Consider the following 57671-nt stretch of genomic DNA (forward strand, 5'->3'; position numbering starts at 1 on the left):
CCGCCGTCGGCGCCTGGGCGAGGCGACGGATCGTAAGCGCCGTCAGACCCCGGACGCGGCGACAGATCGTAGCCGCCGTCCGAACCGGCGCGGGGGTCGTAACCACCCTCAGATCCCGAACGCGGAGACGGCTCATAACCACCGTCGGCCCCGGGACGCGGCTCGTAACCACCGTCAGAACCCGGGCGCGGAGCAGGGTCGTAGCCACCGTCCGAACCGGGACGCGACTCGTAACCACCCTCGGACCCCGAACGCGAAGCGGGGTCATAACCACCGTCGGGACCAGGACGCGACTCGTAACCACCCTCAGATCCCGAACGCGGAGACGGCTCATAACCACCGTCGGACCCGGGACGGGGGTCGTAGCCGGCGTCGGAACCGGGGCGGGGGTCGTACCCGGTGTCAGAACCGGGACGAGGGTCGTAGCCGCTGTCGGGGGCCGGGCGGGGGGACGGGTCGTAGCCGCCGGAGAGGGGGGCGGAGGCGTCGTAGCCGTGGCTTCTGACCGGCATGGCGTAGGTGGTCTCGCCGTCGCGGTAGGCGAGGTCGCCGGGTGCCTTGTCGTCGTCGTAGCCGGGGCCGCGGCCCGCGCCCGGGTAGGCGGGGAGGCCGGGCAGGGTCGGGTACCCGCCGGTGATGATCTGCGCGACGTCGATGCCGCCCGAGGGCTTCTTCTCGCCGTACCCGCCCGGCGGCGGACCGCCCTTGTCACCGTAACCGGGCGGCGGGCCCTGGTCGCCGTAACCAGGGGGCGGACCTTGGTCGCCGTAGCCAGGTGGCGGGCCCTGGTCGCCGTAGCCCGGGGGCGGGCCCTGGTCGCCGTAGCCCGGGGGCGGGCCCTGGTCGCCGTAGCCCGGGGGCGGGCCCTGGTCGCCGTAGCCAGGTGGGGGGCCGTCGGCGTACGGGCCGGGGCGGGGGTGGTCGTCGTAGGCGTTGGGCTGGCGGGGGGTGGGGCGGTCGCGGTCGGCGGAGCCGGGGGCGGTCGGGAAGCCGAGCGCGTCGACGGCGCCGTGCTCGCCTTTGGCGGGACGCCTGCCGGAGGAGTCCGCGTACCCCTCGCGGGGCTGGCCGGACTCCGGGCGGTTACTGCTCACCGGAACCTCCGGAAGAGGCCCGGCCGCGAGGCCGGGACGTGATCCGGCCCCCGTTAAGGGGGGCCCGGCGACAGCGGGGCAGCCTCGGCCGCGAAGCGTCCGTCATGAGCGAGTCCTCTCTCGATCAGATGCGGGATCCGGGCGTTCACGAAACGGCGGGCACGCCGGACGTCGAAGAGACGGGAAACCGTCCCCGGCCGTCTCCGCGGGCCTCTCGCCGCGGAGCGCTCAGGCCGCCGTTCCACTCGATCCGGGACCGGGTGGCGCCGATCTGACCGGTACCGTCATCGGCGCGGGCGGTCACGTCCGCGTTTCCGGGAACGCCGCAGGCCGGACCGGTGGCCCGACCGCTTGGCGGCCTGGGGAATCTCACCCTGACTCACCCCGTGTGCCCGATGACTGATCCTTGGTCCCCGTTTTAACCAGGGTCACCCTAGCGTGGGTCACAGGTAACCCGCAGGTATCCATCCAAGCCATGACATTCTGCACAGGGGTCGGGCGGGGGCGCCCGGCGAGCGGGCCAGGACTGTCGTACGCACGCCGTACCGTAGTGCGCGTGCTTCAGACCGACCAGGCGATCACCCTCGACTCAGCGCTGAGCGAGGAGGCGGTGCTCGCGACCTACCGGCGCATGTTCGCCGCCCTCGCGCGGGACAGCGGCGCGGTCGTCGACGATCCCGTGCTCGTCGACATCGCCGAGACGCTGTTCGCGGCGTTCGCGGAGGCGGGCGAGGAGTGGCTGACCCACGAGCAGATGCGTTATGCCTGCCGCGACCACCCGGCCGACCTGTTCGAAAACCGGTTGCGCGTGCTCAGGGGGCTCGGCGCGATCCGCGAGGTCTTCCCCAAGCCCAACCAGCTGCGTTACCGGGCGTCGTTCACCAGCGTGGTCGGCCTCATGTTCGTCCGGCGGATGATGGACGACGGCGGCCAGTCCGAGATGCACCGCCTGCTCGCGCTCGAAGATCTCAACGTCGCCGACCCGCGCACCACCATGGAGGAGGCGCGGCAGAGCGCGCACAACCTGGCGCGGGCGTTCCGGCTGTGGGCGCTGGAGCTGATCACCCTGACCATGGGCACCATCGAGGAGCTGCGCGAGCAGGCTCCGAAGCTGTGGGGCACCGAGGAGATCGCGCGGCGGGCGCAGAGCCTGCACGGCACGATCCTGACCCGCTGGCCCGAGCTCGACCGCACCTGCACCGAGCTGCGCGCGGCGATCTACTCCTACAGCGACGCCTCGCGGCGGGCGGCGGGCCGCCTGGCCGACTCGGCCGGCACCACCCGCAACCTGACCCTGCTGCCGTCCGAGACGTGGCGCACCTTCGCCCAGACGGCGTCCAAGGAGCGGCTGGCGGCGGTGCTCGACGGGCTGGTCTTCGACGCCCCCGCGCCGTGGCACGACCCGGCGGCGATCGTCCGCGCCGTGGACGAGAGCCCGCGTCCCGCGCTCGCCCAGCCCACGCCCCCGCGCTCGGCCCTGCCCGACCCCGGTCCCGAGGGCTCCTACGACGCCGGCGGCGGACCGGCGGCGGACCGCCTGACGGCCGTGGCCGAGGAGGCGCTGGCCGGGCGTGACTCGGTCGCCCTCCAGGAGCTGCTGGGCGCGGCGGGCGACTGGGTGTCCGCGCGCCGCCTCCTCGCCGACCTCGCCGCCGTGGATCTGCGGCCCGAGCTCCCCTACCGGCTGCGCTGGTCCGACGAGCTGACCGCCTCCCCCGAGGCCGAGCCCACCTGGCTCACCCACGGCCGCCTCGAAAGGACCACCCCGTGACCCCCGCCACCCCCGGACCGTCCGACGCGCCCCCGGACGCCCCCGGGTCCGCCCCCTCCACGGGCGGCTCCGGGCGCTTCTCGCATGCCGCGGACCATGACGGAGGGCCGTTGCGGGGCGCCGGGGCGGGGATCGGGGCGCGTGGGTGGGAGCCTGCGGTGGCGCACGCGGTGGCGCGGGCGACGGGGCCGCTGGCGCTCGGGGTCGACGAGCCCGCGCCCGCGGGGATGACGCGGCTGGTGCACGACGACGGCACGGGGCTCGCCCTGCCGGTGTGGCCGGACGGGGCGACTCCCGCGCTGCTGGAGGAATACCAGGTCACGGCCGTCTCGGTGGAACGTTCCGGTGAGGCCCGGCGGGTGCTGGCCGCCTGCCTCACATGCTGCTGGACCGACCTCGACGCCGACCCGTGGCCGGGCGAGCCCGCGCCGCTGGATCTCGTCCTCGCCGCCTATCGCGCCCTCATCGGCCGCAACGACGACCTGATGCGCAACTGGGCGATCGGCGCGCTGCGCCGGCTGCACGACTCGGCCTGGGTGACCCTGTCCGGGGGTGTCGTACGGCTCGGCCCGCGCTGCGCCACCTGGCCCCCGGAGTCGCACGGCCAGCTGCGCGAGCTGATGCGCCGCCTCCCACCCCCCGAGGCCCCCTCCGTCCTGCCCCTCTTCTCCCCCGCCGCGCCGCCGGCGGCCACCCCCTCCACCACCCCGGCGACCGTCGGCACGGAAGCGACCGCCGAAGGCCCGGAGACCACCGCAGAAGACGAGGAGGCGACCACCCGGAGCGCGGAGATCACTGCCGAGGGCGCGGAGGCGACCACCCGGAGCGCGGAGGCCACCGCCGAGGGCGCGGAGACGTCCGCCGCCCTCGACGGCGTGACCGCCCCTCCTCGCGACGCGGCCGAGGCGATGTCCCCGGCGACGTCCCCGGCGACGCAGGAAGGGGAGCGCGGCGGGGAGCCGGTGGGGGTGACCGTGCTGGACGGCGGCGGGTGGGACGACGAGTGCCTGGAGGCGTTCGACGAGCGGCGCCGGGCGGAGCTGGTGGCGGCGTTCCTGGCCGTGGAGCACGCGGCCGAACCGGTGCAGGAGGCGCGGTTCGCCGCGCTGCGCGACCCCGCGCTCCGCCGTACGCTCGGCGAGATGCTCGCCAGGCGGGGGCGCGCGCTGATCCAGCGCCGCGACCGCTGGACGTCGGGGTACGACGACGCGGTGGCGGCCGGTGTGGGCACGACGCTCGGCGAGGCGGAGCGGGCGGTGCTCGTGCTGGTGCTCGTGCACTCGGTGGCGATCCCGCGCTCGGAGGGGGTGCTCGGGGAGGACACCTGGCTCTCGCCGTTCCCGACCCCGGCCGAGGAGCTGCGCCGCCACTCGCAGCTGCCGATCGGCGAGCTGGAGTCCGCGCTCAGGTCGCTCCGGCACGCGGGCCTGCTCACCCAGGTCAAGGCGGGCGAGGAGGCGGGCGGCTACGTCCCGGGCCCGCAGTTCCACCGGCTGACCCAGGAGGCGCGGCGCCGGCTGCAGGAGGAGCTGATCCTGGCCGCCGGCCCGAACACGCCGCTCGCGGCGGCCGTGCGCGCGAAACGCGCACCCCAGGAGCGGCACGGCGCCCGGCCCGCGACGGCCGGCGGCGAAAACGATCAAGATGGTGCCGGCGGACTGTCCACGGCGGGTACGGCCGGCGGGCGCGGGCGGGGCGACGGAGAAAGGGGCGGGAAGTGACCCGGATGGAGAACGTCGTGGGGGATCGGGTGCTCATCGCCGTGCAGGCGGTGAACATCTCCCGGCTGTCCACCCATCCGGTGCCGACCGTGCCCGGCACGCTGATCGTCGTCGCGGGCGCCGGGCCGAAGGACTCCAACGGCGCGGGCAAGTCCTCGTTCATCGCGGCGATCACGGCGTTGCTCGGCGACGAGCAATGGCGCTTCGCCTCGGGTGCCAAGACGGTGGCCGAGCTGCTGTTCAACGCGGAGCTGGCCACCGGGGCGGGCGGCCGGCAGTGGGCGAGCGCCGATCACGGCTACATCGTCGGCGTCTTCGACCACGCCACCCCCGGCGACCCGCTGACCGTGTGGCTGCGGGTCAACCAGGAGGCGCCGCACCTGGAGATCCGCTGGACCTCGGGGGTGTACGTCTCCACCGCGCCCTCGGAGGCCGAGCGGGTGGCCCGTGCCGACGAGATGTGGCTGACGCTGCCGCGTTCGGCGGGCCGGCGCGACGTGGTGGCGCGCGACCTCACCAAGTTCCTGTACGGCGACCGCGTGCGCTGCGTGTCCTTCCTGTCCACCTCGGTGCGTACCAAGGTGGCCACCAACCTGCTCTCCCAGCCGCTCAACGAGATCTCCCCTGAGCGGGTCTTCGAGGCGGTCGCCGCGCTCACCGGGCTCGACGCCGAGCTGGACCTGGAGCGTGAGGCCAGGCGGGACGAGCACGCCAAGCGGGTGCGGGCGGCGCAGGCGGGCGAGCGGCTGCGCGAGTTCGGGGCGGAGTCCCGGTCGCTGCTGGTCACCTTCGACCGCCGTGACCAGGCGAGGATTCACCTGGCCGACGCCCTGCGCTGCTGGCGGGGGCGGCTGGCGCGCCGCCTGGCGGACGCCGGTGAGCGCGACGCCGCGCTCGCCGGCGACCTGGAGAGGCACCGGGCGGCGGCGCTGGCCGCGGCCGAGGCGATCGCCGCGGTCAAGGCCGAGATCGCCACCCTGAAGGACGACACGGTGGCCAGAGGTCTCGCCGAGGCGCGCAGGGGGCTGGCGGAGACGCAGGCCAGGGCGGCGAAACTGGAGGCCGACCGCGCCGTCGCGGAGAACTCCGCGGACGAGCTGCGCGGCCGGATCCCCGGCCTGGAGGAGGCCAGGCGCTTCGCCGACGGCAGGGAGGTGCCGGCCGCCGAGCGGGAGCTGGCCGAGGCCAGGCAGCGGCTCAACGCCGCCCTGAAGGCGCTCGGGGTGGCCGACCGCGAGGTCGAGGGCGCCGCCGCCGCGCTGGACGACGCCGAGGGCGGCCCGGCCGCGGCCCAGCTCAGGACGCTGGCCGAGGCGGGGGTGGCCGCCAGCGGCCTGCTCGACGCGGTCGACGTGGCCGAGCAGGCTCGCGACAACGCCCCGTCGCCCGCGCCGCTCGACGGGCTGCGCGGCTGGCCGCACGAGCACGCGGTGATCGTCGACGCCGCCGAGCTGACCGCCGCGTCCAGGGCGCTCGCCGAGCTGCCCGGGTCGGTGCTGGTCAGCGCGGCGGGCGTCACGGTCGTCGGGTCGTTCGACGCCGTGACCACCGGCAGGGAGGCCAGGATCAAGGCCGCCGAGCAGCGGCTGAACCGCGCCCGCGACGCGCAGGACGAGGCGGCCGGGGCGGTGCGCGCGGCCGAGGACGGTGTGGCGGAGGCGTCGCGGCGGCTGGAGGGGGCGCGGGCGGGTGTCCGGCTCGCCGACATCGAGCGCAGGCTCGCCGAGCGGCGGGAGCGGCTGACCGAGCTGACCGCCGCCCTCACCGAGGTGGTCCCCCGGCTCGCCGAGGCCGAGCGGCAGGTCGCCGCGCTCGACTTCCGCGCCCGTACCCGTGACATGGAGATCGAGCGGCTGGATTCCCGCCGGGCGCGGCTGGACGGCGACCGGGACCAGGCCCGCGCCCAGGAGGCGAAGGCCGCCGCCGACCGCGAGGCGCTCGGCCTGGCGGCGCTGACCGGCGAGTGGGGCGGGCCGGTGGAGCGCGCCCGGGAGTGGCTGGCCGCGCTCGGCGAGGAGGAGCGCCCGCTGACCGCCGAGGAGTGGTGGCGCGCGGCGGAGCGCCGCCTCGACCAGGCGCTGCGCGACTCCTTCGGCGACGACGAGGAGGTGCCGGAGGAGTTGCGGTTCCTGCTCAGGGAGCGGGCCGAGCCCGGCGCCGGCCGTACGGCGCGCGAGCAGGCGACCTTCCCCGGCGTGTGCGCGGCGCTCTCCTCCTACCTGCGCGGGCAGGAGGAGTACGAGCGCCACCAGCGGCGGCAGATCGAGGCGCAGCTCAGCACCCGGCAGCGCGACCTGGCCGCCGCCGACAAGGGCGCGGAGGAGGCGGCGCAGTCCACCGCCGTGCACCGGGCCGCCCTCACCGCGGCGATCAAGGCGCGGCTCACCCGGGTCGCGGAGGAGTTCGAGAAGCTCGACCTGGCCTACGGCGGGTACGGCGCGACGCTGGAGTTCCCGGTGCCGGCCGCGCCCGCCGACCCCGAGCAGCGCTGGGCGTGGAAGGTGGTGCCGAAGTGGCGCCGCGGCGAGGGACAGGGTTACGTGCCCTACAACCGGCGGGCCAACACCGCGCTGATGGACGAGAAGGCGGTCAAGCTGGTCTGCGCGGCGGCGATCGCGTCCTCCGGCGGCGGTCACCTGTGCCTGGTCCTCGACGAGCTCGGGCGCAACCTGGGCAAGGAGCACCGCAGGGAGGCGGTCGCGCTGTTCCGCCGGATCGGCGAGACGTACGGCATCACCGTGATCGGCGCACTCCAGGACGACATGGAGCCGTACGCGATCGACGCCTGCGGGCAGTACATCAAACTGCGCCGCTCTTCGGACGCCATGCCGTACAACGAGCCGCCGGTGATCGTCGGTCACGACCGGCACGCGGACCGGGTGCGGGAACTGGCCGAGAGCGTCAGCGGGTCCCGCCCCACACCCGCCGAGCCGCAAGCCCGGTGAGCTGGACGGTTCCCACCGGACACCGGAAGGCACGGCGACGGCCGCGTGGTGTAGGGGTGTCCGATGACACCGGCCGGGTCGACGCGTGACTGTAAGCACTCCTCGAAGGTCGTGCCGTCCGGGGCGTTCAGGGCGTTCAGGGCGTTCAGGGCGTTCAGGGCGTTCAGGGCGTTCAGCGGCCGCAGGGTCTGGGCCACGTCACGCTGCGGGTGCCGGTAGTCGGCCGCACTCGCGCAGTGCGCGATCTCGTCTGCCCCCTCCAGCGCGGCGGCCAGGCCGTCCCCGGTCTCCAGGTCCCCCGCCCTCGGGATGCGGCGAGAAGGCAGGTGTGGGAGCTCGGCCACGTGGAGATTCCGCTCAGAGCGGAGCGTGCGTGGGCGGCGGGCGGACGCGCATCGGCAGGTCACGACCGGATCCGCCGTCCGGTGCGTCTCTGATCGTCTTCTCAACCTTAGGTGGTCATGGAGTGTCAGGAGTAGGGTGGGTGAAAAGCGGCGAATCGTCCGGCGTGCGACTTGTACGTTCCTGACGACCTATTACTCACCGTGATCGGATCCTGTGATGACAGCGTTGTCGGTTCACACGACTCACCATCCCGCGCACAGCGTCCTGGCCCTGGACGGCGAGCTCGACACCGCTACGGCTCCACTCCTGGAACCCGCGGTCAAGACCGTGCTCTCCAGCGGCCGGCGCCACCTCGTGGTGGACACCGCCGACCTCGACTTCTGCGACTCTTCCGGCCTGTGGGCACTGCTCCAGGCCCAGCGCGCCGTCAAGGCGGCGGGCGGCACCATGGAAATCACCCACGTACACGGCCCGCTCCGCCGTGTCCTCGACGTCACCAAACTCTCCCGCGCCTTCACCATCAACATGGCACAGGAGAACTACACCCACTGACCGCCTATTACGCGACAGCCCATATCCAACGGGTGGCCGACCGGCCACCCGTTGACTTTTGCCACCGCCTCCCGCCGGCAAGCGTCTCCGCAGGCCGACGGGGGACAACGGCACGCGTATCCGCAGGCCGGCGCCGGTTCGGGCACCCCCCGCCGATCATTCCGGCGGGTGAGCCGCCACGTCCCGGCATCGCGGGACGGGCTGGATGAAGGTGACCAGATGGGGCAGATGGGCGATATGACGCGTACTGCGGTGGTCGTGGTGGACATGCTGAACCCGTACGACCACGACGACGCCGACCTGCTCCAGCGGAGCGTCCGGGAGGTGGTGCGGCCACTGGCCGGCCTCGTCCGGCAGGCGTGGGAACGCGAGGACGTCGAACTGATCTTCGTGAACGACAACCACGGCGACTTCTCCGCGACCAGGGAGCAGTTGCAGCATCGCGCTCTGAACGGGAGGTTCCCCCAGTTGGTGGCACCGGTGCCGCCGCCGCTGGACTGCGCCTTCATGGCCAAGGTCCGGCACAGCGCGTTCTACGGCACGCCGCTGGAGTATCTGCTCCGCAGCCACGGGGTGGACGTGGTCGTGCTGGCCGGGCAGGTCACCGAGCAGTGCGTCCTGTACAGCGCGCTGGACGCGTACGTGCGCGAGTTCAGCGTCCGGGTGGCTCGGGACTGTGTCGCGCACATACACGCCGACCTCGCCGAAGCCGCCCTCCGCCTGATGGAGCGCAACATTCGCGCCGAGCTCCTGCACGCCGCCCACTGCCTGAACCACTGACCCGGGACGGCGCCCGTCAGGTACGGCCGGCGCGTCGCCCGGTACGGCGGGCATGCAGGACCGGCGGCACCAGCAGGAACGCCACGCCGGCGGTGAGGAACGCCGCCCCCGCACCGGCGACGACGCCTGCCAGCGCGACGAGCCCCGGCACGGCGGGCTGGGCGATCCCCCACGACGACCCGTGGAAGGCGAACCAGCGCGGCCGGTCGTCCTCCGGAGCGGCGTCCGCGACCATCGCCTGCCAGCGGCCCAGCAGCACGCCGTTCACCGCCGTCCACGCCAGATAGGCGCCGACGGTGAGCGGAACGCCGGCCGCACCGGCCATCACCAGGGCGAGCACTCCCAGCGCCAGCGTCCCCCAGCCCAGCAGCAGCCGGTGCGGCGTCCCGCCCAGCACCCGCCTCGTCGCCCACAGCGCCACCGGCGCCAGCAGGGCCGCCCCGGTCAGCACCACCCCCGGCACCCACGCCTGCGCCCCCCGCTCCAGCAGCACCAGTGGCAGGAACATCATGACCGCGAGATACCCCACCGCGAAGACCGTCCCCGCCACCGTGAACCGCACCAACACCGCCGGCGGCCACCACCCACCACGCCCCCGCCCCTCCCTACGCCCTCCCCACTCCCTGCGCCGTCCCGCCCCCTTACGTCCTCCCCACCGCGTACGCCCTCCCCACCGCGCATATCCTCGCCACGGCTTGTGTCCTCGCCACCCCCTGCGTCCTTCCCACTCCTTACGTCTTCCCCATCCCTTATGTCTCCCTTCGCCGACGCCATCCGTACCGGCCACACCACCGTCCCCGACCGGCCCCTGCACGCCACCTCCGGCCAGGCCCTGCGCGCCGGCGTCCCCGGCCGGACCCCGCACGCCACCGTCCCCGGCCGGGTCCTGCGCGCCGGACCGCCTCAGGCCCCCCGGCAGGAACCGCAACGCCACCCAGGCGGCGACCGCGCAGGTGAGCGCGTCGGCGACCAGCAGCCAGCGCACCCCCAGCGGCAGCAGCACCGCCGCGATCACCCCGGCGACCGCCCCCGCGGCCACCAGCGAGCCGCCCAGCAGTCCGTACATCCGCTGCCGCTGCTCGCCCTCGGTGACCTGTGCCACCATCTCCTGACTCGCCGGCTCGTAGATCTCGAATGCCAGCCCCACCAGCGCGACGGCGACCAGCAGCTGCACGGGGCTTCGCGCGAACAGCAGAACGGTCAACGCCAGCCCCGTCGCGCCCAGCCCGCCGGCCACCACGACCCGCGGCGACAGCCAGTCCAGGAGGATCGCCCCGCCCCAGCGCGAGACCAGCGCCGCGACCCCGAAGACGGCCAGCGCGGCGGGCGCGAGCTCCGGCCCGGCGAGCACCGCCAGGAAGCCGAGCGCATAAGCCCCGAGCTGGTTCAGCACCCGCACCCACAGCAACGCCTTGGCCGCCCCCGGCAGCGAACCGAACATCCCCACCCCCACCCCGGCCACGCCATCCTGCCAGGCAGCACCGACACAAACGGATGCCAGGATCCCCGCCCCTCCCCGGCACCGGCACCGGCACCGGCACCGGCACCGGCACCGACCGGAACAGCTACCGGGCAGACCTCCACGGCCCGGCAGGCACGGCAAGTCGATGGCCCGGCAGGCACGGCAAGTCGAAAGGCCAGCTCAGCGACAGCGTCCCCCACCACCGCAACTGCCACCGGGCATACACCGATTACCAGACGTAACACCACACATCGACAAACATGACAAACGACCTCACACGTGGACGAACATGACAAGCGACGCCGCGCTACATGGGCAATCGATGCCACACATAGACGAACGTGCCGGAAGCGGCAGAACCCCGGCCTCGCCCGTCCGATCCTGCTCCCCGCCGCGGATCGAACGCGGGGAGTGATCAGCCTCTGGCGGCGACCGACAGGGTGGAGCCGGAGCGGCCTTTGGCGACGGTGAGGTGGGTGGGGATGCGGGTGCGGAGTTCGGCCACGTGGCTGACGATGCCGACCGCTCTGCCGCCGTCGCGCAGGCCGTCCAGGATGTCGAGGACGCCGTCAAGGGTGTCCTCGTCCAGGGTGCCGAAGCCCTCGTCGACGAAGAGCGTGCCGATCTCGGCGCCGCCGGACTCGGCCGTCACGACGTCGGCCAGGCCGAGGGCGAGGGCCAGGGAGGTGACGAAGCTCTCTCCGCCGGAGAGGGTGGCGGGGTCGCGCTCCACCCCGGTCCAGCCGTCGAGGATCTTCAGCCCGAGCCCGCCGCCGGAACGTTTCCGGCTTCCCGCAACCTTCGCCATGTCGTGCCGCAGCAGGTAACGCCCGCCGGACATGTGGTCGAGCCGTTCGTTGGCCATGTCAACGACCTGCCGGAGCCGCTCGCCCAGTACGTAGGAAGACAGGCGCATGTCCAGGGTGTTGTCGGAGGACGTGCCGCTCACCAGCTCGGCCAGCCGGCGGACGAGCGCGTGCCGTTCGCTGACCGGCCGCCACTCGGCCAGCCGGGTGTCCAGCTCGGCGGCCAGGCCGGCGAGCTGCTCGCGGCGGTCGCGCGCCTGGTCGCGCCGCGAGGTGCGGGCGGCGTGCGCGCGCTCGGCCTCGTCGTGCCGGTGTTCCAGGGCGGGCAGGTCGGGCGGGGGCGCGGCGGCGGCGGCGACCAGTTCGGGGTCGGCGAGCAGGGCGGAGACCGCGGCGGCCTCGGCGTCGAGCGCCCGGACCCGTTCGGCCATGGCCGCGCGGACGTCGGCGGGCCGGAAGGCGGCTGCGGTCTCCTCGACCCCGGCGAACCCGGCCTCGGCCGCGGCCGTCTCGGACTCCGCGCGCGCGGCCTTCGCCTCCTCCCCGGCGGATCGCGCGTGGCGGCCGGTCTCCGCGGCGTCGAGCAGCAGCGCCGCCTCGTCGGCGAGCCGGTCGAGCCGGGCGGTCAGCGTGGGGTCTGCGCCCCTGGCCCGGTCCAGGCGCGACGCCAGCCGCCCGGCCTCCTCGGTGAGCTGGTCTCTGCGGGTACGGCGGGCGGCCAGCGCGCGGTCGATCGTCCGGCTCTCGGCCTCCGAGGCGGCGAGCTCGGCGGCCAGCCGTACGGCCTCGGCGGCGAGCGCCGGCTCCTCGGCCGCGATCTCCCGCAGCCGGGTCAGGGCCTCTTCGGCCGCCTGGAGCGCCGTCTCCGCGTGTCCGGCCGTCTCGCCGGGCGGGATCGCCGCGCTCGCCTCCTCGTGCGCGGCGGCGATCTCGGCGACCCTGGCGGCGGCGGCAGCGGCGGCGGCGACGAGCCCGGCCTCACGGGTGAGGCGGTCGCGCCGGGCCTGGACCGTCTCGTCGGACCCTCTCGCCTCCTCCAGGCGACGGGCCAGGCGGGCGGCCTCGGCGTCCAGCTCAGCGCGGCGGGCGGTGTGCTCGGCGAGCGCGCGGTCCACCTCGGCGAGCAGGTCGCGTGCCTGCTCCAGCTCGCGTTCGGCGCGCTCCGCCTCGGCCTCGACACCCGCCTCCTGCTCGGCGAGCGCGGTGAGCCTGGCCAGGTCGTCGTCGGCGGCGGCCAGGGCGGCGGCGGCCTGCGCGGCGCCGAGGCCCTCGGCGCGGTCCTCGGCGTCCTGCAGCCTGGTGGCCAGCACGGCGGCGAGACTCTCGGCGGCCTGCCGTTCCTCCTGCGCGGCCTGATAGGCGGACTCCGCCTCCGCCTCCTCGTCGGCGATCGAGACGTGCTCGGCGGGTGAGGCGGGCGCCGGGTGGTGGGCGGAGCCGCAGACGGCACACGGCTCACCGGCGACCAGGCCGCAGGCCAGCTCCGCCGCCATGCCCTCGATGCGGGCCTGGCGGACGGCGAGCAGGCGCTCGCGAAGCTCCTGCGCCCGGTCGGTGCTCTCGCGCCGGGCCTGGTCCGCGGCCTGGAGCTCGCCGGTGAGCGCGTCACGTGCGCCGGCCGCCTCAAGCCTGCCCGCGGCGGCCTGGCGGGCCGCCTCGGCCGCCGGGACGGCCGCGGTCTCGCTCCTGAGCGCCGCCAGCCGCCCGGCGATATCACTCACCCGGCCCGGCAGCTCGGCCGCCGCCGCCCGCGCCGCCGCCTCCCGCTCCGCCAGCCCCGCGATCTCCTCCCCGGCCGCGGCCAGCAGCTCCCGTACCTCCGCCAGCCGCCCCTCCTCGGCCCGCAACGACTCCAGCCCGGCCAGTTCGTCCCGCAACCCCCGCTCAACCCCGGCGCACCACTCCCGAACCTCCCGCAACCCTTCCCGCCCCGGCCCGCCGTCTGCGGGGGGAGGGACGGGCAGGTCGTGCAGGGTGCGGGTGAACGTGGTGTGCGCGCCGGCGAGGTCGGTCGCGAGGGAGTCGCGGCGGCGGACGGCCGTGCGGGACTTCGCGGCGGACTCCCTGGCGGCCTCGGCCGCGGGTATGCTCGCGACCGCGCGGGCGGCGGCCTCCCGCCGCTCCTCGGCCTGCCGGTACCGCTCAGGCAGTACGGCCAGCCGCTCCGCCACCGCGGTCTCCCGTACGGCGAGCGCGGCCAGCCCCTGTTCCTCCTGCTCGAGTTCCTCCTCCAGGCGGGACCGGCGCTCCTCGTCGGCCCGCAACTCCGACAGCCGCGCGATCTCGTCCCGCCGCCGCCGCTCCAAATCCGCCAGCGCCTCCGGCTCGGCCGCCACCCCACCCTGCGCGAAGCCCGCCGCCCCGGCGTCACCCCGCACACGCGCCGAACCCGAAACCCCGCCGAGCGCCAGCCCCGAAGCCTCGCCATGCCCTGGAACCCCGCCGTGCGCCGGAGCCTCGTCGGGTGCCGGGCGCGGACCCCCGCCTTGCTCTGGAACCTCGCCAGGCGCCGAACGCAGGGCCTCGCCGTGCGCTGGAACCTCGCCATGCGCCGGACGCGGAGCTTCGCCGTGCGCCGGAACCTCGTCGTGCGCCGGACGCGGAGCGTCAGGGGCCGGAGGGGGGAGTTCGTCCGGTGGGAGCAGGTGGAGGGCGCGGGACAGGGCGTCGGCGGCGATGCCGCCCGCCTTGGCCGCCGCTTCGGCGCGTTGCTGTGCCAGTTGGATCAGCGGCAGCACGCGGTCGGCGCGGACGGCCTCGTCGAGGAGCGTGTCCAGGTCGGCGCGCTCCTCGGCGGTGGCGTCGAGCTCGGCACGGCGGGCGAGCGCCTCGGCGTGGCGGTGGCGCCGGTCGGCGAGGGCCCGGCCTTCCTCCAGCGCTCCCCTGGCATCTCGCAGCACGGCGCCGCTCGCCGTACAGGACTCCTCGGCGCGGGCGGACACCTCTCCGGCGAGGAGCAGCACCGCGCGCGCCCACTCGGCCGGTTCCTCACCCGGATCGGGCAACGCGGCCGGACCGCCGGGCTGCCCCGGACCTTGCGGGGAACCGGACGTAGGCGACACCTGCCCCTGCCCGGCGCGAAGGGGCAGGTGCCCACCGGGCCGCGCTCCGTCGTCCCCCGCCGCCGCTCCGCCGGAAAGCAGGTCCAGCTCGAACAGCGCGTCCTCCCGCCCGGCAGGATGCCCGTCCGCCCCCTCCGACCGGCCGAACTCCCCAGCCGACCCACCGCCCCCGAGCGACCCGCTGCCTCCGACCGACCCGCCATCCCCGACGGACCCGCCGTCTCCAAAGGACCCGCTGCCCCCGGACGCACCAGCGGCCAAAGCGGAACCGGTGACGGCAGAGGAACCGCCGACCACGGATGCATCGGCAACCGACGAGGAGGAAGCACCCTCGGAAGGACCGGCGACCCCGGAGGAGCCGATGTCCCCCGGAAGACCGTCGGAAACGTCGGCGAGCTCTGCGGTGGGGGTGGTGAGGATGGGGCCGGCGGCGCCGTGCATGCGGTCGGTGACGGAGTCGACGGACTGGCGTAGCTCCTGGTGTTCGCGCCAGGTCTGGGTGCGCAGGTCGGCCATCCAGCGCTCGACCTCGCCGAAGAGCTTGACGGAGAACAGCCGCTCCAGCAGCTCGCGGCGCTTGTCGCCGTCGGCGCGTAGGAAGCGGGCGAAATCCCCCTGGGGAAGCATGGCGACCTGCTGGAACTGGCCCGCGTTCATCCCGAGGAGGCCGCCGATGAGGTCGCCGGCCTCGTCGGCGCGGCTGGACAGGAAGGTCCACTCGCCGGACGGCGCCAGCTCCTCGACCAGGGTCTTGGACTTCTCCTCGATGAGGCCCTCGCCGCGGAGCTTGGGGCGGTGCCACACCGGGGAACGGGTGATGCGCAGGCGGCGCCCGCGCACGGTGGTCTCCAGCACGACGAGCGGGCCGCGGCCGGGCGGGGCGTGGTCGCAGCGCAGGCTCTTGGCGTTGTCGCGCTGGCCGGGGACGCTGCCGTAGAGGGCGTAGCACACCGCGTCGAGGACGGTGGTCTTGCCCGCGCCGGTGGGGCCGTGGATGAGGAACAGGCCGGCCTCGGTGAGGGTGTCGAAGTCGACGGTCTCCTCGCCGGGGAAGGACCCGAAGGCGGTCAGGGTGAGGCGGTGCAGGCGCATCTAAGCCATCGACTCCTTCACCCGGCACGCCTCGATGGCCTGGCCGAGCAGCCGCCGCTCCTCGTCGTCGGCCGCCTCGCCGCGCACCTCGCGGACGAAGTCGAGGGCCACGTCGATCTCGGGGCGCCCGGCCAGGCGCGGCCTGGAGACGGCGCGGTCGTGGCCGCCCTCGGGGTCGAAGGCGAGGCTGAGCGTGTGCGGGAAGCGGGCGCGCAGCCGCTCCATGGCCCCCTTGGGGCGGACCGGGTCGGTCAGCGTCACCCGGAGCCAGTGATCGGTGCGCGAGTCGAACCGGGGGGAGGTGAGCAACTCGTCGATCGGGCCGCGCAGCCGGGCCAGCGGGCGGGGCACCGGCGCGGGCACGAACTCGGCGCCGAGCGGGCCCTCCGGACGGTCCGGCGAGAGGTCCACCAGCCACGAGCCCTTCAGGTGATCGGCCTCGGAGAAGGAGTAGGCCAGCGGGGAGCCCGAATAGCGCACGGTGTCACTCATGCGCTGGCGGCCGTGCAGGTGGCCGAGCGCGACGTAGCCGACGCCCTCGAACGCGGTGACGGGCACGTGGGCGACGCCGCCGACGCTGATGTCGCGCTCGCTGTCGCTGGCCTCGCCGCCGGTGACGAACGCGTGCGCGAGCACCACCGCCGCGCCGCCCCGCCACGCGACGTCGGCCCTGATCAGGGACATGGCGTGGCCGATGGCGGCGCTGTGGCTGCGCTCGGCCAGCTCCCAGGGGCCGCGGACGAGCTCGGGCTCCAGGTAGGGGATGCCGTAGAACGCGACGCCCGCCACGAGCACCGGCCGGGCGACCGCGGCGGGATCGGTGCGCAGGTGCACCCCGCCCGCCTCGATCAGGTCGGCGCCGAAGCCGAGGCGGCGGGCCGAGTCGTGGTTGCCGCTGATGAGCACCACCCGCGCCCCCGCGGAGACGAGCCGGCGCAGTGCGTCGTTGCACAGGGCGACCGCGTCCACCGGCGGCAGCGCCCGGTCGTAGACGTCTCCGGCGACGGCGACGACGTCGACCTTCTCGGCGCGGACCGTCTCGACGAGGTGGTCCACGAACGCCTCCTGGGCGGCCAGGAGGCTCTCCCGGTGGAAGGACCGGCCGAGGTGCCAGTCGGAGGTGTGCAAGACCCGCATGTCGCAGGAAGCTAACAGGTCCCAGTGACAAATTCCGCCGCAATGACAACAGCGGCACCCGCGACATAAGAGAGTAGTCTGCAAATCCTAAGGGAATAGTAAAGGCAGGGCCGTCGCGAAAGCCGGACGAGGATTCGGGGAGCGGTTCGCATGCACGCTGGGCGGGGCACCCTGGGCGTGGCCGCCGGGTTGGTTCTGGCGATTCTCGCCACGATGGGTTATGCCCTGCCACCGGCGTTCGACCCGCCGCCGTTGAAAATGCAGGCCGCGCTGCACGCGTTGCCAGCCCAACCGGCGGGCGAGCTGGCGGCGCTGCCCGCGCCGACGCCGATCACCAGCGAGGAGCTGGTCGTCCCCGCGCGGGGCGCCGACCTGCCGGCCACCGTGCGGGCTCCGGCGGCGCCGGGGCGGTACCCGGCGATGGTCTTCGTGCACGGGTCGGGGTCGAGCGAGCGTGGCGAGTTCACCACCGCGGCCGACCGGCTGGCCAGGGCGGGCATCGTCACACTGACCTACGACAAGCGCTCGGTCGGTTACTCCTTCCGCAGCCGCGACTTCGGGCTCCTCGCCGAGGACGCGCTGCACATGATCGACTATCTGCGCTCCCGGCCGGATGTCGACCTGACCCGCACCGGGCTGTGGGGGGTCAGCGAGGGCACCTGGGTGGTGCCGATCGCGGCCGCGCGGAGCGCCGACGTCGGGTTCACGGTCATGGTGTCGGCGCCCAACGTCTCCCCGATGCGACAGGTCGCCTGGGCGCTCAACGAGCAGTTGCTGCGGCTCTACGCGCCGATCGGCGTGCGCGACCTGCTGAGCAGGGCGATGGGCGCGGTGGGCTTCGACTTCCTGCGGTACGACCCGGAGCCCGCGCTGCGCGGCGTCCACCAGCCGGTGCTGTCGCTCTACGGCAACACCGACCCCTCCATCCCGTTCGTCGAGAGCACCCAGACGCTCATCTCGGCCCTCGCGGCCGGCGGCAACGACTCCTACACGATCCGCTTCCTCCAGGGCGCCGACCACGCCATGCGGGTCAAGGGCGGGCCGTACGCGGCGGGCTACCTGGAGACCCTGGCCAACTGGGTCAACGGCCTGCCGGATACGGCGAGCCCGCCCGCGGCGCTGCGCATCGCGGGCGCCACGCCGGTGCAGCGCTTCCAGGCCAGCGACGTGCCGGCCGCCCCGTGGTACGCGGGGGGCACCGTGCTGGGCCTCGCGCTGTGCCTGGCCGCGGTCGGGTATGTCGCCGCGCCGGTCGCGGAGGTCTACATGCGGCTGCGCGGGCGGGCCGGGCAGGCGGAGACCAACGCCCGGCTGTGGCCGCCGATCAGGCGCCGGCTGCGCCGCATGGCGTGGACCGGGCTCGGGCTGCTGGTGTCGGTGGTGGCGTTCATCACCGTGCTGGTGCTGTTCTCGGTCAACCAGGCGGGGGCGTGGCCGGCGGTGCTGGCGGGCTGGCTGGTCGTGCGCGTCCTCGCGGTGCTGATGCTGGTGCAGGAGGTCACGGCGGTGGCCGCGGTCCTGTCCGGGCTGCGTGAGGGCTGGCGGCCGAGCCGCTGGCAGCACGTGGGCATCGCCGGCGTGCTCGGCGGCACCGGCCTGCTCCTCGCGGTGGCCGCCTACTACGGGTTGTTCGCCATGCCCTGGTAGTAAGCCATCCAGCGGTCGACCTCGGCGAAGACGCGTTTGCGCACCGGCGCGGCCGACAGCACCAGGTCGTGCATGCCGCCGGGGAAGCGTATCGCGGTCACGTGGCCGCCGATCCTGGTCGCCCAGCGGGCGATCTGCTCCGGGTCGAGCACGATGTCGGCGCTCTGCGCGTCCGGGGCGAAGTCGCGCATCCGCAGCCCCTTGTCCGCATAAAGCACCAGGACCGGGACGTCCACCGCGAGCCCGGCGTGCAGCCGCCGTTGCGCCCGGCGGATCGCGGCCAGCCAGACGACGTGCACGGCGAACCCGCCGAGCGGCTTCCAGGTCAGGTCGTACTCCCATTCGCCGCTGTGGTCGCGGTGCAGGCTGGCGCCGTAGGCGATGGAGGTGCCGCGGCGCAGGGCGACCCGGGCGGGCGCCCGGCCGAGCGGGACCCTGAGCAGGTCGGCGGCGAGGCGGGCGGAGGCCGAGGTGTTGAGGTCGAGGAAGGGGCTGTTCAGGATGAGGCCCTGGACGCGCCCGGTGCCGCGCACCCGGTCGGCCCACAGCGCGGCGATCAGCCCGCCGGTCGAGTGGCCGACGAGGGTCAGTCTCCGGTGGCCGTGCTCCTCACGGATGATCCGCACGGCCGCGTCCACCTCGGCGAAGTGGTCGGTGAGGCTGCGCACCAGCGCCGGGGTCTGGTGCGGCAGCAGGGACCTGCCGTATTTGCGCAGGTCGAGCGCGTAGAAGTCGACGCCCTGGGCGGCGAAGTGGTCGGCCAGGTGGGTCTGGAAGAAGTAGTCGGTGAAACCGTGCAGGTAGAGCACGGCCTGCCCGCCGGGTTCCGCCGCGCGCCGCCGTACCAGGGTGGCGATCACTTCGCCCTCCTCGTCGGCGGGGAGGTGCAGGACGGTGGCCTCGTAGTCCGGGCCGAGCACGTCGTTCATGCTCTGACCTGGGGTGCGGCGGGGTGGGTGAGCGGGCTGGGCAGGGCGGGACGGTGCGGCGCGCAGGCGGTCGCACCACCAGCGGCGCCGTACCCGGACTCCATGGAAGTCATGACGGAATCGTATTCCCGAAGGTTTGGCACCTGTTGTGATGATATGTGTTCCTGCGGTATTCATGTTGGCTTCGCCTCCGGGAAAGGGAAGCGCACTTACGATCCCTCCTCGACGCCGGGAACGGCGGGGCGCTTTGAGGGAGACGGGGAAGGCGTGCGAGGACGATCGGGTATGCCCGGCGTCGGCGAGGTCATCGGTTGGACCCTGCTGTCGGCGGTCGCGCCGGGAGCCGGCCACCTGCGAGCGGGCTGGCGGCGGACCGGGATCACACTCCTGGCGATCTACGGGGTGCTGCTCGTCGCCGCGGCGGTCACCGGGCTCACCGCGGACGCCGAGCTGCTCGGGCGGCTCACGTCCTCCTCCTGGCTGACCACGATCACGGTCGCCTCGGTGGTGCTCGGCCTGGCGTGGTTCGGGGTGATCGTGCACTCGTTCGTGGCGCTGCGGCCCGGCACGCTTCCCGCGGGCGGCCAGATCGCGGCGGGTGTCACGGCGGGCGTGGTGGCCGTGGCGGTGACGTTGCCGTTCGGCCTGGTCGCGCAGTATGTGACGATCTCCCAGCGGACCCTGGACCAGGTCTTCGACCAGCCGCCCGCCGAGGACCAGGCGGCGGCCCAGCCGGAGGATCCGTGGGCCGGCCGGGAGCGGGTGAACATCCTGCTCCTCGGCGGCGACGCCGACGACAACCGCCCCGGCGTGCGGACCGACAGCATCAACCTGGCCAGCATCGACGCCAAGACCGGCAACACGGTGCTGCTGAGCCTGCCCCGCAACCTGGAGAACGTACGTTTCCCGCCCGGCACCCCGATGCACACGCGGTTCCCCGACGGCTTCCGGCTGCCGCCGGACCCCGGCGGCGGCCGCGAGGACCTGCTCTTCGCCGTGTGGCAGTACGCCGACAGCCATCCCGAGCTGTTCGGCGGGAAGCACAACCAGGGCGCGAAGGTGCTCAAGGAGACCGTCGGCTACACGCTCGGCGTGAAGGTCGACTGGTACGCCCTGGTGAACATGTGGGGCTTCGCCCGGCTGATCGACGCGATCGGCGGCGTGACGGTGACCGTGGACCAGGACGTCGTCTTCGGCAAGTACAACGAGGGGCTCGTCAAGGCCGGCACCCGCAAGCTCAAGGGCGCGGACGCGATGTGGTTCGCCCGCTCGCGTACCTTCAGCGATGACTTCACCCGCATGCGCCGCCAGCGCTGCGTGCTCGGCGCGCTGCTGGACCAGGCCGACCCGGCCACCGTGCTGGCCCGCTTCAACCAGGTCGCCCTGGCGACCAAGGAGCTGCTGCGCACCGACATCCCGCGGTCCATGCTGGAGCCGCTGGTGCCGCTGGCGCTCAAGGTGAAGGAGGCCAAGGTGACGAGCGTCCAGTTCGTGCCGCCGCTGATCAACACCGGCTACCCCGACTGGACCAAGATCCGCAACGTCGCCAGGAAGGCGATCACCACCTCCAGCCGGCCGGCCGCCGCCACCGCCGCGCCGACCGGCGAGCCCGAGCCGACCGCGACCGCGACGGGCAAGCCGAAGGCGAAGGCCAAGCCGCGCGTCGCGACGCCCAGGCCGTCCGACTCCGACCCGGCCACCTCCCTCACCGCCGGCTGCGGCCCCGCCTGACCCCACCGGCCCGCCTCACCACACCGGCCCCGTCTGACCCCACCGGCCTGCCTCACCACACCGGTCCTGCCCCGAGCACACCGGCGCGGCCCTGAGCACGCCGGCGGAGGCCCCAGGGCGCGCCGCCGGCGTTCCCGGGCGGCTCAGGCTCGGAAGGACGCCTTGGCCAGGCGGGCCAGCCTGGCCTCGTCGATGCTGTGGCCGAGGCCCGGCTGGGTGAGCGGGACCGCGACGACGCCGCCGGAGGCGCCGACCGGCGGGGTGACGATCTGGGCGCTGCGCGGCGGCTGGGTCACGTCGCAGGGCAGCGTGCAGCCGGGCATGCTGGCGACCGCGACCGTGGCCGCGCGGGCGACGCCGGTGCCCTGGCCGCCCGCGCACAGGATGTCCCACCCGGCGCTGACGGCGCGGTCGTGCGTGCGCCGCACCCGGCTCAGCGAGGAAAAGTGCGACGGGCGCAGCAGCAGCGCGCGGGCCGCGTGACCGGTGACATAGTCCACAAGATCGTCCTCGGACCGCACCTCCACCGCGACCGCGGCGGAGAGCCGGTCCTGCAACTCCGCGTGGCCGGCGACGTCACCGGACGCGAAGGGCCGCTCGATCACCGCGATCCCGTAGGAGTCGAGGGCGATCAGCGCCTCCATGTCGGTGTAGCCGCCCTGCGCGTCGAGCGAGATCGCCAGCCCCGGGTAGGCGGCGCGCACCGCGCGCACCGGCTCCACGTCCCAGCCGGGCTGCACGTCCAGCGTGACGTGCGAGTATCCGCCGCACACCTGCCGGTTGACCCGCGCGACCAGGCTCTCCAGGGACCGCTCCGCGCCGATCCGCACCGTCGCCGTCAGCGAGGTACGGCTGCCGCCGAGCGCGTGGGCCAGCGGGACGCCGCGCATCCGCGCCCACAGGTCCCAGCAGGCCATGTCGACGGCGCTCCCGCCGGGAATCTCGCCCAGCTCGTCGGGGTGCTCCCAGTCCACGCCGATCAGCGCGGGGGCGAGGACCTCCTCAAGCCCCGCCCACACCTTTTCGAGGAGCGGCGGCTCCACGACCTCGCCCCATCCGGTCATCCCGCCGTAGTCGGTCAGCCGGACGAGGATGCTCTCCGGCCGCCTGCCGTACGGCAGGGCGAGCCTGTAGACCTCGATTTCCCGCACGCGCGGCACTGGACCCCCTGATGACACGATCGGCGAACGCCTTTCTGTACCCATGGTGCCCACCGGAACCGGTCTGCGCCAAACGGCGCCTCACGCCCGGGCCCGTACCCTGCCCCCCCACCAGCACCCCGGCCAGGGCCATGAGCACCGGCAGGGCCAGGCACAGCGCGAAGATCGGCATGGACGTGCCGAGGGCGGCCAGGGCGGCGCCGGTGACGGCGATGGCCACGACGGTGTAGACGGACTCGCCGACGCCGAGGGAGGCGGTGTTCTCCCCCTTCTCCGCCGGGCCGGACAGTTCCAGGACGAGGACGGAGAGCACCGGGTAGACCAGGCCGATGCCGAGCCCGGCGACGGCCCAGGCGGGGTAGGCGAGCCAGATCGGCACGGCGGGCGACGCGGTGAGCGCCATCACGACGATCCCGGCGCCGATCAGCGCGCTGCCCGAGCGCAGCACCACGACCCGGTCGCCTTCTCTGCGGCCCGCGATCCACGAGCCGAGCGACCAGGTGAGCGCGCCGCCGGTGAGCACAATGCCCGCCGCGCCCTCGGACAGGCCGCGCAAGGTGGTCAGCATGAGCGGCACCAGGACCTCGGCGCCCATGAAGGCGCCCGCGACGATACCGCGCAGGGCGATGACGGCGGGCAGCCCGCGGGCGGCGCGCAGCGTGCCCCTGGGCAGCAGCCGCGGCAGCGCCACGGCCAGCACGACAATGCCGGCGGCGAGCAGCGGCAGCCCCTCCTCGCGCAGGCCGCCGCCGTACTGCATGAGCGCCGCGCCCATGGCGGCGACGACGGCCCAGCCGAGGCGGGCGCGGATCGGCGTCCGTACCGTGTCCTCGTCCTGCTCGCCGTCCTGCCGGTTCAGGGCGGCCCGCCCGGCGGCGGCCAGCCCGCGCCACATGAGCAGCGCGGCGGGGAGGGCGAGCACCGGCACCGCGAGGAACACCCAGCGCCAGCCGAGGCTCACGGTGACCGCGCCGGTGATGGCCGGTCCCACCATGGACGGCACCACCCAGGCCGCGGAGGTCAGCGAGAAGACCCGGGGATGCATCTCGGCCGGATAGACCCGGGCGATCAGCACATAGAGCGCCACCTGGAAAAGGCCGCCGCCGAAGCCCTGGACGAACCGGCCCGCGACGAACACCTCCATCGACGACGCCGTCCCGGTGACGACGAGGCCCCCGATGAAGGCGGCCACCCCGGTCCACAGCGGGGCGACCGGGCCGCGGGTGTCGCTCCACCTGCCGCCGAGCACGCCGGCGATCAGGCCTGCCGCCGCGGCCCCGCTGAACGCCAGGCCGTACAGCGCCATCCCGTCCAGTTCCCGGCCCACCACCGGCATGGCGGTGGCGACCGCCAGGTACTCGAACGCCACCAGCGCGATAAACGCGGTCAGCCCCACGCTCAGCGCCCGCAGGCTTCTCCCGAAGATCCGCGGAGGCGCTTCAACAGCCGTCAAAGTCATGGTCGGACCTTACGGGGCGCCGCCGGGCCGGGTCATGGGCCGTTGGGCCGACCCGGCCTCGGCAGATGGTCCTAGAGCCGGCCGAGCTGGTCGGCGAGGGTGAGGGCGGAGAAGAAGCCGAAGAAGACGAAGATCAGCACCAGCCCGACCAGCCGCCACCCGCGCACGGCGACCGCGCTGGGCAGCTTCCGCCGGTTGAGGATCACGAGCAGGCCGGAGTAGAGGAACATCATGAACCCGCCGACCACCGCGGAGGTCACCAGCAGGACCAGCGGCTGGTCGAAGCCGGCGAGCAGCACAACCGTGCCGACGGCGATCAGCAGCCAGACCACGGCGACGTAGAGCGCGGACTCGGTCCACCGGGTGCTGTGCGCCAGGTAGGTGACCTTGAGCGCGTCGGAGACCAGGCGGCCCATGTAGTCGAGGATGCCGAGGGCGGCGGCGAACAGCGAGTAGGCGCCGATGATCCAGAAGAAGGTGCCGAACCAGCCGGTGCCCTCGTTCAGCGCCTGGCCCTCCGCCTGGAGGAAGCCGACGTTGTTCTCCACGTCCTGGCCGCCCAGGGTGGCGTTGGCCAGCATGGACGTCACGGTGATGGTGACCACCGTGATCAGCACGAACGACACGAGCTGTTCGATGTTGGCGACCTTCCACCAGGCCCGCCAGCGGGAGAGGTTCGCCTCGTCGGGGGTGAAGACGTAGCCGGTCGAGGGGGTGACCGTGGGTTCGCCGGTGACCGGGGAGACGAGTTTCGCCATCCTGCCGCCCATGCCGAGGCCCTTGTCCCTGATCCAGTTGCTCTGCACGAGGTTCTGCGCCCCGCCGCCGCCCGCGAAGGCGAGCGCGCCGAGGATGAGCGCCGCGCCGAGCTCCAGCGGGATGCCCGGCTCGGTGAAGGCCCGGTCCAGTCCGCCGCGGTTGTCCGACGTGAGCGCGATCACCAGCCCGCCGCTGATCAGCACCAGGACGGCCCCGACCTTGACGAACTCGATGCGCTCGACCCACCGGTAGACGAACGGCGCCATGGTCAGGATGACGCCGATCAGCACCAGCTCGCCGATGGCGAACGGCACCGGGTCACCCCAGCCGATCGCGTACGTCAGGACGGTCGCCGAGCTGGTCGCCCATCCGGGCCACATGTTGGCCAGCATGGCGAGGACGATGAAGACCAGCCCCCAGTGCCGCCAGAGCCGGCTGAACCCGGTGAGCGCGGTCTCGCCGGTGACCAGGGTGTAGCGCTCGATCTCCATGTTGATCACGAACTGGAAGAGCACGCCGACGACCGCCGCCCACAGGAAGATCAGTCCCACGTTGGCGGAGATGTAGGGCCACAGCACGAACTCGCCGGAGGCGAGCCCGACGCCCGCGGCGATCACGCCGGGGCCCAGGACCCGGCGCAGCGGCAGTGGTTCGGGAAGGTCGGCGGGGACGAGCGCAGGTAAGCCGTCCCGGGCGGGGGGTGATGTTCGCATGCCTCCCAGATTGCGCACTGGCCAACCACTTAAACCTGCGACTCCCAGGCCGCCCTCGCCCCCACCCCCTGCCCCGCCCACGCCTGACCGGACCACGGCTGACCGGTCAGCTTCGGGCCGTCTCCGCCCAGTGGGTGAGGTCGCGGCGCTCGATCGCGGCGGCCATCAGGTCCGGGAACGCGTCGGGCGTGCAGGCGAAGGCCGGGACGCCCATCGCGGCCAGGGCCGACGCGTTCTCATGGTCGTAGGAGGGGGCGCCCTCGTCGGACAGGGCGAGCAGCACGACGACCTGGACGCCCGCCGCGGTCATCGCCGCGACCCTGCGCAGCATCTCCTCCCGGACGCCGCCCTCGTAGAGGTCGCTGATCAGGATGAGGACGGAGTCGGCCGGCCGGGTGATCAGCCCCTGGCAGTAGGCGATCGCCCGGTTGATGTCGGTGCCGCCGCCGAGCTGGGTGCCGAAGAGCAGCTCGACCGGGTCGTGCAACCGGTCGGTGAGGTCGGCCACCGCGGTGTCGAAGACGACCAGCGACGTCTTCAGCGCCCGGATCGAGGCGAGCACCGCGCCGAAGACGCCGGAGTAGACGACGGATGCCGCCATCGAGCCGCTCTGGTCCACGCAGAGCACGACCTCCCGCCGCACCGCCTGGCTGCGGCGGGCGTAGCCGACCAGGCGGGAGGGGACCACGGTGTTCCGCTCGGGCAGGTAGTTCTTGAGGTTCGCCCTGATCGTCCGGTCCCAGTCGATGTCGGCGGCCCGGCGCGGCCGGTTGGTGCGGGCCGAACGGTCCAGGGCTCCGATGACCGCCGCCCTGGTGCGCTGGGCCAGCCTGCGCTCCAGCTCGGCCACCACCTTGCGGACCACGGCGCGGGCCGTCTCGCGCGCCTGCTCGGGCATCACCTTGTTCAGCGAGAGCAGCGTGCCGACCAGGTGCACGTCCGGCTCGACCGCCTCCAGCATCTCGGGTTCGAGCAGCAGGCGGGTGAGGTTGAGCCGCTCGATCGCGTCCTTCTGCATGATCTGCACGACGGTGCCGGGGAAGTAGGACCTGATGTCGCCCAGCCAGCGGGCGACCCGCGGCGCGGACCCGCCGAGCCCGGCCCGCCGGGCCCGCGCCGCGTCCTGTTGGCCTTCGCCGCCGAGGCCGGGCGCGCCGCCGTACAGCGCGGCCAGCGCCGCGTCCATCCGCGCGTCGGGGCCCGCGAGCCCGTGCCCGGTGCCGTCGGCGTCGCCGCCCAGCACGAGCCGCCACCGGCGCAGCCGCTCGTCCCCGGCCCCCGTCTCATCCATCGGTCCTCCCCAGGATCGTCAGCACGGTGCGCACCGCCGCGGCGGCCCGCTCCTCGTCGACCCGCACGGTCTCGCCCGCCTGCCGCGGCCCGCCCGACGCCCGCACCCGCGCCCCGATCGCCCGCCGCTCGGGCGCGTCGAACGTGGCGAACGTACGGCGGAGCAGCGGCAGCACGTCGACGAACGCCTCCGGCGTCAGCCCGCCCAGCCACCGGTCGACCAGCCCGAGCAGGGCGGCGTCGTGCACCAGCAGCAGCCCGCCGCCCGCCAGGAACCCCTCCACCCAGGCGGCGACCCGGGCCGGCGGGTGCCCCGCCGAGGTGGCCCGCGCCATCCGCGTCGCCACCTCGCCCGCGTCGAACGTCCCCGCGTCGAGCAGGATCCTGGTCAGCCTGCCCTCGATCAGCCCGTGCAGGTCCTCCCGCCCGGCGACCCCGCCGAGCACCGTGAGCCACTCCCGCCGCGCCTCTCCGGGGAGCAGCGCGGTGGCGGCGTGCACGCCGTCCACGTGGCCGAGCATCTCGCGGGTGGCGTCGTCGTCCAGGCCGGTCAGCGCCGGGGAGAGGCCGGCGCTGATCCTGGCCAGCATCGACGACACGATCGCCCCGAGCCCTTCGGCGGGCGTGCCGCGCACGTCGCCGTACCGCAGCGCCCGCGCCATCGCGGGCAGCGCCGCCATGAGCCGGGTGACGTCGGGATCCAGCGCCGCCCGCTCCGACAGCCCGCCGAGCACGCGGGGCAGCGCGTCCGGCAGGTCGGCGAGCAGGCAGGTCTCCACCAGCGCGGTCAGCTCGGCCAGGGTGACCCCCTTGGCCGGGTCGGCGAGGTCGGCGACCCTGGCCGTGGCGGCGGCGGGCACCGTGGTCCCCCACGCGCCCGCCTCGATCAGCGTGATGTCGAACTCGGGCCGCCAGGCCAGCCGCCACGACTCGCGGAAGGTGCCCTTGCCCTGGGCCGCGCCCTCCCTGGCCGCGCCCCACCCGACGCCGAGCACGCGCAGCCGGTGCAGCAGCCTGCTGCGGTCGAGGTCGACCGGCTTGCGCAGGTCGAGGTCGAGGTCGCGGTCGAGCGCCTCGGGTCTCAGCCGCAGCCGCCGCTGCTCGTCGCGCAGGTGGCGCTGGAGGGGGACCATCGGGGTCGCCTCGGGCACCCGGCCGATGCGCTCGCCGACGACCATGCGCCGCTGGATGAGCGCCACCGGCAGGTCGTCGCCCTCGCACAGCACGGCCCTGGCCGCCTCGGTGACCTCGCCGAGCCCGGCGAGCGGCCGGCCGCGCAGCACGGCCAGCCCGCCGGCCAGCCGGACGGCCTCGATCACGTGCGCCGGGGAGACCGCCAGGCCCTCCTCGCGCAGCACCCCCGCCGCCCGTGCCAGCCACCGCTCCACCGGCCGGTCGGGCGCGGTGAAGAGGTGGTGGTACCAGCCGGGCGACTCGACGCCCGCCCCGTATCCGCTCCGGGCCGCCAGCCTGCCGTACGTCCACGGCACCCAGGTGGTCTCCACCTTGACCTTGGGCAGGCCGCGCAACAGGCGGTCGTCGGCGGCGGCCGGCGGCAGCCGGGTGAGCGCGGGCGCGTGCCAGGCGCCGCAGACCACCGCGATCCGCTCGAACCCGTCCTTGATCGCGCGGCGCAGCGTCCTGCGCATGTAAGCCTCGCGGCGCGCCTCACGCTCGCCGGGCACGTACCCCTCGCGGATCGCGGCCATCGCCTCCCCGACCGCCTCGAACGGCGCGGCGCCCCTGCGGTGCTCCACGACGTCCTCCCACCAGCGCTCGGGATCGTCGTATCCGGCGGCCCCGGCGAGCACCCCCACCGGATCGGCGGGCGGCTCATCCCCCCGCCCCTCACCCCCTCGCTTCCCTTCCTCCTGCGCCCCGTCCCCCCGTGCCCCGTCCCCGGGCGCCCCTTCCCCTCGTGCCCCGTCCCGTGGTGGCTCCTCGGCGAGGGTGAGAGCGGCGGGCAGGTCGCAGAAGCGCACCGGCACCCCCTCGGCCACCGCGTGACGGATCGCCTGCCACTCCGGGGAGAACTCCGCGAACGGCCAGAACGCCGACCTCGACGGCTCACCCGGCACATGCGCCAGCAGGGCGACCGGCGGCTCCATGCCGGCGTCCCCGGCGAGCGCGACCAGCCCGTCGGCCTCCGGCGGACCCTCGACGAGCACGACGTCGGGCCGCAGCCGCGCCAGCTCCTCACGCACCGCCCGCGCCGAACCCGGCCCGTGGTGCCGCACCCCCAGCACCGTGACGGCGGGGGTCTCAGTCGGCATCGCGGCAGGCCCGGTAGAAGTCACGCCAGCCGTCACGCTCGCGGACGACGGTTTCGAGGTACTCCCGCCAGATGACCCGGTCCGACAGCGGATCCTGGATCACCGCGCCCTGGATGCCGGCCGCGACGTCGGCGGGACGCAGCACGCCGTCGCCGAAGTGGGCGGCGAGCGCGATGCCGCCGGTCAGGACGGAGATCGCCTCGGCGGTGGACAGCGTGCCGCTGGGTGACTTGACCTTGGTGCGCCCGTCCTCGGTGACACCGGAGCGCAGCTCGCGGAAGACCGTGACCACCCGCCTGATCTCCTCCAGGCCGGTCACGGCGTCGGGCAGGTCGAGCGCCCGGCCGAGCTGCCCCACCCGCCGGGACACGATGTCGACCTCCTCCTCGGCGCTGGCCGGCACCGGGAGCACCACCGTGTTGAACCGCCGGCGCAGGGCGCTGGACAGCTCGTTGACGCCGCGGTCCCGGTCGTTGGCGGTGGCGATGACGTTGAAGCCGCGCTGCGCCTGGACCTCGTCGTTCAGCTCCGGGATCGGCAGCGTCTTCTCCGACAGCACGGTGATCAGCGCGTCCTGCACGTCGGAGGGCATGCGGGTCAGCTCCTCGACCCGGGCGACGCGGCCCTCGGCCATCGCGCGCATCACCGGGCTCGGCGTGAGCGCCGCGCGGGAGGGCCCCTCGGCGAGCAGCCGCGCGTAGTTCCAGCCGTACCGGATCGCCTCCTCGGCGGTGCCCGCGGTGCCCTGCACGAGCAGCGTCGAGTCGCCGCTCACCGCCGCCGCGAGGTGCTCCGACAGCCAGGTCTTCGCCGTGCCCGGCACGCCGAGGAGCAGCAGGGCGCGGTCGGTGGCGAGGGTGGCCACCGCCACCTCGACGATCCTGCGCGGCCCGATGTACTTCGGGGTGACCTGGTCGCCGTCGCCCATGACGTACTCGGTGACCGCCCACGGGGACAGCCGCCAGCCGGGGGGCCTCGGCCGGTCGTCGGCCTTGGCGAGGATCGCCAGCTCCTCCGCGTACTGGTCTTCCGCGTGAGGTCGCAGAACGCTGGTCACGAGAGCTCCTTCATCATGTCGTTGCGGAATCGCAGGACGGCGGCGACCGACTGGACGTAAGGCTCGGGCGACAGGCGCTCGGCCAGGTCGTGCAGCGCGGGATCGGCCCGCTCGCCGACCATGCGGCTCAGCTCGGCGATGTTCCACGGCTGGGACCGGGCGACGTCGAGGATCTTGGTCAGCACGGCCAGGGTCAGGTTGCGGCCCCACGGGGCCGCCACGCCGCCGAGCACCATGATGAGCTGGCTGTCCACCTGGTGACGCCGGACGAAGCCGGCCGCCGTCGCCTCCTGCTCGGCGGGCGGCAGGGCGGCCAGGAGCTCGGCCACCGGTTCCACGGCGAACAGCGCACGCGCCCAGCCGGGGTCGCGTTGCAGCACGGCGGCCCTGACCCAGCCCGCCCTGACCTCGCGCGCCCAGTCGACGATCTCCATGCCGACCACCTCGCCCGCGTCGGCGCCGAACACCTCGCTCCACAGCGACAACGGCGTCCGCGCCACGACCTGCTGCAGCCACCAGCTCTTCTCGCCGGTGCCCCGCGGCGCGTTCCCCCGCACGCCGTCCCGCTGCATGGCCCCGTCACACGCCTCCGGCGGCGCCACCAGGATGCGCCCCGGCCCCCTGCCGTCCGCCTCCGTGGCGCCTCGCGGGGGCTCGGGACGGAGGACGCGGCGGCCGCGCTCGCGCATCCGGCCGGCGAGCCGGGAGCCGGGCAGCCTGGTCAGCAGGTCGGCGGCGCACTGGCGCACCTCGCGCCGCCGGTCGTCCAGGGCCGCCTCGAGGAACGGCTCGTCCCGCGCGGCCAGGCCGTCGCCGAACGTCTCCAGGAAGGCCGCGCGGTCCTCGGGCGTCTCCTCCTCCCAGGTGCCTGCCAGCAACTCCCGCGCGCCGTCCGGGTCGCTCGCGCGCAGCGCGGCCAGCAGCGCCCGCCGGTCCCCCGCGGTGCCGAGCTGCCACGTGTCGCCGCCTCCGGTGGGCTCTTCGAGCAGGTAGGCCCACCCGGGGTGGCCCAGCGCGGCCAGCCAGCGTCCGCGCTGCCCGGCCAGCACGCCCGCGTGCGAGCGGATCGACCGGTCCTTCGCCCCGTGGTCGAGCAGCTCGGGCAGCAGGTGCGCGGGCAGCCGCAGGCCGCGCGCGGCGGCGAGCGCGAGCCACTCGGGCAGCAGCCGGGGCAGCTCCCCGCCGAGGATGCGGGTCAGCCGCGCCGCCGCCGCGGGCGACACCACCGGCCGCTCCTCGGCGGGCGCCGCGGGGAGCGGCTCGCCCCTGCTGAGCCGCTGCCCCGCGCGCACCCGCACGACCTGCACCGCCGCCCGCTCCAGCAGCTCCCGCGCCGGATCGGCCCGCGCCCGTCCGTGCGGCGACTCCGGCACGGCGCGGCGCTCCGTGCCCACCAGGGCCGTGGAGACCAGGTCCTGCCACACGTCGGCGTCCTGCCACACGTCGGCGCCCTCCCCCGTCGTCCCGCTCACAGCACGATCACCTCGCCGTCCTCACCCCAGGCGGTGAGCGGCACCAGCCCCTTGGGGGTCCACTCGGCGGCCACCGTCAGCGGCCTGCCGCCGGAGGCGGACACCAGCCGCCACGGCGCCCCGATCGCCGGGTCGATCCCCCACCCCGCCACCTCGGCCGGGCCTTCCGGGCCGGCGGCGGGGCAGCCGAGCAGCCAGCCGTCGCCCCTGACCGGCACGACACCGCCCAGCACCACCGGCCAGGAGTCCAGCCACGGGTCGCCGGCCAGGGCGGCGGCGACCTCGGACAGGGCGGCGTCGAGGGTGGCGGCGGGCGGCGGGAGACCGGCGCGCAGGCCGTGGCGGCCGGCGACGAGGGCGCGCAGCGGGCACGCGCCGGGGTAGAAGGCCAGGTCGGCGCGCACGGCGGTGCCGGTGACCAGCGAGGCGTCCAGGGGCTGGCCCGGCGGGGCGAAGGACAGCACCAGGGCGGCCCTGCCGGTCGCCGCTCCGCGCAGCCAGACGCGGCGGCTGACCAGCCGGTCCTGCATGTCGTCGCGGGCGCCGAGCACGTGCCACTCGTCCTGGACCCGCTCGCCCGCGAGCACCTCCTCGCGGGTGACGGGGAAGCCGATCCGCGACCTGATCGTCGCGCCCATGTGCCCGGACGGCGCGCGCCGGTGCCCCACGGCCAGCAGGTGCAGCAGCGCGTACTGCTCAAGCACCCGGCTCGGCCACTCCTCCTGCGGCAGCAGCGAGGCCAGCCGGGAGACCCTGCCGGCGACGCCGGGGGCCTGGGCGTCGATCAGCCGCTTGGCCAGGCCGTCCCACTGGTCGAAGCCGGTGGTGCGGGTGGCCGCGATGCCCTGCCTGATCTGGTCGGCGAGCCATCGCTCCAGCTCCGACAGCCCGGCGGACACCCGCCGCTCCCGCTGCGCGGCCCGCCGCGCCGCCTCCCCGCTCCGCTGCGCCTCCCGCCCGGTCTCTCCTCGGGGCGGCCCGTCGTCCTGTCCCGCGGCCCCGCCGGGCTCCGCACCGGGCTCGCCGCCCTCCGCCGCAGGACCGGCCGCAGGGCCGGCCGCCGAGCCGGACGACGAGCCGGCGGGCGTGCCCGCCCGGCGGGCGGCGGCGCGGTCGCGGCGGGCGGCCAGCCACTCCTCGACCCATCCGGGCGGCGCCGCGGCCCGGACGCCCCCGGCCGACCACAGCAGGAGCAGGCCGAGGACGTGTTTGCAGGGGAACTTGCGGCTCGGGCAGCCGCACCGGTAGGCGGGGGCGGACAGGTCGGCGCACGCCTGGTAGGGGGTCGCGCCGCTGCCCTTGCACGCGCCCCACACCACGCCGCCGGACGCCCCCGCCTCCGGCCACCTCCCCGGCCCGGCGACCCCCTGGGCCGCCTTGCCCGAGGCGGCGTCGGGCGCGAGCGCCAGCACCTGGTCCCGGCTCCACCGTTCGATCACGCGGCGACACTACCGACGGCCTCCGACAAAAACGCCCAGCCCAAACGATCTTGCCGCCACCACCGCCCATCAGGCCACATATCCGGACCGACCCCCCGAAGCACCACCCCTGACCGGGGATCGAGGTACTAGCATCGGAACAGTGCTGGTCAAGATCTATCCCGACGGGACGCCGGTGAGCGTCGCCGATGACGATGAGGCGTTGCGGGTCGCGGGCGAGAGGTTCGGCGACGGCGGGCCCGTGGTGGCGGTGGACGGCGAGCGGGTGCGGTTCCTGCGCCGCGACGTGCGCGGGACGTTCGTCTCGGTGGCGGAGCGGCCGGCCGTGGCCGAGGCGCTCGACCTGCTGCCGCATCCCGAGGGCGGCTGGTTCCGCGAGACGTGGCGGAGCGGGGTGACCTTCGAGCCGCCCGGGTACGGCGGCCCGCGGTCCTCGGCGACCGCGATCCACTTCCTCCTCATGCCGGGCGAGGAGTCGGTCTGGCACGTGGTCCGCTCGGACGAGCTGTGGTTCTGGCACCGGGGCGGGCCGCTGACGCTGCTGATCGGCGACCCCGACGGCGAGTACGAGACCGTGGTCCTCGGCCCGGACGTCGAGCGCGGCGAGGTGCCCCAGGCGCTGGTCCCGGCCGGCACCTGGCAGGCCGCCCGGCCGGCCGGTCCGCGCGAGGCGCTGGTGAGCTGCGTCGTGTCCCCCGGCTTCGACTTCGCCGACTTCCAGGCCCGCTGAGACCCGTGAGCAGACCCGTGGAGAGCCGCCCGCGCAACCTCGCCGCGTTTGGCCGCGGCGAGGAGGCGGGAGGGACAATGCGGACGGACAACCCACTACAAGGAGGTCAACGGTGACCCGACAGATCGTCTCCGTCATCGGCGGCAAGGACGCCGCCTCCGCGCGGCCGTACGACTCGATCAACCCCGCCAGCACCGGCGAGGTGGTCGCCCGGGTGGGGCTGGCCGACGCCGAGACCTTCGCCACCGCGTGCCGTACGGCCAGGGACGCGCAGCGGGAGTGGGCGGCGGTGCCGGCGCCGGTGCGCGGACGGGTGATCGCCTCGATCGGCCGCCTGGTCGAGGAGAACGCCGAGACCCTCGCCGCGCTGGTCACCAGGGAGATCGGCAAGCCGTACGCGGAGGCGCTGGGCGAGGTCCGCGAGATCGTCGACACCTGCGACTTCTTCCTCGGGGAGGGCAGGCGGCTGTACGGGCAGACGGTCCCGTCCGAGATGCCGGACAAGAGCCTGTTCACCTTCCGGGTGCCGGTGGGCGTCGCGGCGGTGATCACGGCGGGCAACTTCCCGGTCGCGGTGCCGTCGTGGTACCTGGTGCCCGCGCTGCTCTGCGGCAACGCGGTGGTGTGGAAGCCGGCCGAGTACGCCGCGGCGTCGGCGCACGCCCTATACCGGCTGTTCGCCGCCGCCGGGCTGCCCGACGGCGTGCTCAACATCGTCTTCGCCGACGGGCGGGACACCTTCGACGGCCTGTCCGCCGCGCTGGAGGAGGGCACGGTGCACAAGGTCGGGTTCACCGGGTCGAGCGCCGTCGGCCGGTCGATCGGCGAGCTGTGCGGGCGGCACCTCCAGTCGCCGTGCCTGGAGCTCGGCGGCAAGAACCCGATGGTGGTCACCGAGGACGCCGACCTGGACCTCGCGGTCGAGGGCGCGCTGTTCGCCGGGTTCGGCACGGCGGGACAGCGCTGCACGTCGCTGGGCACGGTGATCGCGCACGAGTCGGTGCACGACGAGTTCGTCCGCCGCTACGCGCGGGCGGTCGCGGACGCGGCGCTCGGCGACCCGGCCGGCGACGTGGTGCTCGGCCCGCTGCTCGACCACAAGTTCGCCGAGCGCTACGAGGAGTACCTCACCTGGATCGAGCCGCACCACACGGTGGTGTCCGGGCCGACCGGCAGGATCACCCCCGGCAACCCGCGCGGCGGCTTCACCGGCGACGAGGGCCTCTACTACCACCCGGTCATCGTGGACGGCGTGCGCCGCGGCGACCGGCTCTTCCTGGAGGAGACGTTCGGCCCGATCGTGGGCGTCACCTCCTACGGGTCGCTGGACGAGGCGATCGAGCTGGCCAACCTGCCCGGTTACGGGCTGTCCTCCTCGATCTACACCACCGACCCCAAGGCCGCCTTCCGCTTCCGGGCGGGCATCGGCGCGGGCATGGTGAGCGTCAACAACTCCACCTCCGGCGCCGAGGCCCACCTGCCGTTCGGCGGCAACGGCAAGTCCGGCAACGGCAGCCGCCAGTCCGGCATGTGGGTGCTGGACCAGTTCACCCGCTGGCAGGCGATGAACTGGGACTACAGCGGCCGGCTGCAGAAGGCCCAGATGGACGTCGCCGACATCACCCCGGACCTCGGCTTCCGCCTGTGACCGGGTGCCGTCGCCTCGCCGCCGGACGGCGGCGAGGCGACAAGACGCGCATGGAGCGGCACAATCAGTCCCCGTAACCCAGGGGGAAGGCGGGATGAGGATCGTGACGACCTCGATTCATCAGCGCATCGCCGAGGAGCTCGGCGTTCGCGAGCGGCAGGTACAGGCGGCCGTGGACCTGCTCGACGGCGGTGCGACGGTGCCGTTCATCGCGCGCTACCGGAAGGAGGCGACCGGGACCCTCGACGACGCGCAGCTGCGCACGCTGGAAGAGCGGCTGCGCTATCTGCGCGAGATGGAGGAGCGGCGCGCGGCCATCCTGGAGTCGATCCGCTCCCAGGGCAAACTCGACGAGGCCCTCGAAGCGCAGATCATGGCGGCCGACTCCAAGGCCAGGCTGGAGGACATCTACCTCCCCTTCAAGCCGAAGCGGCGCACCAAGGCGCAGATCGCCAGGGAGGCCGGGCTGGAGCCGCTGGCCGACAAGCTGCTCGGCGACCCGGCGCTCGACCCGGCCCGGACGGCGGCGTCCTTCGTCGGCGAGGGCGTGCCCGACGAGGCGGCCGCCCTGGAAGGCGCGCGGGCGATCCTCGTCGAGCGGTTCGCCGAGGACGCCGACCTCATCGGCTCTCTGCGCGAGCGGGTCTGGTCGCGCGGGCGGCTCGTGTCCGCGGTGCGCGAGGGCAAGGAGGAGGAGGGCGCGAAGTTCTCCGACTACTTCTCCTTCGCGGAGCCGTTCACGAAGCTGCCCTCGCACCGGGTGCTCGCGATGTTCCGCGGCGAGAAGGAGGAGGTGCTGGCCCTCACCCTGGAGCCGGACGAGGACGGCGAGGGCGACTACGAGCAGCGCATCGCCCACCACTTCTCGATCGCCGACCGGGGCAGGCCGGCCGACCGGTGGCTGCTGGACACGGTGCGCTGGGCGTGGCGGACGCGGGTGTTCGTGCACCTGGGCATCGACGTGCGGATGCGGCTGTGGCAGGCGGCGGAGGAGGAGGCGGTGCGGGTGTTCGCCGCCAACCTGCGCGACCTGCTGCTCGCCGCGCCCGCCGGCACCCGCGCGACGCTCGGCCTGGACCCGGGCTTCCGCACCGGCGTGAAGGTCGCCGTGGTCGACGCCACCGGCAAGGTCGTCGAGACGGCCACGATCTACCCGCACGTCCCGCAGCAGCGCTGGGACGAGTCGATCGCGGTGCTCGCCCGGCTGTGCGCCGCGCACGGCGTCGAACTGGTCGCGATCGGCAACGGCACGGCGTCCCGGGAGACCGACAAGCTCGCCGCCGACCTGATCAAGCGGCATCCCGAGCTGAAGCTCACCAAGATCGTGGTGTCCGAGGCGGGCGCCTCCGTCTACTCCGCCTCGGCCTTCGCCAGCCAGGAGCTGCCCGGCCTGGACGTGTCGCTGCGCGGCGCGGTGTCCATCGCCCGCCGGCTCCAGGACCCGCTGGCCGAGCTGGTCAAGATCGACCCCAAGTCCATCGGGGTCGGGCAGTACCAGCACGACCTGGCCGAGACGAAGCTGTCGCGCTCGCTGGACGCGGTGGTGGAGGACTGCGTCAACGCCGTCGGCGTGGACGTGAACACCGCCTCGGCCCCGCTGCTCACCCGGGTGTCGGGGATCGGCTCCGGCCTGGCCGAGAACATCGTGCTGCACCGCGACGCCAACGGGCCGTTCCGCTCCCGCAAGGCGCTCAAGGACGTGGCCCGGCTCGGCCCGAAGGCGTTCGAGCAGTGCGCGGGCTTCCTGCGCATCCCCGGCGGCGACGACCCGCTCGACGCCTCCAGCGTGCACCCCGAGGCGTACCCAGTGGTACGGCGGATGCTCGCCCGGACCGGCGGCGACGTGAAGACGCTGATCGGCAACGACCAGATGCTGCGGACCCTGCGGCCCGAGGAGTTCGTCGACGACACCTTCGGCCTGCCGACCGTCACCGACATCATCAAGGAGCTGGAGAAGCCGGGACGCGACCCGCGGCCCGCGTTCAAGACCGCCGCCTTCGCCGACGGCGTCGAGAAGATCTCCGACCTCACCCCGGGCATGGTCCTGGAGGGTGTGGTCACCAACGTGGCGGCCTTCGGGGCGTTCGTCGACGTGGGCGTCCACCAGGACGGCCTGGTGCACGTCTCGGCCATGTCGCGGAACTTCGTCAAGGACCCGCGCGACGTGGTGAAGCCCGGCGACATCGTCCGGGTCAAGGTGCTGGAGGTGGACATCCCGCGCAAGCGCATCTCGCTGACCCTGCGGCTGGACGACGAGACGGCCAGGACCGGCGGACGACGCGACTCCCAGGACGGCGCCGGCGACCGCGGCGGTGACAGGGGCGGCGACAGGGGCGGCGACCGGGGCGGCGACCGGGGCGGCGACCGGCGGGGCGGCGGCGGCGGACGCGGCAAGGGCAACGGCGGCGGGGGCGGCGGGAACCGGCAGCGGCAGGGCCGTCCCGAGCCCGCAGGGGGCGCGCTGGCCGAGGCGCTGCGCAAGGCCGGGCTGGACAAGAACCTCGGCGGGCGCTGAGCCCGCGGGGCCGGGCGCCGGCGGGAACCCGCCGGCGCCCGGACGGGCGGCTCAGGGAGTGCGGGTGATCCGGACGTCGTCGACGCCGGCCTCGACGAGGCTGGCGGCGGACGAGTCGTTGGCCTCGAACACCAGCCGGACCGTCTGACCGGCGAAGGAGGAGATGTTCGCGGTGGCCGTGCTCCACGCCGCGTCACGGTCGGACGCCGCGCCGAGCTGCTGGAACACCGTCGAGCCGGTGGCGCCGACCACCCGCGCCCGCAGGAAGTCGGCGCTGGAGGAGTTGGAACCGTGGCCCAGATACCAGGAGAACGCCAGCGACAGCGTGCCCGAGGCCGGCAGCGTGATCGGCGGTGACTGGACGGAGGTCAGGCCGCCGTCCAGGTCGTAGTCGCCCGCCGCGGCCCCGGCCAGCCGCCCGGTGACCAGGTCGTTGACGCCGCTGACCGTGGTGCCGAGCTGCTTGGCGCCGCTGGAGCTCGTCGCCGCGGGGTCGCCGCGCTCCCACTGGCCGACGGTCGCGGTGTCGGTGCCTGCCGGGTTCACGGTCCAGCCGGTCGCGCTCTCGAAGGTGTCGGAGTAGACCGTCACCGGCGGGGTGGCGCCGCAGTACTGCACGTCCTTGCCGATGATCCGGTAGACGCAGTCGGCGTACTCCAGGAAGCGCAGCACGGCCTCCCGGTTGCGGCTGGTCTGCGGGCCGATCTGCTCGTCGGGCGGGTAGAAACCGGGCGAGCCCACCGGGTACATCTCGAACGTGTAGCTGAAGATCTTGTGGACGCCCCACAGCCAGTCGTCGATGCTGCCGTCGGTGATGTAGAGATCGCTGGCCTGCTGGGCGGTGTAGCCGTTCGTGGACGCCATGTTCTGGCCCAGGGCCGCGTGCGCGTCGCGGTCGTCCTGGGTGAGGCCGGGTCCGGTGTCGTTGGTGGTGTAGCCGTAGGGCCACAGGATCAGCTCGCCGTAGGTGTGCCAGTCGATGTGCGCCTTGATCTGCTGGACGCCGCCGACCACCCGGGAGCGGACGAAGTCCGCCACGGCCCGCACCTCGGTCGCGGACTCGGCGGCCGTGCCGCGGTAGGTCTCGCTGGACGTCGAGCCGGAGGAGCCGCCGCAGCAGCCCCAGTTGTAGTTCCAGTTGCGGTTCATGTCGGTGCCGACGGAGGTGGATCCCGGGTTCGGCTGCCGGTTCTTCCGCCAGGAACGGTAGGAGCCGGTGGCGATGTCGTACTCGCCGCCGTCCGGGTTGAGGTCCGGCATGATCCAGATCTCCCGGGAGTTCACCAGGCCCGAGATGCGGCTGTCGGAGCCGTAGCCGTCGGTGAGCAGGTTGAGCAGGTAGATCGCCATCTCGACGGTCAGATGCTCCCTGGCGTGCTGGTGGTGGGTGAACAGCACCTCGGGCTCGTTCTCGTCGGTGCCCACGTTGTCGCTGATCTTGATCGCCATGAGGTCGCGGCCCTCGTACGAGGTGCCGTAGCTGATCTTGCGGGCGATGGCCGGATGGTCGGCCACGACCTGGTTCACCACGGCGGTCAGCTCGGCGTAGTTGTGGAAGCCCGAGTCGGCCGGCGGGAAGTCCTGCGGCTGGGGCAGGGCCGGCGTGGACGGCTTCAGCAGCGGGGTGACCCGGTGGCCGAGCTTCTCGATCTCCGCCACCTCGCCCTCGGTCGCGGTCACCACGACGGAGTTCCCCGCCACCTCGTCGATCGCCGCGCCGGTCCGCGCCACCGCGCTACGCTGCTCGGCCGTGCTCGGCCCCTGGACCCGGTACTGCCTGTTGGGCGGCGGCTCGGCCGAGGCGCCCGCGCCCGTCACGCCGGACAGGCATAACAGGGCGAGCACCGTCAGCCCGGTGATCAGTCGGCGTATCACTGACTCCTCCGTTTCAGGCGCGCTCGGGGGGTGTCGTCACACGCGCCTGAACCGAGAGTCAACCTCCCGAGCAGACCTGCAAAGACCCAATCCCCCTCACTCTTGCCGCCTGCCGTTGTGAAGGCGTTTCCTGATGCCGGAGGGGCCGGAGTGGCACCTGAGCTGCGGGCACAGGGCCGGTACGGTGGGGGCCGGAGATCCCCGGTGTAACGCGCGACGGGGCTGGGCGCGAAGTCCTGGTACATGTCTGGACAACCAGTGCGAGAAATCCGCTATCAGTGCGCGAAGTGGCGAAAATGGGGAGGGCACGTTCCGCACGATCAGCAGCGCCGCACGCGTGCGTTCGGCACCGTGAGGCGTTTCCGCCCCCGTCCGACCGCGGGGGTCCGCACGCTTCAGGAGATTTCGATGAACCAAGGCGGAGACGGCACGACCCCGGATCGGCACGCCCGCGGATTGGAGATCATGAAGTCGGTTCACGGCTGGGACGAGATCGGCGACGATCCCGGCGACTTCTTCGCGATGACCGTCGAGCACCTGTTCGCGGACGTGTGGGGGCGAGACGTGCTCTCCGTCCGCGAACGCCGATTCCTCCTGCTCGGGCTGCTGGTCGGCCAGGGCCTGGACGACGCCGTCAGCCTGCAACTGGACGCCGCGCTGCGCACCGGCGAGCTGACCCCGCAGGAGCTGCGCGAGATCGTCATCTTCCTCACCCATTACGCCGGCTGGGCCCGCGGGGCCCGGCTGAACACCCAGGTGGAGGAGCTGATCGGACGCGCGCTGGGCGACTGACCGGCGACGCGGCGGACCCGCCGGGCGCGCGCGGCGCGCGCGTCCCGTTACCCTGCATGCATGCCCACCGCACTGATCACGGGTCCGACCGCCGGCATCGGCGCCGCCTTCGCCCGCCGCCTGGCCGGCGACGGCTTCTCCCTCGTCCTCGCGGCCCGCGACGAGGAGCGGCTCGCCCAGACCGCCGCCCGGCTCAGACTCCGGTACGGCGTGGCCGTGGAGACGCTCCCCGCCGACCTGTCCACCGACGAGGGGATCGCCGCGGTGGAGAAGCGCGCGGCCGAGGGCGTCGATCTGGTGGTGAACAACGCCGGCTTCGGCCACGGCGACCACTTCACCAAGGTGCCCGCCGCCGACGAGGTGCGGATGCTCAGGGTGCACTGCGAGGCCGTGCTGCGGGTGACCCTGGCCGCGGTGCCCGGCATGCGCACCCGCGGTCGCGGCGCGGTGGTCAACGTGTCGTCGATCTCCGCCTTCTTCACCAGGGGCACCTACAGCGCGAGCAAGGCGTGGTCGGTGAACTTCAGCGAGTCGGTGGCGCAGGAGCTCGCCGGGACGGGTGTCCGGGTGATGGCCCTGTGCCCGGGTTTCGTGCGCACGGAGTTCCACCAGCGGGCCGGGATGGACACGACGGCCATCCCGGGCTTCCTGTGGCTCGACGCCGACCGGGTGGTCCGCGACGCCATGCGGGACCTCGCCCTGGGCAAGCCGGTCAGCGTGCCCTCGCTGCGCTACAAGGCGATCGTCGCCGCGGGCCGGCTCATCCCGCGCGCGGTGACCGGCCCGATCTTCACCAGGACCGCCCGCCGCTTCCGCTGAGGGCGCCGGTCAGAGGCGTTCGACGTTCGGGCCCGAGCACCGGTCGCGGGCGTCGAAGACGTACCTGCCCGCCTGCCCGGCCATCTCGTAGTCGAAGCAGTCGTGGTCGGTCAGCACGGCCACCGCGTCCGCCTCGGCGAGTTCCTCGGGCGTCAGCCGTACCAGCTCGATGTGCCCGGGGACCCGGTCCGGGTCCGCGTACGGGTCGGCCGCGCGCACGTGCGCGCCGAGGCCGTGCAGGGAGTCGGCCACCGCGAGCGCGCCGGAGTCGCGCAGGTCGCCGCTGTTCGCGGCCCGGGACAGGCCGAGGAGCAGCACCCTGCTCCCGCGCAGCGGCAGCCGGCGGTGGTTCAGGCCGCGGGTGATCCGCCCGACGACGTGCTCGGGCATGTACGTGTTGATCGCGTCGGCCAGTTCGATGAGACGTGAACCGCGTCCCACCGTGTTCTTGACCGGCCAGGTGATCTCGGCGCCGCCCGGGTGCCCGCCGGTACCGGGGCCGGGCCGGAACCCGATCCGGCCGAACGGCCCGGCGCAGGCCGCCTCGATCGCCTCCCACACGTCGACGCCCTGCTCGGCGGCCAGGACCGCCAGCTCGTTGACCAGCGCCATGTTGACGTGCCGGAAGGTGTCCTCCAGCAGCCCGGCCAGCTCGGCCACCCGGATGCCGGAGACGGGCACGACCCGTTCGGTGAGGGAGACGTAGAACCGGCCGATCCGGTCCAGCGACGCCTCGTCCAGACCGGCGACGATCCTGGGCGTCGCGTCCTGCGGCCAGCGCCCGTCGCCCCAGCCGCTGCGCTCGGGGCTGTAGCCGAGGTGGAAGTCCTCCCCCGCGCGCAGCCCCGGCTCCTCCAGCAGGCCGCGCAGCACGTCGTCGGTGGTGCCGGGGTGGACGGTGGATTCGAGGATCACGGTGGCGCCCTGCCCGAGCAGCGGGGCGATCGCGCGGGCCGCCTCCGAGACGCCGCTCAGGTCCCGCGCGCCGGAGCGCAGCGGGGTGGGCACCGCTATGACGCACACGTCGAACCCGTCCGCCACGGCGACGTCGGTCGTCGCCCGGTACCGGTCGCCCTCAAGGGCGGCGGCGAGCCGCGCGTCCGGGACTCCCTCCACGAACGATCCGCCGTCGAGCAGGCGTTTGACGTGCTGCTCGTCGGCGTCCACGCCCACGACCTCGTAGCCCGCCTCGACGGCGCGCATCGCCAGGGGCAACCCGACATGGCCCTGGCCGATCACGACAATCTTCTCTGCCACGCTCGAAGACTGTATTGACCGCGAACGCGGACAGCCCCGGTAGTCGCTGATCGACTTGCCCAACTTGCCGCAAAAAAAGTGCAGGCGATCCCCCCGGGCGATCCCCCGGGCGATCCCTCGCGGGCGATCCCCGCATGCGAGAGGCCCTCGCCGTGCGGGGCACGGCGAGGGCCTCTCGAAGGCCGGAGGTCAGCGGCCGACGTTGGCCGGGTGGCCGATGGCGAGACCCGAGGAGGGGTCGAAGAAGTGCAGGTTGTGGGTGTCCACGACGAGCTCGACGTTCTGACCGGAGCGGACGTGGCTGCGGGCGTTGACCCGGGCGGTCCACAGCGACTTGTCGCCGGACAGCGGCAGGGCCGCCTCGTCCTCGTCGTTGTCCTGGGCGGCCACGGTGTCCTTGTGCTCGACCGGCGGGGCGTCGATCAGGAAGAGCACGTTGATCTCGGAGCCGAGCTCCTCGGTCACCTCCGCGCGGACGGGGAGGCGGGTCCAGCCGGCGCCGTTGCCGTCGGCCGCGGCTCGGGAGTCCTCGAAGTCCGAGGGGCGGATGCCGAGGATGACCTTCTTGCCGATGTAGCCGTCGAGGCCGGGCTTGGCGGCGAAGGTCGAGTCCGGCACGGGCAGCTGGTGACCGGCGAAGGCGATCTGCGCGCCGCCGTCGGCGCGGACCAGCTCGGCTGTCACGAAGTTCATCGACGGGGAGCCCATGAAGCCGGCCACGAACAGGTTGACCGGGCTGTCGAAGAGGTGCTGCGGCGTGTCGACCTGCTGGAGCAGGCCGTCGCGGAGCACGCAGACGCGGTTGCCCAGCGTCATGGCCTCGACCTGGTCGTGCGTGACGTAGACGGTGGTGACGCCCAGGCGCTCGTGCATCTGGTTCAGCGAGGCGCGCATCGAGACACGCAGCTTGGCGTCCAGGTTGGACAGCGGCTCGTCCATCAGGAACGCCTGCGGCTCACGGACGATCGCGCGGCCCATCGCGACACGCTGGCGCTGACCACCGGACAGCGCGGCCGGCTTGCGCTTGAGGTACTGCTCGAGGCCGAGCATCTTGGCCGCCTCGTTGACCCGCTTCTGGATGTCCGGCTTGGGCATCTTGCGGAGCTTGAGGCCGAAGGCGAGGTTCTCCTCGACCGTCATGTGCGGGTAGAGCGCGTAGTTCTGGAACACCATGGCGATGTCCCGGTCCTTCGGCGGCAGGTGGTTGACGACCTTATCGCCGATGGTGATCTCACCGCCGCTGATGTCCTCCAGGCCGGCGACCATCCGCAGCGCGGTCGACTTGCCGCAACCGGACGGGCCGACCAGCACCATGAACTCCCCATCCTTGATCTCAAGGTTGAGGCCGTCCACGGCCTTGACGCCACCGGCGTAGATCTTGTCTACGTCTCTCAGAATGATCGATGCCATGACAGTCCTTCGCGCCCCGCGGGTCACCGCCCGCTTCTTCATGGATCACTACAGATGTGGATACGTTTTCATGAATTTCAGCGGATAGCGGCATCGGTGTCAAGACCCTGTAGGTCACCAGCGTCTACGACTTCGAGGCCGCTGGAACTCCGATGGAAAACATGATGGAATCGTTTCCATGAGGACGCGTACAACGATCAAGGACGTGGCCGAGGCGGCCGGCGTCGGGGTGGCGACCGTGTCGCGCGTGCTGTCGGGCGGCTCGGCCAGCCCGCAGACCAGGGAACGCGTGCTCGCCGCCGCCGCCCAGCTCGACTACCGGCCCAGCGCCCTCGGCCGGAACCTGCGCCGGCGCAGTACCGGCGGCATCGGGCTGCTGATCCCCGACGTCACCGACTCCTTCTACGGGCGGGTGGCCGACGGCGTGCTCGCCTGCGCCAGGGCGGCCGGCGAGCCGGTGATCGTGGGAGCCACCGGCGACGACCCCGAGGACGAGTCCGAGCTGATCGGCATGCTCCTGGAGCAGGGGGTCGAGCGGGTGGTGGCCGTGCCCTCGGGCGAGGCCGAGCCATGGCGTCCGGCGACCCGGGCGGGGCTCACGGTGGTGTTCGCCGGCCGCCGGGTCGCCGGGGTGGACGACGTGCCCGCCGTCCTCGCCGACGAACGTTCCGGGGTGCGCACCGCCGTCGAGTACCTCATCGGGCTCGGCCACCGGCGGGTCGCCTATCTCGGCGGGCACGGCCACGGCCAGCGGACCGCCGCCTTCCGTGACACGCTGACCGCCCTCGGGGTGACCGTCGACGAGGAGCTGATCGCCTTCGGCCGGGCGACCAGGGACTCCGCCTACGCCGCCGCCTCCGGTCTCTTCCAGCACCGGCCCGACCTGACCGCCCTGGTGGCAGCCGGCAACCTGCTGGGCGAGGCCGCGGTGCTCGCGGCCCGCGAGCTGGACCTACGGGTGCCCAAGGACATCTCGCTGATCATGTTCGACGACGTGCCCTGGGCCGAGCTGTGCGCTCCCCCGCTCACGGTGATCGCCCCGCCCGCGCGGGACATCGGCTACCGTGCCGCCGAGCTGGTGCTGCGCGGCGCGAGCCCGCGCGGGCGCGCCGTCCGGCTGCCCACCGAGCTCATCGTCCGGGGCAGCTGCGGCCCGCGCCGCTGAGGCCGCCCCGTACGGCCCCGCGCGGTCAACCCCGCGGCAACCCGATCCCATGATCGCGTCACCCCGGGCGGGGTCCGGGCATCGGTTCCCCCCACGGTCACGTGAAGATCCCGACGGGCGGGCAAACTTCCCCCCAATGCGTGTCGCAGGTGAGCGCCGAAGCGCGGGCCGCGTATTTCAATCCGCGTAGAGGACTCCGTCGCGGCGCCTGCCGGAACACCCGCCAGGGTGTCAAAGGACCGGCCAGGCCATGCGGGCCCTCCACGCCCGAGCCACGGGCGTGGGGCGGTAGCGCGCGCGGGCACTCACGGGTGCCGGCACGCCACTCGCACGCGACCTGATGAACAGGATCGATGTGTATACCTGCCGTGCCCTGCGCACCACCATGACGTCGATGATCACTGCCACCGTGTTGACGAGCGGCCCCGCTGCGGCCGCGGAGGTGGCCGGGGACTCCGAGTGGAGAGAGCCGAGTGCGCACGCCGGCACCCCACCGCCCGCTTACTACGACCCCCTCACGGCCGCCGGCTTCGGCGCGCCGTCCCCCGTCCAGGAGATCGCCCCGCAGACGGGGGACGTCTTCCACCACGACGCGGCGCCGTACGCCCAGGACGGCCTGAGCGCCGCGCCGTACGCGCGGGACGCCGGACGCGCCGAGTCGGCGCCGGTCCCCGCCCAGGCCGCCGCACCGGTCTCCGCGCCGGCCGCCCCGCCGGTCGTCCGGGAGAAGACCTGGAGCACCAGCGCGAAGCGGAACGTCGTCGCCTTCCGCCCGGCCAACCGGAACAAGGCCATCGCCTACCGCCTCATGGTCCGGCGGTCGTGGACGATGCGCGAGTTCCGCTGCCTGGACAGCCTGTGGACCAGGGAGAGCAACTGGAACCACAAGGCGGTCAACCGCTCCTCGGGCGCCTACGGCATCCCGCAGGCGCTGCCCGCGACGAAGATGGCCGGAGCCGGCGGAGACTGGCGGTGGAATCCCACCACCCAGATCCGCTGGGGCCTGACGTACATCAAGAGCCGGTACGGCACGCCGTGCGGGGCCTGGGGGCACTTCCAGGCGCACAACTGGTACTGATCGCGACGGAGTGCCCTGGGGAAGGGCGCACTCCACCGGCGCCCGGGGCTCTCAGCTCCGGGCGCCGCCCGCGTCCGGCCGCCTCGGCCACCCCGTCGAGGAGCGCCGCCTTGCTGGGCACATGGTTGTAGAGCGACATGACGCCGACCCTGAGCTCGCCGGCGATCCTGCGCATCGACACCGCGTCCGCGCCCTCCCGCTCGATGAGTCCGACGGCGGCGTTGACGATGCGGCTACGGGACAGGGGCTCCGGGACAGGGGCTCCGCTGTCATGGCACCATTCTCCATACACCCGCGCCGGTGGAAGGCCGTGGCCGCCTCCCTCGCGCTAGAGGGTGAGCACGAAGACGACGGCCCCGGCCGCCACGGCGAGCGCGCCGAGCCAGGCGAGCGTCACGTCGGCGCCGGGGTCCAGCGGCCTGCCCCCGTGCAGCGCGCCCTGCACCCGGGCGAACCGCACCCCGGTGCGCGCGAGCAGGATGCCGCCGAGCAGGGCGGCCAGCGCGAACGCCGCCGCGGACACCGGGGACACGCCCGCGCGCAGCGCCGAACCGGCGGCGACGATCCCGCCGCCGGCCAGCGCGGTGGCGGTGCGCACCCAGGCCAGCCGGGTGCGCTCGCTCTGCAGGCCGTCGTCCCACGGCTCGCGGGTGTTCACCTCGGGCCTCATCTCGCGGTCAGCACGAGGACCAGGGCGAGCAGCGCCACCACGGCGATGCCGTACCCGAGGAGCGGGGCCAGCGCGGGCGGCGGCAGCGGGGCGTCGCGGCGCAGCGCCCGCTGGATGTGCCGCCAGCGCGGGTAGGCCATCGCGGCGGCCACGGTGGCCAGGCTGACCAGGACGACCGCCATCAGCGTGCGCAGCCAGGGCACGAACGTCTCGCCCGCCACGGCGGCCATCGCCACGCCCGCCGCGCTCAGCGCGAGCGAGGTGCTCAGCCAGGTGAGGAAGGTCCGCTCGTTGGCGAGGGTGAACCTGGGGTCGGGCTCCTTGCCCTCGGAATTCATACTTTGAGGCTATTTCGACCACTATTCCCCTAGATAAGGCGGGATAGGGGTCACTGGGCGGCGCAGGACGCCGTGATCACCTGGAGGTACTTCGCGGTGCCGGCCGACGCCCGCCGAATCGTCTCGGCGCCGCCGGCGGGGTCGAGGGAGCGGTAGAGGTCGGCCAGGCCGTCCAGCGCGTCGCCCAGCGTCGGGTCGCCGGCACCGGCCCCGGCCTGGTCCAGCTCGTCGGCGGCGGTGCGGAGCGCCTTCTTCAGCTCCGCCGGGTTGTCCCGGACGTCCGGCATCCGGTCGGCGAGCCGGCCGGTCGCCGTGATCGCGTCCTGACACGCCTGGACCCGCACCACCGCGCCGCTGAGATCCCCGACCGCGCCGCATCCGCCGAGGAACAGCACGGCGCAGGCGGCGAGGACGATCGACCGGAACGGCATGACGACAACGATATGACCTGGATCAGGTGCAGGCCGCCGTGATGTCGGAAACGTATCTCGCGGTGTCGGTCGCCGCCTTCTGGGCCGCGTCGACCGCGCTGTTGACGTCGGTGATGTCGAGGTTCTGATAGGAGTTGGCGAGGCCCTCCAGCGCCTCCTGAAGGGTGGTGTCCCCGGCCTTGGCCGCGGCCCCTTCGAGCTTGGTCGCCGCCTCGTCGAGCGCCTGGTTGAGCTGCTCCGGATTGTCACGGAGGCTGGTCAGCTGGCCGACGATCTGGGTCGTCACCTGGGTGGCCTCCAGGCACGCCTGCGCTTTGTCGACGGTGCCGCTGATCTCCTGCAGCTCGCCGCACCCGGTGAGGGTGAGGGCGGCGGCGGACGTGGTGAGAAGGACACGCGGGAGCAGTCGCATGCCTAGACCCTACCCAAGCCCTCCTCTCCCCGCGTGAGATCGAACTTGACGGAACAAACCACCTCTGAGTCAGGAGCGGCCCTTTCGCTCCGGCACCGGCTGACAGGAGGGGGCCAGGGTTGCGTTAGTAGGATCTGGGGAGGTTTCGACCGAGAGGTGATGGTGATGGGGATGTGCGAGCACATCGCGAAGGCCGCCGATCCGGCGCCGCGAACACCGGAGGGCTGCGAGGAGTGCCTCATCAGCGGCGGCCGCTGGGTGCACCTGCGCCGGTGCCTGGAATGCGGGCACATCGGCTGCTGCGACTCCTCACCCCACCGGCACGCGACCGCCCACTTCCACGCCACGAGCCATCCCGTGATCCGCTCCTTCGAGCCCGGCGAGGACTGGAAGTGGTGTTTCGTGGACCAGACCCTGGTCCCCTGATCCCGCCGCGGAGCGCTCAGGGGCGTTCCAGGATGGCCTCTTCGAAGTCGAGCTCCTGCATCACGCGGCGGAGCACCTCGTCGTCGATGCGCCGCTCGTTGCGCAGCCGTACGAAGACCTGGCGTTCGGCGTCCAGCATCTCGCGGCGCAGCCGGCGGTAGACGGCGCTCGGGGTCTCCTCGCCCTCGGGTCCGGTGCCGCCGCCGAGGCGTTCCCAGGCGTTGAGGGTGCGGCGCTCGGACTTGGAGCGGAGCTGGGCGACGATGTCGGCGTGCAGTTCGGCCACGCCGTCGGCGACGAGCTCTTCGAGGCGGGCCAGCCCCGCGCTCGCCGCCGCCTGCTGCGCGCCCGCCTCCGCGAGGTTGTCCGCGTAGATCTCCCGCTCGCTGGACACCTTCAGCCGCCTGAGCAGCATGGGGAAGGACAGCCCCTGCACCAGCAGGGTGCCGATCACCACCGAGAAGGTGAGGAAGAGCAGCAGGTTGCGGCCGGGCAGGTCGTCCGGGATGGCGAAGGCGGCGGCCAGCGACACCACGCCGCGCATGCCGGCCCAGGAGATGACGGCGACCTGCCTCCCGGGGGGCCGGGGCTCGCGTTCGCGGATCCTGCGGGACAGCCGGGGCAGGTAGGTGGCGGGGATCACCCACACGATCCGGGCCAGCACGGCCGTGACGAAGACCGCCGCCGCGTAGCCGGCCAGCGCCCACGGCTCCTCGGTACGCAGCCCGGCGACGACGATCGCGTGCAACTGGAGGCCGATCAGGGCGAAGACGATCGCCTCCAGGAGGAAGGACAGCACCCGCCAGACGGCGTCGGACAGCAACCTGGTGCCGAACCCGGTCCGGTACATGCGGTGACCGATGTACAGCCCGACGATCACCACCGAGATCACCCCGGAGGCGTGCACGAGCTCGGCGAGCATGTAGCTGCCGAAGGGGATCAGCAGCATGATCGTGTTCTCGACCAGCGCGTCCCTGATCCGCTCCAGGATCCAGCCGAGCGCCCACGCCAGCGCGAGGCCGATCACCACGCCGCCGGCGGCGGAGTAGAGGAACTCCAGGGCGCCGCCGAACATGCTGACGCCCTGGCCGGTCGCGGCGGCGATCGCCACCCGGTAGGCGGTGAGCGCGGTGGCGTCGTTGAACAGGCTCTCCCCGACCAGGATCGTGATCACCCGCCGGGGCAGCCCCAGCCTGCGGGCCACCGCCACGGCCGCCACCGCGTCCGGCGGCGCGACGATCGCGCCCAGCGCGAAGGCGGCGGCCAGCGGCAGCCCCGGCACGATCAGGTGGGCCACCAGGCCGACCACCAGGGTGCTGAAGAGCACCAGCCCGACCGACAGCAGCCCCACCGCCCGGCGCACCTCGCGCAGCCGCATGTAGGAGCTGTCCAGCGCCGCCGCGTAGAGCAGCGGCGGCAGGAAGACCAGCAGCACGATCTCCGGGTCCAGCTCGTACTCGGGCACGCCCGGCACGAACGACAGCAGCAGCCCCACCGCGACCAGCACCAGCGGGACCGGCCAGCCCAGCCGCCTGGCCACCGCCGCGAGCGCGACCGCCCCGGCGGGCAGCGCGAGCAACTCGATCCCCATCAATGCGTTCAAGCCGCCCCCTCAACCGATGTCCGCGCGCCCTCAGCGTACGACCGGCCCGCCCGGACGGGCGACGGGGTCCCCCACCCGTGGATCACGGGTACGGGTCACCAGTCGCGGCGGTCGTCCCTGTCGTCGCGTCCCTGCTCGGGGCGCAGCCGCTCGCCGGTGGCGTAGGGGATGATGTCGTCGCTGTAGGGGCGGTTCTGGTAGTACTCGTCGCCGGCCGCGCCCGGGCCGAGGCCGAGCGGGTCGGCGCGGTCCACCTGCGGGTGCCCCGCGTCGTAGGCCGGGGTGCCGTACGGGTCGGGGTGCGGGACCTGCCTGCCGTAGCCGGCGTCCTGCTCCAGGGATCCGTAGTTGTAGTCGGCGTAGTCGGTGCCCTGCTGCGCGGGCACGGTGTACTGCGAGCCGTGCTCGTCCACCTCGCGGGCGGAGAAGCCGTAGGGGTCGGTGTCGGAGCCGCCGCCCTGCCTGCCGCGCGAGCCGGCCGGGGGCGCGGCGTACGGGTCGGCGTAGGGGTCGGGCGCCGGGTAGTCCAGGTCGGGGCGGGACGACCTGCCGTACTGGTCGTCGAGGAGGTTCTCGCGCGGGATCGGGTCGGCCGCGCGCTGGCCGGCGACGAGCTTGTCGGCGACCGGGCCGCCGCGCACCACGAGGACGTCGTTGGGGCCGAGCCCGCCGGCCGCGCGCTGCGCCTCCGGCGCGGGGTCGTCGGCGTAGTGGCCCTGGTAGTCGGCCTGGTAGCCGTCGTGGCCGCGGGCCGGGTCATACCCCTGGTAGTCGCCCTGGTAGTCGTCGCGGGCGGCCATGGGGTCGGGGTAGTAGTCGTCGCGGGCGCCGGTGTCGGCGTACTGGCCGGCGGGGTAGTCGTCGTGCCCCTGGGCGGCCTCCTGGTAGTGGCCGGCGGCGGGGTAGTCCTGCTGGGGCGGCCTCGCGTAGTGCCCGGTCGCGGGGAAGTCGCCCGCGGTCTCGGCCGTCTCCTCCGGGTAGTCGGCGGGCTGGGCCTGCGGTGCGTGCTGGCCCGACTGGACGAGCTCGTCGCCTCCCGCCTCCGCGTAGCCGTCGTCGAGGGTGTCGAGCAGGCGCCCGACGTCCTCCAGGGGCATGCGGAAGCTGGCGGTGCACATCTCGCCGCGCCAGAGGCTCAACACGAGTGTCCCCTCGTGCCACGTGACCCGGAGAACGCGGTCCTGACCACGGGCATCGAAGAACACTTCACCGAACGACGGCAACGGGACAACTTCCGACATGGCAGACATAGTGCTTTAACCAGCCTTTATTCGTCCACTCGACCTCGGAGAACCCTACCGAACCAGCCCTTTCGTCCCTTTCTCTGGCCCCAAGAGGCACAGCAGGTAGATCTCCTTCGACCTTCCTTGAGACCCCCGGGCTCCCGCTAGTCTGCCACGCGACATCCCTCTCGGCTCCTGGAATACCGGGATGCGTCCGGCCCTTCGTCGCGGCGCGAGCGGCACACGCCGCCCCCCGGAGCGGGTAGCGTTGACTGCCGTGCCAGACGCGACGCCCGACACCAGCCAGAAGACCGCCGCGCCGGACCTGCCGCCGGTGGAGGAGTTGCTCGCCGCGGCGGTGCACGCGCTCGGCGGGAGCGAGCGCCAGGGCCAGGTGGCGATGGCGAAGGCCGTGCAGGACGCGATCGACGCCCGCGAGCACGTCGCCGTGCAGGCCGGCACCGGCACCGGCAAGTCGCTGGCCTACCTCGTCCCGTCCATCAGGCACGCGATGGCGTCCGAGGCGGCCGTGGTGGTCTCCACCGCGACCATCGCCCTGCAGCGCCAGCTCGTCGACCGCGACCTGCCCAGGCTGGCCGAGGCCCTCGCCGCCGAGCTGCCGCACGAGCCGACGTTCGCGATCCTCAAGGGCCGCCGCAACTACCTGTGCCGGTACAAGCTGAGCGCCGCCTGGCCCGAGGAGGACGAGGCGGAGCAGCTCTTCGACGCCCGCGAGGTGAGCGCCACCGGGCGCATGGTCAAGCGGATCCAGGAGTGGGCCGAGGACACCGAGCTGGGCGACCGGGACGAGCTGGTGCCCGGCGTCAACGAGCAGGCGTGGCGGCAGTTCTCGGTCAGCGCCAAGGAGTGCCTCGGCGCGCAGAAGTGCCCGAGCGGCGCCGAGTGCTTCGCCGAGCTGGCCCGCGACCGGGCCGGGCAGGCCGACATCGTCGTCACCAACCACTCACTGCTGGCCATCGACGCGATGGAGGACTTCGACCTGCTGCCCGAGCACGACGTCGTCGTGGTGGACGAGGCGCACGAGCTGGTCGACCGGGTCACCTCGGTGGTGACCGGCGAGCTGTCGGAGTCCACCGTGGGCTTCGCCGTCCGCCGGGTGGGGCGGCTCATCGAGCAGGCCGTCGCCGACCGGCTGCTGGAGGCGGGCGAAGACCTCAAGGCGCTCCTCGCCGCCGCGCCCGCCGGCCGGATCGACGACCTGCCCGAGGTGCTCGGCATGACCCTGGCCCTGGTCAGGGACGCGGCGTTCGCCTGCATCACCGCGCTCGGCCCGCGTGGCGAGCGGCGCGGGGCCGGCGAGGACCCGGAGCAGGCGGGCATCCGCAAGGCCGCGTTCACCGCGCTGGACGAGGTGCACGACACCGCCCAGCGGATGCTCGACGCCTTCGGGCACGACTCCGAGGTGGACCGCGCCGACGTGGTCTGGCTGGACGAGGGCACCGGGCGGATGCCGCCCAGGCTGAACATCGCGCCGCTCAGCGTCGCGGGGATGCTCCGCGACAAGCTCTTCGGCTCGCGCACCGTGGTCCTCACCTCGGCCACCCTCGCGCTCGGCGGCGCCTTCGACGGCCTGGCCCGGCAGTGGGGCCTCGCGGCGCCCGGCGACGGCAAGAAGGCCACGTGGCAGGGGCTGGACGTCGGCTCCCCCTTCGACCACCCGCGCAGCGGCATCCTCTACGTCGCCAAGCACCTGCCCTCCCCCGGCCGCGACGGCCTGAGCCCCGCCTATCTGGACGAGATCGCCGAGCTGATCGAGGCGGCGGGCGGGCGCACGCTCGGCCTGTTCTCCTCCATGCGGGCCGCCAAGGCGGCCACCGAGGCGCTGCGCGAGCGGCTGAGCGTGCCGCTGCTGTGCCAGGGCGACGACTCGACGATGCAACTCGTCAAGCAGTTCGCCCAGGACGAGCCCACCTGCCTGTTCGGCACCCTGTCGCTGTGGCAGGGCGTCGACGTGCCCGGCCCGTCGCTGCGCCTGGTGATCATCGACAGGATCCCGTTCCCGCGCCCCGACGACCCGCTGGCCTCGGCCCGCCAGCGGCACGTGGCGGCCAAGGGCGGCAACGGCTTCATGGCCGTCGCCGCCACCCACGCCGCGCTGCTGCTGGCCCAGGGGGCGGGCCGGCTGCTGCGCTCGCAGTCGGACAAGGGCGTGGTGGCGGTGCTCGACCCGCGCCTGGCCACCGCCCGCTACAGCTCGTTCCTGCGCGCCTCGCTGCCGCCGTTCTGGGAGACCAGCAATCCGGACATGGTCCGCGGCGCCCTCAAGCGCCTCGCCTCGGAGAGCTGACCGGCGCCAGGCTCAGACGTACGGCGTCAGGCCCGGCCGTTTGGGGGCGACCTCGTCGCCGGACGACGTGCCCTGGATGCGGCGGCCGATCCACGGCAGCAGGTGGCGGCGCAGCCACTCCGCGTCCTCCTTGCGCCTGACCCGGGGGTCCACCGGGCCGCGGTCCGGCCACGCCTCCCGCCAGGAGTCCTCGCACGGCACGTCCAGCACGTCCAGCACCCGGGCCGCGACCAGCCGGTGGCCCGACTCGTTCATGTGGATCCGGTCCTCGCTCCAGGCCCGCCAGTCGCGCAGGCTCTGCATGGACCACTGGTCGACGAGGCGGCAGCCGTACAGGTCGGCGATGGACCGCAGGTGCATGTAGAAGATCGCGAACCGGCCGCGGTAGCGGCGCAGCAGCGGCGTGTCACGCAGGTCCATGCCGGTGAAGACGAGGACGTCGGCGCCGGTGGCGCGCAGGTCGCGCACGGCGCGGGCGAAGGTCTTGGCCAGCAGGTCGGGGTCGGCGCCGGGGCGCAGCAGGTCGTTGCCGCCGGCGCAGAAGCTGATCAGGTCGGGCCTCATCCCGACCGCCAGGGGGACCTGCTCCTCGACGACCTCGGCCAGCAGCCGCCCCCGGACCGCCAGGTTGGCGTAACGGAAGTCCGGCTGCCGTACGGCGAGCCGCTCGGCCACCCGGTCCGCCCAGCCGCGGAACCGGCCGTCCGGACCCGGATCGTTGAGCCCTTCGGTGAAGCTGTCCCCGATGGCCGCGAAGGAGCGGTAGCTCATCACACCTCGATCTCACATCGTCGCACCGCCGCGCCGCACCCGCGCGGCGGCCCTCACTCGCCCTCTGCCGCGATCGCTTGTAAGGCGAGCACGTAGGAGCGCAGGCCGAAGCCGGCGATCGTGCCGGTGGCGACGGCGGCCACCACCGACGTGTGCCGGAACTCCTCGCGGGCGGCGGGGTTGGAGATGTGCACCTCGATGAGCGTCGCGGTGCGCTGGGCGATGGCGTCGCGCACGGCGTAGGAGTAATGCGTGAACGCCGCCGGGTTGAGCACGACGGGGATCTTGGCGTCGGCGGCCTCGTGCAGCCAGCCGACCAGCTCCGCCTCGTCGTCGGTCTGCCGCACGTCGACGGACAGGCCCAGCTCCCTGCCGGTCTCCCGGCACAGGGCCGCGAGGTCGGCGAAGGTCTCCGCGCCGTACACGTCGGGCTCGCGGGTGCCGAGCCTGCTCAGGTTGGGCCCGTTGAGCACGTGGACCGGCCTCATCGGGCCACCTCCTCGTAGGCGGCCGCCAGCAGTTCCTCCGCCGGGTCCTCCAGCCGGCCCACCCGGGCCAGGCCGTCCAGCACGACGAACCTGCGGGTGGCGCCGCGGTTCTTCTTGTCCAGGCGCATGTGGTCGCGCAGCTCCGGCCACGCCTCGCGCGGGTAGGCCGTGGGCAGGCCGACCGAGGTGAGGATGTCGCGGGTGCGCCGGACCAGGTCCGGGCCGATCCGGCCGGAGAGCCTGGACAGCTCGGCGGCGAAGACCATGCCGATCGCGACGGCCTCGCCGTGCCGGATCCGGTAATCCTCGACCCGCTCGATCGCGTGGGCCAGCGTGTGGCCGTAGTTGAGGATCTCGCGCAGCCCCGACTCGCGCAGGTCGGCGCCCACGACGTCGGCCTTCACCCGGACCTTGCGCTCGATCAGCTCCCTGGTGTGGCCGCCCTCGGGCATCCGGGCGGCGGCCGGGTCGTCCTCGACGAGCCGCAGGATCTCCGGATCGGCGATGAAACCGCCCTTGATCACCTCGGCGAGGCCGGCGACGTAGTCGTCCCTGGGCACGGTGGCCAGGGTGTCCAGGTCGCACAGCACGCCGGCGGGCGGGTGGAAGGATCCCACGAGGTTCTTGCCCTCGGCGGTGTTGATGCCGGTCTTGCCGCCGACCGCCGCGTCGACCATGCCGAGCAGCGTGGTCGGCACCTGCACGACCTTGATGCCGCGCAGCCAGGTCGCCGCGGCGAAGCCGGCCAGGTCGGTGGTGGCGCCGCCGCCCACGCCGACCACGGCGTCGGAGCGGGTGACGCCGTGCCGGCCGAACGCCGCCCACAGCCCGGCCGCCACGGCCGCGGTCTTGGCCCGCTCGCCGTCGGGCACCGGCAGCGCGGCTACCTGGAACCCGGCCCCTTCGACGGCCTCGCGGACCGACCTGGCGATCTCCGGCAGGGTCTCCGGGTGCACCAGGGCGACGGTGCGCACGCCGTCGCCGAGCAGGCCGCCGAGCTCACCGAGCACGCCGCCGCCGACGACCACGTCGTAGGGCCGGTCGCCGGCGACCGTGATCCTGGTGGCGGTCACGGCGCGAGCTCCTTGACGAGCTCGTCGACGATCTCCTCCGGCTCCCGGCCGTCGGTCGGCACCTTGCTCGTGGCGAGGCGCTCGTAGATCGGGCGGCGGGCCTCCAGCAGCATCTTGAGGCGGCTGCGCGGGTTGAGCACCAGCAGCGGGCGCGCCGAGGCGAGACCCACCCGCTGGACCGCCTGCGCGAGGCCGACCTCCAGGTAGACGACGGTGTGCCCGGCGAGCAGCCGCTGCGTCTCCTCGGCGAGGATCGCGCCACCGCCCAGTGACAGGACGCCGTCGTGCTCCTCCAGCGCGCCGCGCACGGCTTCGGCCTCCAGCGCGCGGAACCGCTCCTCGCCGTCCTCGACGAAGATGTCCCCGACCGGCTTGCCGGCCACGGCCTCCACGTCGTCGTCGGTGTCGCGGAACGCGACGCCCAGCCGCTCGGCGAGCAGTCGGCCGACGGTCGACTTGCCGGCTCCGGGCGGGCCGATGAGCACGGCGCGGGTCACTCGGTCACCGCCTGGGAGGGCGGCTTGAGCATCGAGGAGAGGTAGCCGGACAGGTTGCGCGCGACCTCCTCGACCGAGTCTCCGCCGAACTTCTCCACCACCGCGTCGGCGAGCACCAGGGCGACCATCGCCTCGGCGACGACCGCGGCCGCGGGCACCGAGCACACGTCGGACCGCTGGTTGATCGCCTTGGCCGGCTCGCCGGTGATCACGTCGACCGTGCGCAGCGCCCGGGGGACCGTGGAGATCGGCTTCATCGCGGCGCGCACCCGCAGCGGCTCGCCGTTGGTCATGCCGCCCTCGATGCCGCCCGCGCGGTTGGTGACCCGCCGGACGCCGTCGGCCTCGCCCACGATCTCGTCGTGCGCCCGGGAGCCCCTGCGCCTGGCGGTCTCGAAGCCGTCGCCCACCGCGACGCCCTTGATCGCCTGGATGCCCATCAGCGCGCCGGCGAGCCGCGAGTCGAGGCGCCGGTCCCAGTGCACGTAGCTGCCCAGGCCCGGCGGCAGCCCGTAGGCGACCACCTCGACCACGCCGCCGAGGGTGTCGCCCTCCTTGCGGGCCGTCTCGATCTCGGCGACCATCGCGGCGCTCGCCTCCGGGTCGTGACAGCGCACCGGGTCCTCGTCCACGGCGGCGAGGTCGCCGGGGCCGGGCAGCACGCCGTCGGGCGCGGCGGCCGTGCCGATCTCGACGACGTGGCTGACGATCTCGACTCCGAGCGCCTGCCGGAGGAAGGCGACGGCGACCCGGCCGAGGGCCACCCTGGCGGCCGTCTCCCGGGCGCTGGCGCGGTCGAGGACCGGGCGGGCGTCGTCGAAGCCGTACTTCTGCATGCCGGACAGGTCGGCGTGGCCGGGACGCGGGCGGGAGAGCGGCGCGTTGCGCGCCTGGCCCTCCAGGATCTCCGGGTCGACCGGGTCGGCCGCCATCACGGTCTCCCACTTGGGCCACTCGCTGTTGCCGACCCGGATCGCGACCGGGCTGCCGAGCGTGCGCCCGTGGCGGACCCCGCCCACGATGTTCACCACGTCCTGCTCGAACTTCATCCGCGCGCCGCGGCCGTAACCGAGGCGGCGGCGCCGCAACGCCTCCTGGATGTCGGCGGTGGTCACCTCCACCCCGGCGGGCAGCCCTTCAAGGATCGCGACAAGCTCGGGGCCGTGTGACTCCCCTGCGGTCAACCAGCGCAACATGGGGTCAAGTCTTCCATACCCTGTGATCCGTGCCCGCCACGCCTGACGGAACCCCAGGTGGGCGGGCATTCGCAGCCCGCCCACCGGCACGGTCCGGCTCGCGCGGTCCCGGCCGCCCGCTTCGCCCCGCTAGTCCTCCGCCGCCAGCCGGCCTCCGGGTGCCGTGCCGTAGGGGAAGGTGTGGTTCGCCGGGCCCGCGCTGAGAGCGTTGCGCAGGTACCAGGTCAGGCTGCCGGAGTTCCGGAGGGTG

45 protein-coding genes (2 of these 45 cut by a window edge) are annotated in these 57671 nt (G+C 73.8%); 16 read left to right on the top strand and 29 right to left on the bottom strand.

The annotated features are described in order from the left end of the window. Positions 1 to 1094, bottom strand: partial view of an AAA family ATPase gene (locus tag QSK26_RS34185; RefSeq protein WP_285779461.1) — the 5' portion only. The gene continues 1726 nt to the left of window position 1, outside the view; 1094 of the gene's 2820 nt are visible here — the first part of the coding sequence; its start codon is at positions 1092 to 1094; its stop codon lies beyond the left edge, outside the window. A 556-nt stretch (positions 1095 to 1650) separates the two neighbouring features. Between QSK26_RS34185 and QSK26_RS34190 the strand changes: the two genes are divergently transcribed. The 5 genes from QSK26_RS34190 (at position 1651) to QSK26_RS34210 (ending at position 9208) form a co-directional block, all read left to right on the top strand. After that, on the top strand, positions 1651 to 2865 hold the full coding sequence (locus QSK26_RS34190; RefSeq protein WP_285779462.1) for a hypothetical protein: 1215 nt from the start codon (positions 1651 to 1653) through the stop codon (positions 2863 to 2865). Positions 2866 to 3023: 158 nt separating this feature from the next. Next, a complete protein-coding gene (locus QSK26_RS34195) occupies positions 3024 to 4586 on the top strand; it encodes a hypothetical protein (RefSeq protein WP_285779463.1) in 1563 nt (520 codons plus the stop codon). 5 nt (positions 4587 to 4591) lie between these two features. After that, the gene (locus QSK26_RS34200; protein WP_285779537.1) at positions 4592 to 7531 is read left to right on the top strand and encodes a coiled-coil domain-containing protein; all 2940 of its coding nucleotides are present in this window, start codon (positions 4592 to 4594) and stop codon (positions 7529 to 7531) included. A 561-nt stretch (positions 7532 to 8092) separates the two neighbouring features. After that, entirely contained in the window at positions 8093 to 8428 is a 336-nt protein-coding gene (locus tag QSK26_RS34205) for an STAS domain-containing protein (protein ID WP_285779464.1), read from the top strand. 237 nt (positions 8429 to 8665) lie between these two features. Then, positions 8666 to 9208: a cysteine hydrolase family protein gene (locus QSK26_RS34210; RefSeq protein ID WP_285779465.1), complete on the top strand. Its 543-nt coding sequence runs from the start codon at positions 8666 to 8668 to the stop codon at positions 9206 to 9208. A 16-nt stretch (positions 9209 to 9224) separates the two neighbouring features. Here QSK26_RS34210 and QSK26_RS34215 read toward each other — a convergent pair whose 3' ends face one another. The 3 genes from QSK26_RS34215 to QSK26_RS34225 form a co-directional block, all read right to left on the bottom strand. Continuing rightward, positions 9225 to 10649, bottom strand: a complete 1425-nt coding sequence (locus tag QSK26_RS34215) for an MFS transporter (protein ID WP_285779466.1) — start codon at positions 10647 to 10649, stop codon at positions 9225 to 9227. 436 nt (positions 10650 to 11085) lie between these two features. Then, positions 11086 to 15630 (bottom strand): AAA family ATPase, encoded by a 4545-nt coding sequence (locus tag QSK26_RS34220; protein WP_285779467.1) that lies wholly within the window; start codon positions 15628 to 15630, stop codon positions 11086 to 11088. Next, the gene (locus tag QSK26_RS34225; RefSeq protein ID WP_285779468.1) at positions 15631 to 16767 is read right to left on the bottom strand and encodes an exonuclease SbcCD subunit D; all 1137 of its coding nucleotides are present in this window, start codon (positions 16765 to 16767) and stop codon (positions 15631 to 15633) included. 150 nt (positions 16768 to 16917) lie between these two features. Between QSK26_RS34225 and QSK26_RS34230 the strand changes: the two genes are divergently transcribed. Then, complete coding sequence (locus QSK26_RS34230; protein ID WP_285779469.1) at positions 16918 to 18414, top strand: alpha/beta hydrolase family protein; 1497 nt, start codon at positions 16918 to 16920, stop codon at positions 18412 to 18414. On the opposite strand, the gene QSK26_RS34235 is transcribed toward QSK26_RS34230, so the two are convergent. Further along, positions 18387 to 19343, bottom strand: a complete 957-nt coding sequence (locus QSK26_RS34235; protein ID WP_285779470.1) for an alpha/beta hydrolase — start codon at positions 19341 to 19343, stop codon at positions 18387 to 18389. The genes QSK26_RS34230 and QSK26_RS34235 overlap by 28 nt on opposite strands. Before the next feature lie 285 nt (positions 19344 to 19628). Between QSK26_RS34235 and QSK26_RS34240 the strand changes: the two genes are divergently transcribed. Continuing rightward, the gene (locus QSK26_RS34240) at positions 19629 to 21074 is read left to right on the top strand and encodes an LCP family protein (RefSeq protein ID WP_285779471.1); all 1446 of its coding nucleotides are present in this window, start codon (positions 19629 to 19631) and stop codon (positions 21072 to 21074) included. Between the two features lie 143 nt (positions 21075 to 21217). On the opposite strand, the gene QSK26_RS34245 is transcribed toward QSK26_RS34240, so the two are convergent. From QSK26_RS34245 to QSK26_RS34280, 8 genes are all read right to left on the bottom strand, one after another. After that, complete coding sequence (locus QSK26_RS34245) at positions 21218 to 22195, bottom strand: enolase C-terminal domain-like protein (protein ID WP_285779538.1); 978 nt, start codon at positions 22193 to 22195, stop codon at positions 21218 to 21220. Beyond that, on the bottom strand, positions 22077 to 23693 hold the full coding sequence (locus QSK26_RS34250; RefSeq protein WP_285779472.1) for an MFS transporter: 1617 nt from the start codon (positions 23691 to 23693) through the stop codon (positions 22077 to 22079). The genes QSK26_RS34245 and QSK26_RS34250 overlap by 119 nt, the downstream gene beginning before the upstream one ends. Before the next feature lie 71 nt (positions 23694 to 23764). Further along, on the bottom strand, positions 23765 to 25165 hold the full coding sequence (locus QSK26_RS34255; RefSeq protein WP_285779473.1) for an Nramp family divalent metal transporter: 1401 nt from the start codon (positions 25163 to 25165) through the stop codon (positions 23765 to 23767). Positions 25166 to 25271: 106 nt separating this feature from the next. Continuing rightward, positions 25272 to 26456: a VWA domain-containing protein gene (locus QSK26_RS34260; RefSeq protein WP_285779474.1), complete on the bottom strand. Its 1185-nt coding sequence runs from the start codon at positions 26454 to 26456 to the stop codon at positions 25272 to 25274. Beyond that, the gene (locus QSK26_RS34265) at positions 26449 to 28728 is read right to left on the bottom strand and encodes a DUF5682 family protein (protein ID WP_285779475.1); all 2280 of its coding nucleotides are present in this window, start codon (positions 28726 to 28728) and stop codon (positions 26449 to 26451) included. The genes QSK26_RS34260 and QSK26_RS34265 overlap by 8 nt, the downstream gene beginning before the upstream one ends. Then, positions 28718 to 29785: an ATP-binding protein gene (locus QSK26_RS34270; RefSeq protein WP_285779476.1), complete on the bottom strand. Its 1068-nt coding sequence runs from the start codon at positions 29783 to 29785 to the stop codon at positions 28718 to 28720. Before QSK26_RS34270 ends, QSK26_RS34265 begins: the two co-directional genes overlap by 11 nt. After that, positions 29782 to 31257: a DUF5691 domain-containing protein gene (locus QSK26_RS34275; protein ID WP_285779477.1), complete on the bottom strand. Its 1476-nt coding sequence runs from the start codon at positions 31255 to 31257 to the stop codon at positions 29782 to 29784. The genes QSK26_RS34270 and QSK26_RS34275 overlap by 4 nt, the downstream gene beginning before the upstream one ends. Continuing rightward, positions 31254 to 32696 carry an SWIM zinc finger family protein gene (locus QSK26_RS34280; protein ID WP_285779478.1) on the bottom strand — a complete coding sequence of 481 codons (1443 nt, stop codon included), beginning with the start codon at positions 32694 to 32696 and terminating at the stop codon, positions 31254 to 31256. The genes QSK26_RS34275 and QSK26_RS34280 overlap by 4 nt, the downstream gene beginning before the upstream one ends. A gap of 142 nt (positions 32697 to 32838) precedes the next feature. On the opposite strand from QSK26_RS34280, the gene QSK26_RS34285 reads away from it, so the two are divergent. The 3 genes from QSK26_RS34285 to QSK26_RS34295 all read left to right on the top strand — a co-directional run bounded on the left by QSK26_RS34285 (position 32839) and on the right by QSK26_RS34295 (position 37589). Further along, the gene (locus QSK26_RS34285; RefSeq protein ID WP_352244450.1) at positions 32839 to 33426 is read left to right on the top strand and encodes a cupin domain-containing protein; all 588 of its coding nucleotides are present in this window, start codon (positions 32839 to 32841) and stop codon (positions 33424 to 33426) included. A gap of 112 nt (positions 33427 to 33538) precedes the next feature. Continuing rightward, the gene (locus QSK26_RS34290; RefSeq protein WP_285779479.1) at positions 33539 to 35074 is read left to right on the top strand and encodes an aldehyde dehydrogenase family protein; all 1536 of its coding nucleotides are present in this window, start codon (positions 33539 to 33541) and stop codon (positions 35072 to 35074) included. Between the two features lie 94 nt (positions 35075 to 35168). Then, entirely contained in the window at positions 35169 to 37589 is a 2421-nt protein-coding gene (locus tag QSK26_RS34295; protein ID WP_285779480.1) for a Tex family protein, read from the top strand. A gap of 51 nt (positions 37590 to 37640) precedes the next feature. On the opposite strand, the gene QSK26_RS34300 is transcribed toward QSK26_RS34295, so the two are convergent. Next, on the bottom strand, positions 37641 to 39464 hold the full coding sequence (locus QSK26_RS34300) for a M14 family metallopeptidase (RefSeq protein WP_285779481.1): 1824 nt from the start codon (positions 39462 to 39464) through the stop codon (positions 37641 to 37643). Positions 39465 to 39872: 408 nt separating this feature from the next. Here QSK26_RS34300 and QSK26_RS34305 point away from each other — a divergent pair, with 408 nt between their 5' ends. Both QSK26_RS34305 and QSK26_RS34310 read left to right on the top strand, forming a co-directional pair. Then, complete coding sequence (locus tag QSK26_RS34305) at positions 39873 to 40256, top strand: carboxymuconolactone decarboxylase family protein (RefSeq protein WP_285779482.1); 384 nt, start codon at positions 39873 to 39875, stop codon at positions 40254 to 40256. Between the two features lie 60 nt (positions 40257 to 40316). Further along, positions 40317 to 41075 (top strand): SDR family NAD(P)-dependent oxidoreductase, encoded by a 759-nt coding sequence (locus tag QSK26_RS34310; protein ID WP_285779483.1) that lies wholly within the window; start codon positions 40317 to 40319, stop codon positions 41073 to 41075. Between the two features lie 9 nt (positions 41076 to 41084). On the opposite strand, the gene QSK26_RS34315 is transcribed toward QSK26_RS34310, so the two are convergent. Both QSK26_RS34315 and QSK26_RS34320 read right to left on the bottom strand, forming a co-directional pair. Further along, positions 41085 to 42332, bottom strand: coding sequence for a nucleotide sugar dehydrogenase (locus QSK26_RS34315; protein WP_285779484.1), 1248 nt, complete (start codon positions 42330 to 42332; stop codon positions 41085 to 41087). 189 nt (positions 42333 to 42521) lie between these two features. Then, positions 42522 to 43742, bottom strand: a complete 1221-nt coding sequence (locus tag QSK26_RS34320) for an ABC transporter ATP-binding protein (RefSeq protein WP_285779485.1) — start codon at positions 43740 to 43742, stop codon at positions 42522 to 42524. 178 nt (positions 43743 to 43920) lie between these two features. Between QSK26_RS34320 and QSK26_RS34325 the strand changes: the two genes are divergently transcribed. Together QSK26_RS34325 and QSK26_RS34330 are read left to right on the top strand one after the other, a co-directional pair. Further along, positions 43921 to 44907: a LacI family DNA-binding transcriptional regulator gene (locus QSK26_RS34325; RefSeq protein ID WP_285779486.1), complete on the top strand. Its 987-nt coding sequence runs from the start codon at positions 43921 to 43923 to the stop codon at positions 44905 to 44907. Positions 44908 to 45301: 394 nt separating this feature from the next. Then, a complete protein-coding gene (locus QSK26_RS34330; RefSeq protein ID WP_285779487.1) occupies positions 45302 to 45985 on the top strand; it encodes an aggregation-promoting factor C-terminal-like domain-containing protein in 684 nt (227 codons plus the stop codon). On the opposite strand, the gene QSK26_RS34335 is transcribed toward QSK26_RS34330, so the two are convergent. From QSK26_RS34335 to QSK26_RS34355, 5 genes are read right to left on the bottom strand one after another with little or no spacing between them, the layout of a single operon-like run. Then, positions 45921 to 46277, bottom strand: a complete 357-nt coding sequence (locus tag QSK26_RS34335; RefSeq protein WP_285779488.1) for a TetR/AcrR family transcriptional regulator — start codon at positions 46275 to 46277, stop codon at positions 45921 to 45923. The genes QSK26_RS34330 and QSK26_RS34335 overlap by 65 nt on opposite strands. A 36-nt stretch (positions 46278 to 46313) precedes the next feature. Continuing rightward, positions 46314 to 46643: a DUF202 domain-containing protein gene (locus QSK26_RS34340; RefSeq protein WP_285779489.1), complete on the bottom strand. Its 330-nt coding sequence runs from the start codon at positions 46641 to 46643 to the stop codon at positions 46314 to 46316. An 8-nt stretch (positions 46644 to 46651) separates the two neighbouring features. Next, positions 46652 to 46993, bottom strand: coding sequence for a YidH family protein (locus QSK26_RS34345; RefSeq protein WP_285779490.1), 342 nt, complete (start codon positions 46991 to 46993; stop codon positions 46652 to 46654). A 50-nt stretch (positions 46994 to 47043) separates the two neighbouring features. Beyond that, positions 47044 to 47424, bottom strand: a complete 381-nt coding sequence (locus QSK26_RS34350; RefSeq protein ID WP_285779491.1) for a DUF8711 family protein — start codon at positions 47422 to 47424, stop codon at positions 47044 to 47046. Positions 47425 to 47446: 22 nt separating this feature from the next. Beyond that, entirely contained in the window at positions 47447 to 47836 is a 390-nt protein-coding gene (locus QSK26_RS34355; protein WP_285779492.1) for a DUF8711 family protein, read from the bottom strand. Positions 47837 to 48007: 171 nt separating this feature from the next. Here QSK26_RS34355 and QSK26_RS34360 point away from each other — a divergent pair, with 171 nt between their 5' ends. Then, positions 48008 to 48262, top strand: a complete 255-nt coding sequence (locus QSK26_RS34360) for a ubiquitin carboxyl-terminal hydrolase 14 (protein WP_285779493.1) — start codon at positions 48008 to 48010, stop codon at positions 48260 to 48262. Between the two features lie 16 nt (positions 48263 to 48278). Here QSK26_RS34360 and QSK26_RS34365 read toward each other — a convergent pair whose 3' ends face one another. Further along, positions 48279 to 49865, bottom strand: a complete 1587-nt coding sequence (locus QSK26_RS34365) for a Na+/H+ antiporter (RefSeq protein WP_285779494.1) — start codon at positions 49863 to 49865, stop codon at positions 48279 to 48281. 95 nt (positions 49866 to 49960) lie between these two features. Continuing rightward, a complete protein-coding gene (locus tag QSK26_RS34370; RefSeq protein ID WP_285779495.1) occupies positions 49961 to 51007 on the bottom strand; it encodes a hypothetical protein in 1047 nt (348 codons plus the stop codon). A 289-nt stretch (positions 51008 to 51296) separates the two neighbouring features. Between QSK26_RS34370 and QSK26_RS34375 the strand changes: the two genes are divergently transcribed. Next, positions 51297 to 53396 carry an ATP-dependent DNA helicase gene (locus QSK26_RS34375; RefSeq protein WP_502888778.1) on the top strand — a complete coding sequence of 700 codons (2100 nt, stop codon included), beginning with the start codon at positions 51297 to 51299 and terminating at the stop codon, positions 53394 to 53396. Positions 53397 to 53408: 12 nt separating this feature from the next. Here the strand turns inward: QSK26_RS34375 and QSK26_RS34380 are convergent, their stop codons facing one another. From QSK26_RS34380 to QSK26_RS34405, 6 genes are all read right to left on the bottom strand, one after another. Beyond that, positions 53409 to 54167 (bottom strand): SGNH/GDSL hydrolase family protein, encoded by a 759-nt coding sequence (locus tag QSK26_RS34380; protein ID WP_285779497.1) that lies wholly within the window; start codon positions 54165 to 54167, stop codon positions 53409 to 53411. Positions 54168 to 54220: 53 nt separating this feature from the next. Then, complete coding sequence (gene aroQ, locus QSK26_RS34385; protein WP_285779498.1) at positions 54221 to 54655, bottom strand: type II 3-dehydroquinate dehydratase; 435 nt, start codon at positions 54653 to 54655, stop codon at positions 54221 to 54223. Then, entirely contained in the window at positions 54652 to 55728 is a 1077-nt protein-coding gene (aroB, locus tag QSK26_RS34390) for a 3-dehydroquinate synthase (protein WP_285779499.1), read from the bottom strand. The genes aroQ and aroB overlap by 4 nt, the downstream gene beginning before the upstream one ends. Further along, positions 55725 to 56225, bottom strand: coding sequence for a shikimate kinase (locus QSK26_RS34395; RefSeq protein ID WP_285779500.1), 501 nt, complete (start codon positions 56223 to 56225; stop codon positions 55725 to 55727). The genes aroB and QSK26_RS34395 overlap by 4 nt, the downstream gene beginning before the upstream one ends. Next, entirely contained in the window at positions 56222 to 57421 is a 1200-nt protein-coding gene (gene aroC, locus QSK26_RS34400; RefSeq protein ID WP_285779501.1) for a chorismate synthase, read from the bottom strand. The genes QSK26_RS34395 and aroC overlap by 4 nt, the downstream gene beginning before the upstream one ends. A 129-nt stretch (positions 57422 to 57550) precedes the next feature. After that, positions 57551 to 57671, bottom strand: partial view of a hypothetical protein gene (locus QSK26_RS34405; protein WP_285779502.1) — the 3' end only. Its footprint extends 539 nt past the window's final position; the window shows 121 of its 660 coding nt (coding positions 540-660); the start codon falls outside the window, past its right edge — the gene reads right to left on this strand; the stop codon is at positions 57551 to 57553.

Origin of the sequence: Microtetraspora sp. NBRC 13810, from assembly GCF_030268685.1 — a bacterium.
Classification (GTDB): domain Bacteria; phylum Actinomycetota; class Actinomycetes; order Streptosporangiales; family Streptosporangiaceae; genus BSRQ01.

Bases quoted from the DNA above. Each gene is read 5' to 3' on its own strand.
- QSK26_RS34200 (WP_285779537.1), top strand. From the start codon at position 4,592: ATGGAGAACGTCGTGGGGGATCGGGTGCTCATCGCCGTGCAGGCGGTG.
- QSK26_RS34205 (WP_285779464.1), top strand. From the start codon at position 8,093: ATGACAGCGTTGTCGGTTCACACGACTCACCATCCCGCGCACAGCGTC.
- QSK26_RS34210 (WP_285779465.1), top strand. From the start codon at position 8,666: ATGACGCGTACTGCGGTGGTCGTGGTGGACATGCTGAACCCGTACGAC.
- QSK26_RS34215 (WP_285779466.1), bottom strand. From the start codon at position 10,649: ATGTTCGGTTCGCTGCCGGGGGCGGCCAAGGCGTTGCTGTGGGTGCGG.
- QSK26_RS34220 (WP_285779467.1), bottom strand. From the start codon at position 15,630: ATGCGCCTGCACCGCCTCACCCTGACCGCCTTCGGGTCCTTCCCCGGC.
- QSK26_RS34225 (WP_285779468.1), bottom strand. From the start codon at position 16,767: ATGCGGGTCTTGCACACCTCCGACTGGCACCTCGGCCGGTCCTTCCAC.
- QSK26_RS34230 (WP_285779469.1), top strand. From the start codon at position 16,918: ATGCACGCTGGGCGGGGCACCCTGGGCGTGGCCGCCGGGTTGGTTCTG.
- QSK26_RS34235 (WP_285779470.1), bottom strand. From the start codon at position 19,343: ATGAACGACGTGCTCGGCCCGGACTACGAGGCCACCGTCCTGCACCTC.
- QSK26_RS34240 (WP_285779471.1), top strand. From the start codon at position 19,629: ATGCCCGGCGTCGGCGAGGTCATCGGTTGGACCCTGCTGTCGGCGGTC.
- QSK26_RS34250 (WP_285779472.1), bottom strand. From the start codon at position 23,693: ATGACTTTGACGGCTGTTGAAGCGCCTCCGCGGATCTTCGGGAGAAGC.
- QSK26_RS34255 (WP_285779473.1), bottom strand. From the start codon at position 25,165: ATGCGAACATCACCCCCCGCCCGGGACGGCTTACCTGCGCTCGTCCCC.
- QSK26_RS34260 (WP_285779474.1), bottom strand. From the start codon at position 26,456: ATGGATGAGACGGGGGCCGGGGACGAGCGGCTGCGCCGGTGGCGGCTC.
- QSK26_RS34265 (WP_285779475.1), bottom strand. From the start codon at position 28,728: ATGCCGACTGAGACCCCCGCCGTCACGGTGCTGGGGGTGCGGCACCAC.
- QSK26_RS34295 (WP_285779480.1), top strand. From the start codon at position 35,169: ATGAGGATCGTGACGACCTCGATTCATCAGCGCATCGCCGAGGAGCTC.
- QSK26_RS34305 (WP_285779482.1), top strand. From the start codon at position 39,873: ATGAACCAAGGCGGAGACGGCACGACCCCGGATCGGCACGCCCGCGGA.
- QSK26_RS34310 (WP_285779483.1), top strand. From the start codon at position 40,317: ATGCCCACCGCACTGATCACGGGTCCGACCGCCGGCATCGGCGCCGCC.
- QSK26_RS34320 (WP_285779485.1), bottom strand. From the start codon at position 43,742: ATGGCATCGATCATTCTGAGAGACGTAGACAAGATCTACGCCGGTGGC.
- QSK26_RS34325 (WP_285779486.1), top strand. From the start codon at position 43,921: ATGAGGACGCGTACAACGATCAAGGACGTGGCCGAGGCGGCCGGCGTC.
- QSK26_RS34330 (WP_285779487.1), top strand. From the start codon at position 45,302: ATGATCACTGCCACCGTGTTGACGAGCGGCCCCGCTGCGGCCGCGGAG.
- QSK26_RS34345 (WP_285779490.1), bottom strand. From the start codon at position 46,993: ATGAATTCCGAGGGCAAGGAGCCCGACCCCAGGTTCACCCTCGCCAAC.
- QSK26_RS34350 (WP_285779491.1), bottom strand. From the start codon at position 47,424: ATGCCGTTCCGGTCGATCGTCCTCGCCGCCTGCGCCGTGCTGTTCCTC.
- QSK26_RS34355 (WP_285779492.1), bottom strand. From the start codon at position 47,836: ATGCGACTGCTCCCGCGTGTCCTTCTCACCACGTCCGCCGCCGCCCTC.
- QSK26_RS34360 (WP_285779493.1), top strand. From the start codon at position 48,008: ATGTGCGAGCACATCGCGAAGGCCGCCGATCCGGCGCCGCGAACACCG.
- QSK26_RS34375 (WP_502888778.1), top strand. From the start codon at position 51,297: ATGCGTCCGGCCCTTCGTCGCGGCGCGAGCGGCACACGCCGCCCCCCG.
- QSK26_RS34380 (WP_285779497.1), bottom strand. From the start codon at position 54,167: ATGAGCTACCGCTCCTTCGCGGCCATCGGGGACAGCTTCACCGAAGGG.
- aroQ (WP_285779498.1), bottom strand. From the start codon at position 54,655: ATGAGGCCGGTCCACGTGCTCAACGGGCCCAACCTGAGCAGGCTCGGC.
- aroC (WP_285779501.1), bottom strand. From the start codon at position 57,421: ATGTTGCGCTGGTTGACCGCAGGGGAGTCACACGGCCCCGAGCTTGTC.